At 24.9% G+C, this 57671-nt stretch carries 48 protein-coding genes and 1 riboswitch (2 of these 49 cut by a window edge); of the genes, 37 read left to right on the top strand and 11 right to left on the bottom strand.

The window, feature by feature from the left end; genetic code table 11:
* Positions 1–1102, top strand: the 3' portion of a protein-coding gene (locus EV215_RS05280; protein WP_134112960.1) for a GTP-binding protein. The gene continues 851 nt to the left of window position 1, outside the view; the window shows 1102 of its 1953 coding nt (coding positions 852–1953); its start codon lies beyond the left edge, outside the window; it ends in the stop codon at positions 1100–1102.
* 236 nt (positions 1103–1338) lie between these two features.
* On the top strand, positions 1339–1686 hold the full coding sequence (locus tag EV215_RS05275; protein WP_134112959.1) for a zinc ribbon domain-containing protein YjdM: 348 nt from the start codon (positions 1339–1341) through the stop codon (positions 1684–1686).
* Between the two features lie 184 nt (positions 1687–1870).
* On the opposite strand, the gene glmM is transcribed toward EV215_RS05275, so the two are convergent.
* From glmM to lepB, 7 genes are all read right to left on the bottom strand, one after another.
* Complete coding sequence (glmM, locus tag EV215_RS05270) at positions 1871–3232, bottom strand: phosphoglucosamine mutase (RefSeq protein ID WP_134112958.1); 1362 nt, start codon at positions 3230–3232, stop codon at positions 1871–1873.
* Positions 3229–3756, bottom strand: coding sequence for a Gx transporter family protein (locus tag EV215_RS05265; RefSeq protein ID WP_134112957.1), 528 nt, complete (start codon positions 3754–3756; stop codon positions 3229–3231). The genes glmM and EV215_RS05265 overlap by 4 nt, the downstream gene beginning before the upstream one ends.
* A gap of 107 nt (positions 3757–3863) precedes the next feature.
* Entirely contained in the window at positions 3864–5297 is a 1434-nt protein-coding gene (purB, locus tag EV215_RS05260) for an adenylosuccinate lyase (protein WP_134112956.1), read from the bottom strand.
* Positions 5298–5340: 43 nt separating this feature from the next.
* Positions 5341–7329, bottom strand: coding sequence for an ATP-binding protein (locus tag EV215_RS05255; protein WP_166667357.1), 1989 nt, complete (start codon positions 7327–7329; stop codon positions 5341–5343).
* Between the two features lie 52 nt (positions 7330–7381).
* A complete protein-coding gene (locus EV215_RS05250; RefSeq protein WP_134112954.1) occupies positions 7382–7840 on the bottom strand; it encodes a hypothetical protein in 459 nt (152 codons plus the stop codon).
* Positions 7837–8268 carry a ribosomal protein S18-alanine N-acetyltransferase gene (rimI, locus tag EV215_RS05245; protein WP_134112953.1) on the bottom strand — a complete coding sequence of 144 codons (432 nt, stop codon included), beginning with the start codon at positions 8266–8268 and terminating at the stop codon, positions 7837–7839. Before rimI ends, EV215_RS05250 begins: the two co-directional genes overlap by 4 nt.
* Position 8269: 1 nt before the next feature.
* Complete coding sequence (gene lepB / locus EV215_RS05240; protein ID WP_134112952.1) at positions 8270–9196, bottom strand: signal peptidase I; 927 nt, start codon at positions 9194–9196, stop codon at positions 8270–8272.
* 161 nt (positions 9197–9357) lie between these two features.
* Between lepB and EV215_RS05235 the strand changes: the two genes are divergently transcribed.
* Complete coding sequence (locus EV215_RS05235; RefSeq protein WP_134112951.1) at positions 9358–9741, top strand: response regulator; 384 nt, start codon at positions 9358–9360, stop codon at positions 9739–9741.
* A gap of 311 nt (positions 9742–10052) precedes the next feature.
* On the opposite strand, the gene EV215_RS05230 is transcribed toward EV215_RS05235, so the two are convergent.
* Entirely contained in the window at positions 10053–11771 is a 1719-nt protein-coding gene (locus EV215_RS05230) for a Na+/H+ antiporter NhaC family protein (protein ID WP_243832397.1), read from the bottom strand.
* 73 nt (positions 11772–11844) lie between these two features.
* Positions 11845–12016: riboswitch (Lysine riboswitch) on the bottom strand.
* Positions 12017–12238: 222 nt separating this feature from the next.
* On the opposite strand from EV215_RS05230, the gene EV215_RS05225 reads away from it, so the two are divergent.
* The 17 genes from EV215_RS05225 (at position 12239) to EV215_RS05145 (ending at position 31094) form a co-directional block, all read left to right on the top strand.
* Complete coding sequence (locus tag EV215_RS05225; protein WP_166667356.1) at positions 12239–14275, top strand: methyl-accepting chemotaxis protein; 2037 nt, start codon at positions 12239–12241, stop codon at positions 14273–14275.
* Between the two features lie 121 nt (positions 14276–14396).
* On the top strand, positions 14397–15413 hold the full coding sequence (hrcA, locus tag EV215_RS05220) for a heat-inducible transcriptional repressor HrcA (RefSeq protein ID WP_134112949.1): 1017 nt from the start codon (positions 14397–14399) through the stop codon (positions 15411–15413).
* Between the two features lie 2 nt (positions 15414–15415).
* The gene (grpE, locus tag EV215_RS05215; RefSeq protein WP_134112948.1) at positions 15416–16012 is read left to right on the top strand and encodes a nucleotide exchange factor GrpE; all 597 of its coding nucleotides are present in this window, start codon (positions 15416–15418) and stop codon (positions 16010–16012) included.
* A gap of 32 nt (positions 16013–16044) precedes the next feature.
* Positions 16045–16341, top strand: coding sequence for a putative quinol monooxygenase (locus tag EV215_RS05210; protein WP_134112947.1), 297 nt, complete (start codon positions 16045–16047; stop codon positions 16339–16341).
* Positions 16342–16356: 15 nt separating this feature from the next.
* Complete coding sequence (gene dnaK, locus EV215_RS05205) at positions 16357–18174, top strand: molecular chaperone DnaK (RefSeq protein WP_134112946.1); 1818 nt, start codon at positions 16357–16359, stop codon at positions 18172–18174.
* Positions 18175–18354: 180 nt separating this feature from the next.
* Positions 18355–18807, top strand: a complete 453-nt coding sequence (locus tag EV215_RS05200) for a GNAT family N-acetyltransferase (protein ID WP_134112945.1) — start codon at positions 18355–18357, stop codon at positions 18805–18807.
* Positions 18808–18820: 13 nt separating this feature from the next.
* Complete coding sequence (locus tag EV215_RS05195; protein WP_208320346.1) at positions 18821–19684, top strand: aldose 1-epimerase family protein; 864 nt, start codon at positions 18821–18823, stop codon at positions 19682–19684.
* An 18-nt stretch (positions 19685–19702) separates the two neighbouring features.
* Positions 19703–20869 (top strand): molecular chaperone DnaJ, encoded by a 1167-nt coding sequence (gene dnaJ, locus EV215_RS05190; RefSeq protein WP_134112943.1) that lies wholly within the window; start codon positions 19703–19705, stop codon positions 20867–20869.
* Between the two features lie 135 nt (positions 20870–21004).
* A complete protein-coding gene (gene yajC, locus EV215_RS05185) occupies positions 21005–21319 on the top strand; it encodes a preprotein translocase subunit YajC (protein WP_134112942.1) in 315 nt (104 codons plus the stop codon).
* 49 nt (positions 21320–21368) lie between these two features.
* Complete coding sequence (locus EV215_RS05180) at positions 21369–22391, top strand: N-acetylmuramoyl-L-alanine amidase family protein (RefSeq protein ID WP_134112941.1); 1023 nt, start codon at positions 21369–21371, stop codon at positions 22389–22391.
* A gap of 12 nt (positions 22392–22403) precedes the next feature.
* Positions 22404–22949, top strand: a complete 546-nt coding sequence (locus EV215_RS05175; RefSeq protein ID WP_134112940.1) for a GerMN domain-containing protein — start codon at positions 22404–22406, stop codon at positions 22947–22949.
* A gap of 15 nt (positions 22950–22964) precedes the next feature.
* A complete protein-coding gene (locus tag EV215_RS05170) occupies positions 22965–24314 on the top strand; it encodes a tetratricopeptide repeat protein (RefSeq protein ID WP_134112939.1) in 1350 nt (449 codons plus the stop codon).
* A gap of 73 nt (positions 24315–24387) precedes the next feature.
* A complete protein-coding gene (yqeK, locus tag EV215_RS05165) occupies positions 24388–24966 on the top strand; it encodes a bis(5'-nucleosyl)-tetraphosphatase (symmetrical) YqeK (protein ID WP_134112938.1) in 579 nt (192 codons plus the stop codon).
* Between the two features lie 8 nt (positions 24967–24974).
* Positions 24975–27092, top strand: a complete 2118-nt coding sequence (gene rnr / locus EV215_RS05160; RefSeq protein ID WP_134112937.1) for a ribonuclease R — start codon at positions 24975–24977, stop codon at positions 27090–27092.
* A 112-nt stretch (positions 27093–27204) separates the two neighbouring features.
* Positions 27205–28299, top strand: coding sequence for a D-alanyl-D-alanine carboxypeptidase family protein (locus tag EV215_RS05155; protein ID WP_134112936.1), 1095 nt, complete (start codon positions 27205–27207; stop codon positions 28297–28299).
* A gap of 81 nt (positions 28300–28380) precedes the next feature.
* On the top strand, positions 28381–29385 hold the full coding sequence (gene tsaD, locus EV215_RS05150; protein WP_134112935.1) for a tRNA (adenosine(37)-N6)-threonylcarbamoyltransferase complex transferase subunit TsaD: 1005 nt from the start codon (positions 28381–28383) through the stop codon (positions 29383–29385).
* An 11-nt stretch (positions 29386–29396) separates the two neighbouring features.
* Complete coding sequence (locus tag EV215_RS05145; RefSeq protein ID WP_134112934.1) at positions 29397–31094, top strand: tetratricopeptide repeat protein; 1698 nt, start codon at positions 29397–29399, stop codon at positions 31092–31094.
* Positions 31095–31127: 33 nt separating this feature from the next.
* Here the strand turns inward: EV215_RS05145 and EV215_RS05140 are convergent, their stop codons facing one another.
* Positions 31128–32654, bottom strand: coding sequence for a carboxypeptidase-like regulatory domain-containing protein (locus tag EV215_RS05140; protein WP_134112933.1), 1527 nt, complete (start codon positions 32652–32654; stop codon positions 31128–31130).
* A 102-nt stretch (positions 32655–32756) separates the two neighbouring features.
* On the opposite strand from EV215_RS05140, the gene EV215_RS05135 reads away from it, so the two are divergent.
* The 7 genes from EV215_RS05135 to nifJ all read left to right on the top strand — a co-directional run bounded on the left by EV215_RS05135 (position 32757) and on the right by nifJ (position 44220).
* Positions 32757–35105, top strand: coding sequence for an ATP-binding protein (locus tag EV215_RS05135; protein WP_134112932.1), 2349 nt, complete (start codon positions 32757–32759; stop codon positions 35103–35105).
* A gap of 159 nt (positions 35106–35264) precedes the next feature.
* On the top strand, positions 35265–36410 hold the full coding sequence (locus EV215_RS05130; protein ID WP_134112931.1) for a four-carbon acid sugar kinase family protein: 1146 nt from the start codon (positions 35265–35267) through the stop codon (positions 36408–36410).
* Between the two features lie 37 nt (positions 36411–36447).
* Positions 36448–36687, top strand: coding sequence for a hypothetical protein (locus EV215_RS05125; RefSeq protein ID WP_134112930.1), 240 nt, complete (start codon positions 36448–36450; stop codon positions 36685–36687).
* A 135-nt stretch (positions 36688–36822) separates the two neighbouring features.
* Positions 36823–38070, top strand: coding sequence for a signal recognition particle-docking protein FtsY (ftsY, locus tag EV215_RS05120; protein ID WP_134112929.1), 1248 nt, complete (start codon positions 36823–36825; stop codon positions 38068–38070).
* 179 nt (positions 38071–38249) lie between these two features.
* Positions 38250–39260, top strand: a complete 1011-nt coding sequence (gene pta / locus EV215_RS05115; protein ID WP_134112928.1) for a phosphate acetyltransferase — start codon at positions 38250–38252, stop codon at positions 39258–39260.
* A gap of 20 nt (positions 39261–39280) precedes the next feature.
* Complete coding sequence (locus EV215_RS05110) at positions 39281–40465, top strand: acetate/propionate family kinase (protein ID WP_134112927.1); 1185 nt, start codon at positions 39281–39283, stop codon at positions 40463–40465.
* A 191-nt stretch (positions 40466–40656) separates the two neighbouring features.
* Positions 40657–44220: a pyruvate:ferredoxin (flavodoxin) oxidoreductase gene (gene nifJ / locus EV215_RS05105; RefSeq protein ID WP_134112926.1), complete on the top strand. Its 3564-nt coding sequence runs from the start codon at positions 40657–40659 to the stop codon at positions 44218–44220.
* Between the two features lie 35 nt (positions 44221–44255).
* Here nifJ and EV215_RS05100 read toward each other — a convergent pair whose 3' ends face one another.
* Both EV215_RS05100 and EV215_RS05095 read right to left on the bottom strand, forming a co-directional pair.
* Positions 44256–45446 carry a YihY/virulence factor BrkB family protein gene (locus tag EV215_RS05100; RefSeq protein WP_134112925.1) on the bottom strand — a complete coding sequence of 397 codons (1191 nt, stop codon included), beginning with the start codon at positions 45444–45446 and terminating at the stop codon, positions 44256–44258.
* Between the two features lie 88 nt (positions 45447–45534).
* On the bottom strand, positions 45535–46122 hold the full coding sequence (locus EV215_RS05095) for a hypothetical protein (RefSeq protein WP_134112924.1): 588 nt from the start codon (positions 46120–46122) through the stop codon (positions 45535–45537).
* 233 nt (positions 46123–46355) lie between these two features.
* Between EV215_RS05095 and rimP the strand changes: the two genes are divergently transcribed.
* The 10 genes from rimP to lon form a co-directional block, all read left to right on the top strand.
* Positions 46356–46820: a ribosome maturation factor RimP gene (gene rimP, locus EV215_RS05090; protein WP_134112923.1), complete on the top strand. Its 465-nt coding sequence runs from the start codon at positions 46356–46358 to the stop codon at positions 46818–46820.
* A gap of 27 nt (positions 46821–46847) precedes the next feature.
* The gene (gene nusA / locus EV215_RS05085; protein ID WP_134112922.1) at positions 46848–47900 is read left to right on the top strand and encodes a transcription termination factor NusA; all 1053 of its coding nucleotides are present in this window, start codon (positions 46848–46850) and stop codon (positions 47898–47900) included.
* Positions 47893–48423: a DUF448 domain-containing protein gene (locus EV215_RS05080; protein WP_134112921.1), complete on the top strand. Its 531-nt coding sequence runs from the start codon at positions 47893–47895 to the stop codon at positions 48421–48423. The genes nusA and EV215_RS05080 overlap by 8 nt, the downstream gene beginning before the upstream one ends.
* Before the next feature lie 6 nt (positions 48424–48429).
* Positions 48430–50475, top strand: a complete 2046-nt coding sequence (infB, locus tag EV215_RS05075; RefSeq protein WP_134112920.1) for a translation initiation factor IF-2 — start codon at positions 48430–48432, stop codon at positions 50473–50475.
* 30 nt (positions 50476–50505) lie between these two features.
* Entirely contained in the window at positions 50506–50859 is a 354-nt protein-coding gene (gene rbfA, locus EV215_RS05070) for a 30S ribosome-binding factor RbfA (protein ID WP_134112919.1), read from the top strand.
* A gap of 13 nt (positions 50860–50872) precedes the next feature.
* The gene (gene recJ / locus EV215_RS05065) at positions 50873–52579 is read left to right on the top strand and encodes a single-stranded-DNA-specific exonuclease RecJ (protein WP_134112918.1); all 1707 of its coding nucleotides are present in this window, start codon (positions 50873–50875) and stop codon (positions 52577–52579) included.
* Positions 52580–52595: 16 nt separating this feature from the next.
* Complete coding sequence (tig, locus tag EV215_RS05060; protein ID WP_134112917.1) at positions 52596–53885, top strand: trigger factor; 1290 nt, start codon at positions 52596–52598, stop codon at positions 53883–53885.
* 73 nt (positions 53886–53958) lie between these two features.
* Entirely contained in the window at positions 53959–54549 is a 591-nt protein-coding gene (gene clpP, locus EV215_RS05055; RefSeq protein ID WP_134112916.1) for an ATP-dependent Clp endopeptidase proteolytic subunit ClpP, read from the top strand.
* Positions 54549–55793 carry an ATP-dependent Clp protease ATP-binding subunit ClpX gene (gene clpX, locus EV215_RS05050; RefSeq protein WP_134112915.1) on the top strand — a complete coding sequence of 415 codons (1245 nt, stop codon included), beginning with the start codon at positions 54549–54551 and terminating at the stop codon, positions 55791–55793. Before clpP ends, clpX begins: the two co-directional genes overlap by 1 nt.
* A 33-nt stretch (positions 55794–55826) precedes the next feature.
* Positions 55827–57671, top strand: the 5' portion of a protein-coding gene (gene lon, locus EV215_RS05045; RefSeq protein ID WP_134112914.1) for an endopeptidase La. The gene runs 465 nt beyond the window's last position; 1845 of the gene's 2310 nt are visible here — the first part of the coding sequence; the start codon lies at positions 55827–55829; its stop codon lies off the right edge, out of view.

Genomic DNA, 57671 nt, shown 5'->3' with positions numbered 1-57671 from the left:
TGAAAAAATAGATGAAATAAGAATATATAATGGAAAAAATTATACGAATGCTAAAGAAGCAAAAGCTGGAGAAATAGTAGGAATAGTGGGGATTGCTAATAGTTTTATAGGAATGGGTATAGGAATAGAGCATAAAAAAGAATATAATATAAAACCAACTTTAAAATCAAAAGTTATATTTAATAATAATGATAGTTATGAAATAATAAAAATATTTAAAATATTAGCAGAAGAAGATACTACTTTAGAGATTAATTGGAATGAAAATTTAAAAGAGTTAAATTTAAGTGTAATGGGAATAATACAATTAGAAGTATTAAAAGATATTATAAAAGATAGATTTAATATTGATATAAGTTTTGAAAAACCAGGAATTTTGTATAAAGAAACTATAAATAATACTGTAGTAGGAAAAGGACATTTTGAACCTCTTCGTCATTATGCAGAAGTACATCTCAGATTAGAACCCTTGCCCAGAGGAAGCGGAATACAATTTAAAAATTTATGTATTAGTGATAATTTTCCAATAGGATATCAAAATTTAGTAAAACAACATATATTTGAAAGAGAACATAGAGGAATACTTACAGCAAGTCCTATTACTGATATTAAAATAACTTTAATTAAAGGCAGAAGTCATGAAAAACATACAGAAGGTGGAGATTTTAGAGAAGCTACTTATAGAGCTTTGAGACAAGGACTTGAAAAAGCAGATAATATTTTATTGGAGCCATTTTATGAATTTAAAATAAAAACAGACATTGATTTTATAGGGAAAATAATTACTGATATACAAAAATTAAATGGAAGTTTTGAAGTACCTGAAATATCAAATAAGAAAGTTATAATTAATGGAAAAGCACCGGTATCAAGTTTTATGGGCTATTCAAAAGAACTTATAAATATAACAGGAGGAAAAGCAAGTATAGATTTAAGATTTTATGGTTATGATAAATGTATAAATCAAAAAGAAATAATAAAAAAAATTTCTTATAATAAAGATAGTGATCTTGAGTATACATCATCATCAGTATTTTGTAGCAAAGGAAAAGGATATATAGTTCCTTGGTATGAAGCTGATGAAAAAATGCATTGTAAATAATATTATTATAGATAAGAGCTATATAATTAATTCTCATTATTTTTTTCTATAAAGATTTATTAATAAGAATAATAAAATTTGTAAAATCTTTTTAAAATATAAAAAAAAATAGTTTTAAAATTAGGATAAAGTTTATAAGTTAGTAAAAAAATAAGACTTTAAATTTTACTATTATCATGATATAATATATTGTTTTTATTTTAAAAAATCAAATAATTTTTTAAAGGAGTATAGATATGGAAAATAATTTACCAAATTGTCCAAAATGTAATTCTGAATATACATATGAAGATGGAATGATGTTAGTATGTCCAATGTGTTCATATGAATGGATACCAGAAGAAGAAAAAGTAGAAGAGGAAAATACAATAAAAGATTCAAATGGAAATATACTTAAAGACGGAGATACAGTAGCTGTAATAAAAGACTTAAAAGTTAATGGAAGTTCGTCAGTAATAAAAATAGGAACAAAAGCAAAAAACATTAGACTTATTGTTGATGCAGCAGATGGCCATGATATTAGTTGTAAAATAGATGGAATGGGTGCTATGAAATTGAAATCTTCAGTGGTAAAAAAAATATAATAATTATTAAATTAAATAATAAAGTATTATCTATTATAACTAGTATAAGAATTAATTTATCAGAAAAATTAAAAGTTGATGAATTAATGATATTAGCATAAAAAACTATATAAAGCAAAAAATATAGACAGGGATAAAAATATATGTAAAATATAAAAACTCAGTGATGTTCACTGAGTTTTTATTATGAAAGTTCTTTTTTTAATAAAGCAACAATTTCATTAGCTATTGTTTTAACTAATTCAGCATCTTTTCCTTCTACCATAACTCTAATTTTTGGTTCAGTACCAGAAGCTCTTACAAGAATTCTCCCATTACTATTAAGTAATCGTTCTTTTTCTTTTATAAATTCTGTAATTATAGAATTTTTATCCCAACTTAATTTTTTACTTTTTTCAACAGTTACATTTATTAGTTCTTGAGGCCAATCAGTTATACTATCTACTAATTCAGATAAATTTTTACCAGAATTTTTTATAGCTTGTACAAGTTGTAAAGATGTAAGAACACCATCACCAGTAGTGTTATAATCAAGCATAATAATATGTCCGGATTGTTCACCACCTAAGTTTAGTCCTTGAGCTTTCATTTTTTCGAGCACATATCTATCACCTACATTTGCTCTAATTAAAGAAATACCATTTTCTTCAAGATATTTTTCAAATCCCATATTACTCATCACAGTAGTGACTACTTTATTATTATTTAATTCCCCTTTTCGCTTCATCTCTTTAGCTAAAATAGCTATTATTTTATCACCATCAATAACTTGTCCTTTTTCATCTACAGCAATAAGTCTATCAGCATCTCCATCATAAGCTAATCCTATGTCAGCTTGGTATCCAAGTACCACTTTTTGCAAAATTGACGGATCAGTAGAACCGCATTTTACATTTATATTAGTTCCATTTGGGATATTATTTATTACTACTAATTCAGCATTTAATCTAGAAAATACAGATTGAGCTATTCTATAGGCAGCACCATTAGCAACATCTAAAATTATTTTAAGACCTGAGAAATCATCCTTTACAGTACTAACTAAAAAATCTCTATATAAATAGAAATCATCTTCAGAATATTTAAATTTTCCTACTTTATCACCAGCAACTATATGTTTAGTTACTTCTTCAATATTATCCATTAATGCTTCTATTTCTAATTCTTCTTCATCTGGTAATTTAAAACCAGTTGGACCAAATATTTTTATTCCATTATCTTTTGCAGGGTTATGAGAAGCAGAAATCATAATACCACCATCAGCTTCTTTTTTCTTTATAAGATAAGCTACACCTGGAGTAGGTAAAACTCCTATAAATTCGGTATTTATGCCCATAGCTGTAAGACCTGCAAATAATGCAGAACGTAACATATAACCTGAAACTCTTGTATCAGTTCCCATTACTAATTTTATTTTCTTTTTATTTGGATTTTTATTTTTTAAATGATACCCGAGAGCATACCCGAGTCTTAAAGCTATGTCAACTGTAAGTTCCTTATTTGCTTCACCTCTAATACCATCAGTTCCAAAATATTTTCTTTTCAATGTAAAAACCTCCTGTTTTTTTTGTATAATACTTTATATGCTATAAATCCAGTAATAATCCCAGAAATAAATCCCATAAATAAAAAAATAATAATAAAATATAAAACATATTTATATAAAATCTCAATATCTCTAAAATATATAAAATAACTGCTTATAAGTTGTCCTATATTATGAATAATACCAGCAATTGAACTAATAGCAATAATTGAAAAATATTTTTTATATTTAAATAATATTACCATAGAAATTAAACTAAATGTACCAGAAGTAATACTAATAATAAACCCAGGTGATAAAAAAGTTCCAAGTATAAAACTAGCTGTAAATACTCTTAAATAGAATACTTCTATACCCATTTTTATACCAAATTTATCAAATGCAATAAGTGTTGCAAGATTAGCAAGTCCTATTTTCATCCAAGGAAATGGCTTTGGTATAATTGATTCTATTAATGTCAAATATAATGCTAATAATACTAAAGTTATCATATGTGCAGTATTTTTTTTTTCTTTATCTAACATAATGTTGTCCCTTTCATTTCTCGAATTTTTTTAATGATAAAAAAGAAAATGAAAAGTACGCGTATTGATTAAAGTTTAAAAAGCCACAGAAAATTGTGGCTTTGAAATTATACTTTTAATTCAGCGTCTATTCCTAAATAATCTTTATATTTTTCAATAATTGGATTTATTTCAGTTTCAATAAAATCAATTACTTGCTCACTAGAAAATCCAATAAAATTTTTAGGGTCAAGAATTTCCACAAGTCTTTCTTTATCGATATTAAAATATTCATCTTCTAAAATTCTTTCTATTAAATCATTTTTAGCACCATAAATTTTAACTTGTTTTCCGGCTTCCATAGAATGAACTCTTATTCTTTCATGTAACTCTTGTCTATCTCCACCATTTTTTACACCTTCCATTATAATATATTCTGTTGCCATAAATGGAAGTTCTTCTTGTATTCTTTTTTCGATGATTTTAGGATATACTACAAGTCCATTTAATACATTTTGCCATATTATTAATATAGCATCTATTGCTAAAAATGCTTGAGGTATAGCAAGTCTTTTATTAGCAGAATCATCAAGAGTTCTCTCAAACCATTGAGTAGCTGCCACCATAGCAGGACTTGTTGTAAGAGATATTACAAATTTAGATAAAGCAGAGATTCTTTCACTTCTCATTGGGTTTCTTTTATATGCCATTGCTGATGAACCTATTTGATTTTTTTCAAATGGTTCTTCTATTTCTTTTAAATTTTGTAATAATCTAAGGTCATTCGTAAATTTATGTGCTGATTGTGCAATATTAGAAAGAAGAGCTAGTATTTCACTATCAATTTTTCTATCATAAGTCTGACCAGTTACTAAAAATCTTTTATCGAAACCAAGTTTTTCTGATACCATTTCATCAAGCTTTTTAACTTTATTAAAATCATGATTGAAAAGCTCTGCATAACTAGCTTGAGTACCAGTAGTACCTTTTACACCTCTAAATCTTAAAGTTTTTTGTCTAAATTCTAATTCTTCGAAATCTAATAATAAACTTTGAAGCCATGAAGTTGCTCTTTTTCCTACTGTTGTAAGTTGAGCTGGTTGAAAATGAGTAAATCCTAGTGTAGGCATATCTTTATATTCAAGTGCAAATGTTTTTAAAGAATTAATTACATTAATAAGTTTCTTTTTAATAATTTCAAGCCCATCTCTTATTTGAATAAGATCAGTATTATCACCAACAAATGCACTTGTAGCACCTAGATGAATTATAGGTTTTGCACTTTTTGCTTGTTCCCCAAAAGCAAAAACATGAGCCATAACATCATGTCTAACCTCTTTTTCTCTAGCCCGAGCTACTTCATAATTGATATCATCTACATATTTTTTCATTTCTTCAATTTGTTCATCACTTATATCTAATCCAAGTTCTTTTTCACATTCAGCAAGTGCTATCCAAAGTTTTCGCCAAGATGAAAATTTTTTGTTTGGTGAGAAATTGTATAACATTTCTTCAGAGCTATACCTTTCAGCTAATGGATTAGAATAAATATTGTTGTTCATAGTCCCTCCTAATTTAAATTAATTTATATAAAAGTGTTAAAAACTATATATTATCATATTTTTTAAAAAGAATATAAAAAACTGTACCTTTATCAAGTTCTGATTCAAACCATATTTTTCCATCATTTAATTCTACTAATTTTTTTACTAAAGGAAGACCAAGACCTGTACCTTTTTGTTTAGTCCCTTTGACTCTTTCATATTCTTTAAATACCATTTCCTTATTATCTATAGGTATACCAATACCACTGTCTTTTATTTTTATAATGATATCATTACCTATTTCATTAACATCTATAATAATATTACCATTTTCATGATTGTATTTAATAGAATTACTAATAATATTATTAATAATTTGATAAAGCATAGATGAATCAGCATATACATATATATCATCAATAACGTTATTTTCACAATTAATACGTTTTATTTCAAGCAGTGTTTCGTTATTTAATATAATTTCATTTATTAATTCTTTTAGATTATTTTTTTCTTTGGTTACTTCTAACTTTCCAGCATTTAATTTGTTTAAATCAAGTAAGTTATTAACTAACTCTTTTAAACGCATTGAGTTGCTATAAACTTTATTAATCATATTAGTTATATGTTTATCAATATTTTTATTGTTGATAATAATATTTTCTAAGAACCCAATTATTGCAGTAATAGGTGTACGTATTTCATGAGATACTATAGACATAGACATATCTTTTTTTGAGTTTAAACTATTCAAATGTCCTATTTCTTTACGTAGATTTTCTATTTCAATTTGTAATTCAGTAATATCACAACCAGTTCCATAATAAAAAGTATTATTATTTAATGTTATTTTCTTGATGTTTTCTTTTAAATAAATTATATCACCATTTTTAGTTTTATATGCAGATATAAAAGTAGCTTTATTTGGTTTATCTTCTAGTAAATTTAAAAACTTTTTATCTATAGAGACTTTATTGGAAAAAAACTCATCTTCATAAAAATTTTTAGGAGTATATCCTAAAAGGTTGTAAACATTTTCAGAAACAAATCTATATCCATAACCTTCTTCATATATATAAAATATATCACCAACGATATGACTTATTTCGTGTTTAATTAGTTTTTCTGTTTCTTGTTCTTCTAATTTCAATAAAAATTCACTTTCATTTATATCAATTTGAAAGATATCTACTTTTTTAGTGGTATTATCATTTAAATGAACAATAGCACTACTATCGTCAATTATAGTAATTAGTTCTGATAATTCATATTTAGTTAAATCACTTCGGTTATTTATTTTAAATAATTGAAGTGCAGATTTGTTTGCTTTTTTTATTTTATTATCTTTTATAAGAAATACAGGATTATTATTTATATTAAAAAGCTTTCTGATTAAGAGTTCTTTATTTTTAAAAATTTTAATATTATTTTTATTAAAAATATTTAAAAAATTATTCCAAATTATTAATAATGACAGTAAATATAAAAATTTTGAAATTAAATATATAGGAATGATTGGATAAAATCCATAAATTATTAATAAAAAGGTTGAAAAAATTTTAAATATAATTGATGGTTTGAAAAAAGTCATTTCATCAAAAATATTTGTTAATTTATAGACAAAATACAATTGAATATATATACCAAATATTACAAAGTTAATATAATTATATTTTATTCCGGAATATAAAAAATATGAGTTTGAGACTAATAAAAACGATTTTAAAATTAGATTTTTATCAAATTTTTTATTATTTTTGAGTAAATATATACCAAAAAAATAAATAACTATTTCAATGAAATTTAATGTATAAAAGAAATATATATCTAGTATATTATAAGCAATTATTTTTTTTAAAAATAAAAAAGAAATTAATGATGTAACTGCAAATGAAAAAACAAAATAAAAAAAGTAAAAGCGTTTGAGTAAGGTAGCTATTTTATATGAAATTATAGATATATTTATAGATATTAAAAAATAAAGTAATAAAAAGATAACAGTAAGATCATATCTATAAGCAGATAAATCAATAACAATTCCTAAACTCATTATAAATAATAGGAGGAGTAATAAGTATAAATAGCTCCATTTTTTCATAGAATTAACCACCCTTTTTTATTATATTTAAAGCAGATTTTAAATTATTAATATTTTCAGATAAAATTTTTATTGTTTTTTCAATATCTTTTTCATTAGTAAAAGTTATTTCAAGTTTTAGATAATCGCCCTCTAGATATTGAGGATAAATAGTTTTTATCTGTCTTTTTTCAATATTATTTAAAGTTTTTTTTAATGTTTTTAAAGAATTATATATAGTTGGATTTCTATATTCTCTAATATATTCAATAAAATATTTTGTATTTTCTTTTTTATTTTTTGAACTAAATGAAATGTTTTCTAAAAAGTCAATTAAATTAATTTGTTTTATAGTAGTTAGTTCATAAAAAAATTCTAAAATTTCTTTTAAATAAGAATAACTTAAATGTAGATTATTATTTAGAAAACTAATTAAAAATTCTTTATTTTCAAAATTATAAGTATCTATAAGTTTTTCTTTCATTTTGCCTCTCTTTTCATGATAACAGCGTCTTCGTTTGTATCTTTATAATAATTTTTTCTTATAGAAATATCTTTAAAATTAAATTTTTTATATAAATTTATAGCATTTATATTGCTAGTTCTAACTTCTAGCATAAAATCTAAATTATATTTATCAATAGAAAACTGTAATAAATGTGAAGCAACACCAGTTTTTCTATAATTTTTTGATGTAGCTATTTTAATTACTTCTATTATATCTATACTATCGTAAAGCACAATATACCCGATTAAATTAATATCTAAAAATGCGCCATATAAATGGTATCTATTATTTTTTAACATAGAATTATAGAGTTTTTTATCCCATGGTGTAATAAATGAAACTGTTTCAATATCTAAAAGTTGAGTGATATCATTAGATTTAAGTTTATTAATTTTTATATTCATATTATTTTAATAATCCTATTCTATTTAATGGCCAAAATCTTAGGAATGGTTTTCCTTTAATTCTATGTTCTGCCAAAAATCCCCAAACCCTTGAATCCATACTATTATTTGTATTGTCGCCAAGTGCTAGATAATAATCTTCGTTTATTGTGAATTTTAGAGTTTTACCATTTATTAATTTTGAAATAGTATTTTTATCATGAATATAATCAGGTACTGGACCGGTCTCTTTACCATTTATTTTAAAATGAATACCTTTAAAAAATGTAGTTATTCTACCAGGATGGTCGTAAATAACTTGTTGAAATTTTTCTATATCTATATTTTTTTCAATTAATACATTTTTTATATTAAAATCAGCATAAATTTCTAAAGTATCACCTTTTTTAGGTATTATCCATTCAACATTAGGTTGTAAATCAGCTAAATTAGAATAATTTCTTGTTGAAATTTTTTTATTATTTATAAATAGATAATCATCTTTAATTTGAACAGTTTCACCAGGAAGTCCCATAAGTCTTTTAGTATAGAGTACTTTATTATCAATAGGTTCCTTAAAGACAATAATATCTTCTCTTTTTGGTTTAGTAAATTTATAAATTACCATATTTCCAAAAAGTCTATCTTTTGGTATAATAGTAGGAATCATAGAACCAGTAGGCACTAAAAAATTTCCTAAATAAAATCTTTGAATAATAAGTACTAAAATAATAGCACTGGTAATAGTTTCAATAAAATCAACAGTTTTTCTTAGACTTGTTTGGTATTTTGAGTTTCTTATATTAAAAGAATTTATTAAAAAATTTGAAAAAGAATCTCTATATGATTTGATAGTAGCAGCAATTTGTTTTTCTTTTATCCATAAATAAATAAAAATTGATGTAAGAATAATATAAAAAATCCCATTTAAAATAATTTTTTTTTCCATTTTTTCTAGCACTCTCCTTTATTTTGTTATATAATATATTATATAATAAATACTTAAAATTTTCTATAAATTTTATTTTTTTCCATTTTTTTTGTAGGAAAAAAGGAATATTTATCGAAAATATAAAAAAGATAAAATTAATTAAAGGTGGTGGGGAATTGATGTATACTTTTTTAATAGTTGATGACTTTGATGGAATGAGGGATAGACTTAAGGTTATTTTAGAAGAAATTGGGCACAAAGTAGTAGGTGAAGCAGTAAACGGGAAAGAAGCAGCAGAGAAATATAGGAAGTTAAAACCGGATTTTGTAACTTTAGATATTACAATGCCAGAAGTTGATGGATTAGAAGCACTTGAAAAAATAATAGAATATGATGAAAATGCTAAAGTAATTATGGTAAGTGCTATAAGTGAGAAAAATTTAGTACTTCAAGCAATAGATAAAGGTGCAAGACATTATATTTTAAAACCTTTAAAGACAAAGCGTGTTAAAGAAATAATTGATGAAGTAATAGAATATGAAAAAGAATTTTTAGAGTTTTAAATAAAAAAAGAGGTATTATTATTAATGCGCACAAAAAAGTGAACACAGCATAAAAAAGCTGTGTTTTTTTAATGTTATTAATCTAATTTTATTATTATAAAAATTCAATCACTTTACAAGTAAATCTATATACTTTTTTAAAAATGTGATATTACAATTATAAAGAGTTTCTTACTTTAGTAAGCTGTAGAAGTTTTTAATCGGAGCATTGTCTGAAGTTTTTTTTAATGTATAAAAAATGCACCACCATTTAGTATTAGACAGTTTTTTCTGCTTATTAAATGGGGTGCATTTTCTACTAGAGCTATTTTTTATATGTTTTCTATATCTATTTTTTTTCCAAAGATTAGTAATAATAAATATACTGATAGTATAGCTATAGGAAGTACAAGATATATTGGTAATCCCATTCCAGCAGGAATGTAACCAAATACAACAGCTAAAGCGCCTACAGATAATGCGTATATTAATTGAGTTTTAGTATGGTCAATATGATCACAAGCTGAACCCATAGATGAAAGTATAGTAGTGTCTGAAATTGGTGAACAATGATCGCCAAAAACAGCACCAGTAAGAACAGCTCCAATAGTAACTATTATATAGCTAATAACAGCTTCTCCAGTTAAACCAGCATTCTGTCCAATAGCATTTGCTAAAGGTATAGCAAGAGGCATAAGGATACCCATTGTTCCATAAGAAGTACCAGTAGCAAAAGCTATACCAGAACCAAGTATAAATATAATAGCTGGAAGTAAAAATTTAGGAATACTATTAGATGCTAAATTTACTAGATAAACACTTGTTCCAAGTTCTTTTATAACAGAACTTAATGACCACGCAAGTAATAAGATTACCCCAGTTATTACAAGTGATTTCATTCCATGAACCCATGTATCAATAGCATCATTTATATTAAATATTTTTTGTGAAATACCCATTATTATAGCTACAATAGATGCAAATAAAGCAGCTTCGAATAAAACTATAGATGCATCAGAAGCTCCAAAAGTTTCTCTTATTGCAAACATCGAAAGTGGATTTGATTGAACTTGACTTAATAGATCTCCTTCAAGAGTAGATAACCCATTAAAATAAAATCCAATAAATGCAGAAATAATAAGAGTACCAATAGGTATGATAGCATTCCATATATTTAACTTTACGCTTTCATCAGGTTCAAGTGCCGTAGATTCAGCAGATATCATAGGTTTTGCATTATGTGCTAATACCTTTCCAGTTGTTCTAGCTCTATTTTCAGCTTTTAACATAGGTCCGAATTCTCTCATCATAATAGCGGACATAGGTATAAATGCAAGCATTAAGATATTATAAAATCTATAAGGGATAGTTTGAACAAAATAAGCATAAGCATTTATATTTTCAATTCCAATAAGTGAAAATCCATCTTTTATCAATGAAATTTCATATCCAATCCATGTAGAGATAATAGCTATTCCAGCTATAGGAGCAGCAGTTGCATCTATAACAAAGGCTAATTTTTCTCTAGAAATTTTCATTTTATCAGTAATAGGTCGCATGATTGGGCCAACAATTAAAGCGTTAGCATAGTCATCAAAGAAAATAAATATTCCAAGTAACCAAGTAATAATTTGTGCAGATACTGGGGATTTAGCTTTTCTAGCTAAGGATTCAGCGATGGCTTTAGCTCCTCCCATTTTAGAAACAAGAGCTACAAGTCCACCAATAGTTAATACTTGTAATACTATTCCAGCATTCCAAGAATCAGATAATGAACTTAATACATTTTTGATTATATCTAGAAACCCATGAATAAAAGAAAAGAAGAATCCTTTACCTTGAATATTTAATAAAAATGTACCAGAGTAAATACCAATAAATAATGATAAAACAACATTTTTTGTCATAAATGCTAATACAATAGCAACAATTGGTGGAAGTAGCGTTAATAATCCAAATTTTGTAGCATTTTCATTGCCACCAGCAAATGAAAATACAGAAATCACTAAAAACATTAGAGTAATTAAGTTAACTCTTTTTTTAAACATCATATAAGCCTCCTAATAAATAAAATAAAAAACCGGATATAAAATATATCCGGCATTAATATAAAAATTAATATTTTACCCGGATAGCTCATCACAAATAATTGTGACAGTGCTATAGATATTCTCTATAACCCCAATGTCAAGATTTTAGCATATCTTGCATTTCGGCAAAATTTCCTTTTGTTATATTTCATAGATTGCTAGTCTCCATATAACTACTAATAAATTTTGCAGCCTCTATCTCTAATTTTTATTATTGTCGTATTATAGCATAGATAAAGAATGTTGTAAACAGCAATATTGAATTATATATTATTATTTTCGATGCAACTTATTAAAAACGTCAAATATATTAAATTAGAGAGATTATTTAAAAAATATATACAATGTATTTATATAATTTATTATCAAAATTAGTACAGATGCTGTATAATATTTCAGAAATCGTATTTTTGAAAGGAGAATATATTTTGAATAAAAATCTAGAAAAAACAAAGAAAAAAATAAAAAAATTTAAGATTAGGAAAATAAGTGTCAAATTTAAAACAGTAACTTTAATTTTATTAAGTATGGTAATAATGTTTACTTACCTCTGTATTAATGATATTAAAAGATTAGAAAAATCTAATAGATTAACTCTAATAACTTTGGCTAATTTAAAAAATATTTCATTAGATAATTATATTAATTCAAAAATAGAAAATACTTCATTATTTTTAGAAAGTATTAATAAGAATTTAGCTTTTGGAAAAGCTTTGAATAATAGAGATAAACAAGAAATAAAAGCAATTACGCAAAGTAGCTATTATCATTATAAAAATAATATAGGACTTAGAAATTTTATTATTATTGATAAAAATAAAAATTTATTATTTTCCTATATCCCCCCAAGAAAAACACAAATAAATAATGAGATTATAAATAATAGTATAAAAAATAAAAAGAGTAATAGTGGGCTTATAATAGGAGATAGAGGTCTTACAATTTACACAACGACTCCTGTTATTTATATGGCAAATTTTTTAGGAATAGTTATTGTTCAAACAACATTTGATATTGGTGGAGTAAATAAATTTATTCAAAAATTAAATAAAGATATTTTAAAAGGAGAGTATCAAGTATCTATTATTTATAGAAAAAACAATAAAAATAAAATTGCAATATCAAACTTTGAATCTGAAGTAAAAGAAAAAGAAGATATTTTTGATGAAATTCAAAAAGAAAATAAATATTTTAAAAAAGAAAATGATAATTTTTATGCTTATTATTCTTTAAAAAATTATAAAAATGAAATTATTGGTTATAAAAAATATAAAATAAATATAAAAGATGTTAATGATAAATTAAAAAAAGAAATACTAAGTACTTTAATATTTTACATATTAGTTACTTTAGTTGTTTCGATACTATTAATAATAATTATAAATAGAATAATTATAAAAAAATTGGAAATAATATTTAATATAATAAAAAAAATTGCAAATGGTAATCTTTTAGAAAAAGTAAATATAACTTCTAAAGATGAAATGGAGGACTTGGGAAATGAAATAAATAAAATGATTGATAAATTAAATGAAATAATAGAGATGTTAAAAATAGATACAGTTGATTTAGAAAAAAAATCAATTTATTTGAAGAATAATTCAACAGAATTAAATAAAGAGACAGAATTAATAAATGAAACGATAGAAAATATAACAGAAAGTTTTTTTGAGGTATCTGATGCCACGGAAGAATTAAATATAACAGTAGAAAAAAACGCCAAAATAAATGATTTTGTTATAGAAAATATAAAAACAATAAAAAATCAAAGTATAGATATAGAAAAATTAGCAAGTGATAGTTATATTAATATGGAAAACATAGCTATTTCAACACAAGAAGTAAAAGAAAAAATAGATGAATCATCATATTCCATAAATAATTTATCTGAAGAAATAAATAAAATAATAGAAGTTATGAGTAAAATAACTGATATTTCAAATAAAACAAATTTATTAGCTCTTAATGCAGCAATAGAAGCAGCAAGAGCAGGAGATGCTGGAAAAGGATTTGGAGTAGTAGCAGAAGAAGTAAAAAAATTATCATTAGAAACAGGAGATTTTGTAAAAGAAGTAGAAGAACTTTTAATTGATATACAAAAAAATATGAAAATTATAGAAAAAGATATGGAAATTGAAAAAGAAAGAACAGAAAATAATATTAATATTGTAGATAAAACTAAAAATACATTTATAAATGTAAAATATGAGATAGAAGATATAAGTACCAAAATAAACAATATTACAAAAAAAATAAATGAACAAGTAGAAAGTTTTAATAAAATCGAAGTAGGAATAAAGTCAATCTCAACTTCAAATGAAATGTTAAAAGAAAAAACAGAAGAGTTATCAGAAATATCAAAAAATAATTTTAATATAACTCAAAATATTCAAAATATCTCAGATGAGTTAAATAAAAAATCTAATAAAATCAAAGATATGATAGATTATTTTGATATAAATTAGCACTCGAAAAAAAGAGTGCTAATTTTTTTTGAAAAAGTATTGACAAATAAATAAAAAAGATGTATATTATTATCAAAGATTAGCACTCTATCATAACGAGTGCTAACAAGAGGTGAGAGATATGAGTTTAAATGAAAGAGAGCGATTAGTTTTAGGGGCAATAATAGAATATTATCTTACATTTGGAGATACTATAGGGTCGCGTACATTAGTAAAAAAATATGATTTTGGTTTTTCGTCAGCTACAATAAGAAATGTAATGGCAGATCTTGAAGAACTTGGGTATATAAAAAAAACTCATACATCTTCTGGAAGAGTTCCTACTGATTTAGGATATAAATTTTATTTGCAGGAACTATTAAAAATAAGAAAATTATCAAAATTAGAAAAAGAAAAAATAGAACTTGCTTATGAGAAAAGAATGTTAGAACTAGATACAATTTTTGAAAAAACTTCAAAATTACTTTCTAAAATGAGTTCATATGCAGCGATAGTAATAGAACCTAAAATAGAAAAAGAACTCGTAAAAAAAATAGAGATAATGCAGATAACAGATTATACTATAATGACAATAGTTATATTAGATGATTGTAGTGTTAAAACAAAAAAAATACATTTAGATTCAATGATAACTGATGAAGAAACAGAATATATAAAACAAGAATTAAAAAAAGAATTGAAAAATTCAGAAATAACATTAAGTCAATTTTATGAAAAATTAAAAAAAATGCTAGATAATAAAATATTTGAAAACTTTGAAGAAAAAGAAGATGAAAATGATGGATTCTTTATTAAAGGAGAGTCTAATATACTAAAAACATTAAACAACAATAATGATGTACTAAATATGGTAGATGTTTTTAATAAAAAGCAACATTTAAGAAATACTTTTGAAGAAATTGTAAAAAAAGGAAATTATGAAGAAGGTAAAGTATATATTTTGCTAGGAGAAGACCTTAATATAGAACCTTTATCAGAGTTTAGTTTTGTTTTTTCAACTTATAATTTAAGGGGTTCTAAAGGAGTAATAGGAGTAATAGGACCAAAACGAATGGAATATTCTAAAACAGTTAGTTTAGTAGAATATATATCTGAAGAAGTAAATAGAGTAATCCAAGACTTAAAAGGAGAAGGTTAGATATGAAAAAAAAGGATGAAATAAAAAATAAGGAGATATTTAAAGAAGAAATGGAAGAATTAAAACAAGAAGAATTAGAAAAAGAAAATCAAGCTAAAACAGAAGAGGAAACAATAGAAGAACCAAAAGAAGAAACAAATGACTTAGAAAAACAATTAGAAAATGCAAATAAAGAAATAGAAGAATTGAAAAATGCATATGCTAGAAAAAATGCAGAATTTCAAAATTTTGCTAGAAGAAAAGAAAATGAATTTGAAGAATTAAAAAAGTATGCTGCAGAAAAAATTATAGCAAAATTTTTAGAAGGGGTAGATAATTTAGAAAGAGCTATTTCTGCTTCTCTTGAATCAAAAGATTTTGATTCATTAGTAAAAGGGGTTGATATGACTCTTAATCAAATAAAAAACACATTAAAATCAGAGGGAGTAGAAGAAATAAAAGCTGTTGGAGAAAAATTTGATCCATACAAACACCAAGCTGTAATGGTAGAAAACATAGAAGATGTAGAAAATGATTACATCGTAATGGAGCTTCAAAAAGGTTATACTATGCATGGAAAAGTAATTAGACCTTCAATGGTTAAAGTATGTAAAAAATAAGATAATAAAAATAGTATAAGGATGTGATTAGAATGTCTCAAAAAATAGTAGTTTTAGAAAGATTTAATTTAGAAAAAGAATCAATAAAAAGTTTTAAAGAGGAATTATTAAAAAATAAGCCTCTCACATTAAATGAAATAGGGTGTGAAAATTATAGAGTGTTTATAAATCATGAATTACCAGATGAACTTATACTATTAGAGGAATGGGAAACAAAAGAAGATTACGAGAGACATTTAGAATCAAAACATGTAATAGAATTAATAAAAAAATATGATGAATTTAAAGTAAAAAGTATAAAAAAAGAAATATTGAATTTAATTAAATAAAGGAGGAATGTCAAAATGGCAAAAATTATTGGTATAGATTTAGGAACAACTAACTCATGTGTTTCTGTAATGGAAGGTTCAAACTTTACTGTAATCCCAAATGCTGAAGGAGCAAGAACAACTCCATCAGTAGTTAATATAAAAGATAATGGTGAAATAATAGTAGGGGAAATAGCAAAAAGACAAGCTATAACAAATCCTGATTCAACAATAATATCTATTAAAAGACATATGGGAACAGATTATAAAGTAAATGTTCATAACAAAGATTATACACCACAAGAAATTTCGGCTATGATTCTTAGAAAATTAAAAAAAGATGCTGAAAGTTATTTAGGAGAAGAAATAAAAGAAGCTGTAATAACAGTACCAGCTTATTTTACAGATGCTCAAAGACAAGCTACAAAAGATGCTGGCGCAATAGCAGGATTAGAAGTAAAAAGAATTATAAATGAACCAACAGCAGCAGCACTTGCTTATGGATTAGATAAGAAAAAAGAAGAAAAAGTACTTGTATTTGACCTTGGAGGAGGTACATTTGACGTATCAATACTAGAAATAGGTGATGGTGTAGTTGAAGTTATATCAACATCTGGAGATAATCATTTAGGTGGAGATGATTTTGACCAAGCAATAATTGATTGGTTAGTAAAAGAATTTAAAGCTGAAACTGGATTAGATTTAGCTCAAGATAAAATGGCTACACAAAGATTAAAAGATGCTGCAGAAAAAGCAAAAAAAGATCTTTCATCAATGATGGAAACAACAATTTCTTTACCATTTATTACAATGGACGCAACAGGACCTAAACATTTAGAAAAAAAATTAACTAGAGCATTATTTAATGAATTAACTAAAGGATTAGTAGAAAAAACACAAGGACCTACAAAAAGAGCATTAGAAGATGCTGGACTTTCAGTATCTGATATAGATGAAATATTATTAGTTGGTGGATCTACAAGAATACCAGCAGTTCAAGAGTGGGTAGAAGGATATTTTGGGAAAAAAGCTAATAAAAGTATAAACCCTGATGAAGTGGTAGCTTCTGGAGCTGCTATTCAAGGTGGAGTTTTAATGGGAGATGTAAAAGATGTATTACTTCTTGATGTTACTCCATTATCACTTGGAATTGAAACTTTAGGTGGGGTATTCACTAAAATGATAGAAAGAAATACAACAATACCTGTTAAAAAATCTCAAGTGTTCTCAACAGCAGTAGACAATCAACCAGCAGTTACAATAAAAGTATATCAAGGAGAAAGAGCTAAAGCTGTAGATAACCATTTATTAGGAGAATTTAATTTAGAAGGAATACCAGCTGCTCCAAGAGGAGTACCTCAAATTGAAGTAACATTTGATATAGATGCAAATGGTATAGTACATGTTACTGCAAAAGATTTAGGAACAGGAAAAGAAAATAAAGTAACTATTTCTGGCTCATCAAACTTAAGTGAAGAAGAAATAGAAAAAATGAAAAAAGATGCAGAACTTCATGAAGCTGAAGATAAAAAATTCAAAGAAATAGCTGAAGCTAGAAATACAGCAGATCAATTAGTGTTTGCTACTGAAAAATCATTAAAAGAATATGGTGATAAAGTATCTGCTGAAGAAAGAGCAAATATTGAAGCTGCAGTGAATAAATTAAAAGAAGTAAAAGATAAAGATGATTTAGATGCTATTAAAAAAGCAACTGAAGAATTAACTCAAGTATCTCATAAATTAGCAGAGGAAATATATAAAACAGCTCAAGCAGATCAAGCTGGACAACAAGCACAACCTGAAGAAGATAAAAAATCTGATGACGATGTACAAGATGCTGAAATAGTTGATTAATTAAAGAGGGGATAGAGCGAACTCTATCCCTTATTTTAAAGTATAAATAATTAAAATAGATTGATTAAAATTATCTTTGATAGTGAGTTTAAATAAAAACTTTATTATATTTCAATTAAAATTTTAATCAATTATTTAGTTGTTTTTTGCTTTAAATTTATAAAAAAGGGGTGTAACTTTATGATAGAATTAAAATTAATGTCAGAAGAAGACTTTCAAATCATAAAAGGAAAAATGATAGCAGATTATTCTAAATCCAAAGTAAATATAGGAGTATGGGCAGAAGAAGAAGCTTTAGAACTTGCAAAAGAAACTTTTAATACACTTTTAAAAAATGGTTTAGAAACTAAAAAACATTATTTTTATAACATTTATAAAAATAATGAAAAAATAGGTTATACCTGGAATGCAGTTCCAGATAGAGAAATGTTTATTTATAATGTAGAGGTTTTTGAAAAATATAAAGATATGGATTATGAAGATGAAATAATGAAAAAAATAGAAGAGAATGCTAAAAATTTAGGTGCAAACAGAATAACAGTACACTTATTTGGAAATTCAATAGAACTATTAAAAGTATACCAAAAAATGGGGTATCAATTAACAGATATAACTATTTGTAAAAAAGTATAAAGGGGATAAATTGATGAATAGTATAGAAAATAGTTTTTTAAAACTAGAAATAGCAAATAAAGGTGCTGAAATAAAAAAAATAATTAATAAAAAAAATAATCAAAATTATATTTGGAAAGGTGATAGTAATTATTGGGGGAAAACAGCACCAGTATTATTTCCTTTTATTGGCGGGCAAAAAAATGGAAAATTTATTGTGGAAGGGAAAGAATATTCACAATTAAAACACGGATTTGCTAGAGATAATGACTTTAAAATAATAGAAAAAAATGATACAAAAATAAAATATCTTTTTTCTTATTCAGAAGAGACATTAAAACAATATCCTTTTAAATTTAATTTTTATATTACATATACATTAGAAAAAAATAGAATAAAAACAGAATATTTAATAGAAAATATTGATGATAAAGAAATGTATTTTTCTATAGGCGCACATCCAGCATTTTCACTTTTTGTAAATGAAGAGATAAAATATGAAGATTATTATTTAGAATTTGAAAAAGAAGAAGAGATTAAATCATTTATAATAGACGGTGTTTTATTAAAAAAAGAAAAAATAGATTTAGGAAAAACTAAAATACTTGAATTAAAAAAAGATACATTTAAAAATGATGCATTTGTATTTGAAAATCTTAAGTCAAAAGAAATAACTCTAAAAAATAAAAAAGATAATCGAAAAGTAAAAGTAATATTTGATGAATTTCCATATTTAGCATTATGGAATGTAGTAAATGCAGAGTTTATATGTATAGAACCATGGTGTGGAATAAATGATTTTGTTGATTTTAACGGAGAATTAAAAGAAAAAATAGGAATTGAAAAATTAGACAAATCAGCAAAATTTAAAAGAAAGTTAATTTTTGAGATAGTATAATTTTGGAGGAGATGAAAAATGGCAAAAAAAGATTATTATGAAGTATTGGGAGTTTCCAAAACTGCTAGTGATGCCGAAATAAAAAAAGCATATAGAAAACTTGCTATGAAATATCATCCTGATAAGTTTACCAATGCTAATGAAAAAGAAAAAAAAGAAGCAGAAAAAAACTTTAAAGAAATAAATGATGCGTATCAAATACTTTCAGATAAAGAGAAAAGAGCAAAATATGACCAATTTGGACATGCTGCATTTGATGGAATGGGTGGAGCAGGTTCTGGATTTGGAGGATTTTCAGATTTTGGAGGATTTGAAGATTTAGGAGATATATTTAGTTCATTTTTTGGAGGAGGATTTGGAGGAGGCTCTAGCAGATCTAGAGTTAGACCTGGAAATGATCTTAGATATAATTTAGAATTAACATTAGAAGAAGTAGCATTTGGAGTAGAAAAAGAGATAACTTATAGAAGAACAGGAACATGTCATACATGTAATGGAACAGGAGCAAAACCAGGAACAAAAATAAAAACATGTACTAAATGTAATGGAACAGGAAAAATAAGAGAAAGACAACAAACAATGTTTGGTATTTTTGAAAATGTAGCAGAGTGTGATATGTGTCATGGTAAAGGTGAAATTCCAGAAGAAAAATGTCCAACATGTAATGGAACAGGAGTAGAAAGAGAAAAAGTAACTAAAAAAGTAAAAATACCAGCAGGAATAGAAGAAAATCAAAGATTAAGACTTAATGGAATGGGAGATGCTAGTACAACAGGTGGTCCTAATGGAGATCTTTATATTTATATATCTGTAAAACCACATGATATATTTGAAAGAATAGATGATAATGTAATATGTGAAGTACCTATTAGTTTTGCAACAGCTTCACTTGGAGGAGAAATAGAGGTACCTACACTAGAAGGAACGGTAAAAATAAAAATACCAGCAGGTACTCAAAATGGAAAAGTATTTAAATTAAAAGGAAAAGGTATAAATAATTCTAGAGGATTTGGCAGAGGAGATCAACTTGTAAAAATATTGGTAGAAGTACCAACAAATCTTACAAGAGAACAAAAAGAACTAATAGAAAAATTAGATGAAACATTTAAAAAAGATAGTAAACAGCATAAATTAGGGAAAAAATTCAAAGATGCAGTAGATAAATTTAAATCAATGTTTGAATAATTAACAAAAAATAAGTAGAGTTTAGTAAAAAATTCTACTTATTTTTTACTATCTAAAAACAAATTATATTTGAAAAAAAAAAGTTACTGTGATATACTTTTTTATAAGAAAAAATACATTAATTAGGAGGAAATTATGTTAGATCAATTTATATCTTATGCAGCAGATGCAACACCAAATACATCAGCAGGTATAATAAACTTAGTTATAATACTTGTTGTATGGGGAGGAATTTTTTATTTTTTATTAATAAGACCAAATAAAAAAAGAGAAAAACAACATAGAGAAATGCTGTCTAGTCTTAAAACAGGAGATGTTGTAATAACTACAGGAGGAATAAAAGGAGAAATAGTAGCGATTACAGATGAATTTATTGAACTTAGAGTAGATAAAGGGGTAAAAATAAGTTTTAAAAAATCTGTAATAGCAAATGTATATAAAAGTAAATAATTAAGCGACAATATTTTTATTGTCGCTTTTTAGATAAAGGGGTAAATTGATGAGCAAACTAAAAATTGGTATACTTTATTTTCTATGTTTTTTATCTATATTTGGAATTGATATACAAAACATAAGATTTAATAATTCACCTAAACAAATAGTGCTAGATATTAAAGGAGAAGTTACTCCTAAATATAATGTAAATTATGATGAAGTAACAAGACTTATTTTTTTAGAAGTTGAAAATAGTAAAATAATAGAAAATATAGATAGAAAAATAGAAAAAAACGATGATTATATAGAAAAAATAGAAGCAATAGATTTAAATGAATCAACAGCTTTTTTTATAACATTAAAAGAAGATGTGAAATATAAAGTAACTACCTGGCATAATCCAACAAGAATTGTTTTTAACTTGCAAAAAGATAGTGATAAACCGATAATTGTAATAGATCCAGGTCATGGTGGACGAGATCCGGGAGCTATAAATGGAAAATATAAAGAAAAAGATTTAGTGCTTAGTGTATCAAAATATTTAAAAGATATTTTAAAAAATGATTTTAAAATTATTATGACAAGATCAACTGATAAATTTATTAGTCTAAATGAAAGAAGTGCTATTGCAAATAGACATAATGCTAATTTATTGATTAGTATACATGCTAATGCAAGCCCTTCAAAAACAGCAAGAGGATTTGAAGTATTTTATTATTCAAAAAATCAATCTGAATATGCAAAACAACTCGCACAATTTGAAAATAGTGTAGAAGAAAAATTTGGTGGAAATATTACAGCAACGGATTTAATAGTAAATGATATATTGTATAGACAAAATCAGGAAAGATCTGCTTTTTTAGCAAATCAACTTATTGATTATTATCCAAAACAATTAAATATGATCAAAAGAGGAAGTCATGGTGCTAATTTAGCAGTTCTTAGAGGAACTAATGCTCCTTCGATACTTATAGAACTAGGGTTTATAACAAATAATAGTGAAGCGAGTAAAATGTTTAGAAGGGAAAATCAAAAAAAAATGGCACAGAGTATCGCAAAAATAGTAAAAGAATATTTTAAAAAATAGTGAGGAGAAAAATTGAAAAAGTATGTTGTATTAAATATATTAATAGGAATATTGTTGTTAATTTCAATATATTTTCATAAAAAATATGTTTTAGACTATGATTTTACTAAAACAAAAAAAATATATTCAAAAGAGGATAAAATAAAAAAAATAGAATATGAAAGTGTAGATATATATATTCCAGATATAACTTTTAGTAAATTAATTCCTATAAGAACAAAAATTGAAAAAACACAGAATATAACTAAAAAAATACGAATTATTTATAGAGAAATAGTTGATAGCACACAAAATTTACCACAAACTTTTCTAGATAAAAATATTGTTTTAAAAAATATTTTTATTGAAAAAGAAATTTTATATCTAAATTTTAATAAAAAAATAGTAGAAAATATAAAAAATGAAAAACAAGAACTTTTGATTATATATTCATTGGTAAATACTTTTACAAGTATTGAAGGTATTGAAAAAGTTAAGTTCTTAATAGAAAATGAAGAGAAAGAAAAGCTGAGATTTTATAATATAACAAATTATTTTGAAAAAGATTTAACTATTTAAAAAAAGGAGAAAAAAATGCTTTTTATAATAGGAATTTTATTTATATCAGTTGTAATATTTTTTGTGTACTTAACAATTTTTTATGGTAGACAGGTAATAATAGGCGATGCTGAAAATTTTTATAAAGCAGGCGATGTAGAAAAAGCAATAGAGAATTTAAAAAATTATAAGTCGACTAGACCAAATGATGTAAAAGCTAGGTTACTTCTTGCAAAAATATATTATGAACAAGGTAATACAGTAGAAAGTTTAAAAGAATATATAAGTGTATCATTAAATCAAAAGGCAACTCCAGAAGAAAAAGGGGATGCTTATGCAATGATAACTAAAATGTATTTAGATAAAAAAGATTATAATAAAGCAATCGAATATGTAATAAATGGTCTAAAAGTTAATAATAAAAACCCTTTATTATTTTGTTATTTAGGTAAAATATATAGTATTATGGGAAAAGAAGCTAAAGCTATTAGGGCATTTAACGAAGCTTTGATGCTAGATAGATCACATATTCTCACAAGGTTAGAGTTAGCAAAACTACATATTAAAACTAAAAATAAGTTTAAGGCTAGATTTCAATTAAAAAAAATCATCGAATTAGATCCATTTAATGATGAAGCGAAATATGAACTGGCAAAAATTCATTATGAAGAAGATGAATTAGAAGAAGCAGCTAAATTAATGGAACAATTAAAAGAAATAGAAGGAAGAGAAGAGTTATATTATACAGTTTTATTAAAATATTATATTGAAGAAAATAATATTGAAAGACAAGAAACTATAATAAAGAAAATGCTTGAACTTGAAGATATTTTTATGGCTGAAAAACCTTCACTTTTATATGATTTAGCTATGATTTACGAGAAAAAAGATAAATATGAAGAAGCGTTAGAGTATTTTAAATTAGTAAAAGAACATAATCCAAGATATAAAGATATAGAAAGTAGAATTCAAAATATAATAAAAATATTAAATCCAGAAGAATATGAAAAAATGATAGATGGAATAGATTATGGAATATTAGAGACAGATGATTTATTAGATTTATTCAAAAGTATAATAGAAAAATTAGGTTTAAAATTAGCTTATGAAATAGAAGAAAGTAAAGATAAAATAATGGCAATGGCAGTAGATCAATATAACCCTAAAGATAAATTTTTAGTACAAATAATGAATATTGATAGAGATATAACAGTAAGAGATTTACAATTATTTGTTGAACAATTTGAAATACATAAAGCTACAAATGGTATATTTATTACAACAAGAACATATAATGAACAAGCAGTAACTTATGCAGAAGCATTAGAAAATCTAGAAATATTAGATAAAATGCATTTATATGATTTAGTAGGAGAATTAGAATAATAAAAAACGGACCGAAGCTAAACTTAATATTAAGAATTTCGGTCTGTTAATATTTTTTGAATGAGGTGACATTATGATAGATTATAAAGAAAAAAATAATTTTATTAAAGAAAAAATAAAAGAATTTTCGACAGAAAAAAGATATAAACATATACTTTCTGTTACAAATATGGCAAAAAAATTAGCGATTCATTATAATGTAAACGTAGATAAGATAGAAACTGCAGCTCTTTTACATGATGTGTCAAAACATTTTACATTAAATGAGATGTTGAATTTTTTAGATAAAGAAGAAATAGAACAAGAATATTTATTAGGAGAATTATTACATGGATATGCAGGAGCTGTATTTTCTAGAAATTTTTTTAAAATAAATGATAAAGATATATTAAATGCAATAAAATACCATACTATTGGTAGAAAAGCTATGAGTATTTATGAAAAAATAATATATATAGCTGATGCAATTGAAGAAACAAGAAACTATGAAGGTGTAAAAAAATTAAGGAAATTAGCCTTTGAAGATATAAATTTAGCAATATTAAAAGAAGCTGATTTAAAAATAAAATTTTTAATAGATAAAAATGTAATAATTCATCCAAGTACACTTGAAATGAGAAATTATTATTTAAATAAAATATACGGAAGATAGGAGTAAAAATGATAGATAGAGAATTAGAAATACTAAGAGAATATTTAAAAATTAAAAAGAAATCAATTACAACAAATGAACTTTTTAGTATAGTAGGATGGTCTTCTAAGAAAAAGAAAAAAAATATAAGTATTATAAATAAATGGATTGAAAATGGAGAAATAATAAGATTAAAAAGTGGAAAGTATAATATACCTGAAAATGGTGGATATATAAAAGGAACTTTAGATGTGGTAAAAAATAGATTTGCTTTTGTTGATGGTGAAGAGTTTAGTGTTTTTATTCCAAAGTCAAAATTTAATGGTGCTTTTTCAGGGGACACAGTACTTGTAAAAATAACAAAAGAAAATAAAAAGGGAAAAAATAAAGAAGGTGAAGTAGAAAAAGTATTAAAAAGAGAAAATGATAAAATAATAGGAATTCTTCAAAGGAAACCTAATTTTGGATTTGTTGTACCATTTCAAAATTTTGGTAAAGATATATTTATCCCAAAAAATAAAATGAAAAATGCAAAAGATGGAGAATTAGTATTAGTTAAAATTACTTTTTGGGGAGATAATGAAAAAAAACCAGAAGGAAAAATAGTAGAAATATTAGGTGATCCATTTGATAGTGAGGTAATGATAGAGGCTCTTTTAAAAAGAGAAGGAATAGAAGAAAAATTTCCTTTAGAAGTAAAACAAGAAATTAATAAATTAATTTCTATTAATTATGAAAAAGATGAAAATAGAGTAGATTTAAGAGATTATAATATTATTACAATAGATGGTGCTGATGCAAAAGACCTTGATGATGCTGTATATGTAGAAAAAAAAGGAGAAAATTATCGACTTATAGTAAGTATAGCTGATGTTAGTTATTATGTAAAAGAAGGTTCAGCATTAGATGAAGAAGCATATAAAAGGGGAAATTCTATATATTTAGTAGATAGAGTAATACCTATGTTTCCAAAAGAGATTTCAAATGGACTATGCTCTTTAAATCCGTATGAAGATAAATTTACTTTTACTTGTGATATGATAATAGACAAAAAAGGTAAAGTGATAGACCATAAAGTATATAAATCAGTAATACGTAGTGTGGAAAGAATGACATATAGTGATGTAAATGAAATATATAAAGGAAATAAAGATTTAAGCAGTAAATATTCAAATATAAAAGATATGTTGTTTTTAATGTTGGAATTATCAAAGGTACTTAGACAAGTAAAAAAATCAAGAGGCTCTATTGACTTTGATTTACCTGAAATTAAAGTAGTATTAGATGAAAATAAAAAAGTAGATTATATAAAAACTAGAGAAAGAGGAGAAGCAGAAAAAGTAATAGAAGATTTTATGATTGCTGCAAATGAAACAGTCGCTGAAAAAATATTTTGGTTAGAAATACCTTCAATATATCGTACTCATGACAAACCAGATGAAGAAAGACTTATGAAACTTAATGAATCTCTTTCAAAATTTGGATACAATTTGCATAATTTAGATGAATTACATCCAGGGAAATTTCAAAAAATAATAGATGATTCAAAAGAAAAAGGTATAAATATGATAATTCATAAGCTTATACTTATGTCTTTAAAACAAGCAAGATATACAAAAGAAAATACAGGACATTTTGGACTTGCTTCAACATTTTATACACATTTTACTTCACCAATTAGAAGATATGCAGATTTAGTTGTACATAGGATATTAAATGATACACTTTCAAAATACCCTTCTAAAAAAAGAATAAAATACTTAGAGGATACTCTTGATGAAGTGGGGAAACATATATCTAAAACTGAAAGAACAGCAATGAGTATAGAAGAAGAAAGTATTAGAATAAAAGTAGTTGAATATATGAAAGATAAAATAGGAAATGAATATAATGCGATAATTACAGGAATGAATAAAAATGGTATATTTATGGAAACAGAAGAGTATATAGATTGTTTTTATAATGTTATTCAATCAAAATCATATCATGAATATAATGAAGAGAGTTTAACAATGATAGATACTGATAATAATATTACATATAAAATTGGGGATAAACTAAGAGTAGTGATAATAAGAGTAGATATGAAAGAACTTGAAATAGAAGTGATTCCGATAGAAATGCTAAATGAAAATAGTGAGAGTTGAGCTCACTATTTTTTTTAAAGCTTATTATCAAAAAATTGAAAAAACTAAAATTTGTAATAATAAAGAAAATATATTATAATAAGTTTTGAAAATATAATTTGGAGGTAATAAATTGAAAAAAATAATTTTTTATATTTTTTTGATATTAAATTTTATAGCAAATGCAGATTATGTATCTAAATTAACAATGGATACAAATGGAAATATTATTGATAGTAAAAATATTTATTTAAAACACCCAACAGCTTCTATTGCAAAGATTATGACATCTGTTATTGTAATTGATGAAATAAGAGCAGGAAATATAAAAATGGATGATAAAATAAAAATATCTTTAGATGCAGCCAAAATAGGTGGAAGTAGAATATCGCTTAATATAGGAGAAATAGTAACAGTAAAAGATTTATTGAAAGCAACGCTTATTCATTCAGCTAATAATGCGGCATATGCATTAGCAGAATACACTTATAAGGATGTAGATAAATTTGTTGAGAAAATGAATGAAAAAGCAAAAGAATTAGGATTAAAAGATACAAAGTATTATACACCTACAGGATTACCGAGTGATATGACAGGAAAAGGTATGGATATATCAACAGCTTATGATATATCAAAACTTTCACTTGAAATATTCAAGAATTATAAAGAAATAATGGATATTGTAAAATTAAAAACTGCTAAAATTAAAAATAATAGATATACAATTAAAACAAGAAATAATTTTTTAAAAAAAAATTTAGGAGTAATTGGATTAAAAACCGGCCATCATGATAGTGCAGGGTATAATATGAGTGTTATTGTAGATAGAAAAAATTTTGATATTATTATTGTACTTTTAGGTGCGCCAAATGAAAAAAATAGAGATGAAGAAATAGAAAAAGAGATAAACTATGTATATAATAATTATGAAATAAAAACTTTAGTAAAAAAAGATGATTTTATTATTCAAGCAAAAGTAATTGGTGGGAAAAAAAATACTATAAACTTGTATGCAGAAAAAGATTATTCGGCATTAATAAAAAAAGAATGGAAATTAGAAAAAACAGTTTATTTACCAGAAAATATTTATGCACCAATAGAAAAAAATAAAGAATTAGGAACTTATGTGATTAGATATAATAATAAAGAATTAGCAAGAATAAAATTAGTAAATAAAGAAAAAATGTTAAAAGGAAACTTAGTTGACGAAATTGTTAAAAAATTTTAGTTGATGAAATTGTTAAAAAATCAAAAAATCTTAAGAAATGAATTTGAAAATAAGTTTTTAAAATTAAAAAAAGGAGAAAAAATGTATATTTTAGGAATAGAAACATCATGTGATGAAACATCGATATCAGTACTAAAAGATGGAAAGGAAATTTTATCAAATATAATTTCGTCTCAAATTGATATTCATAAAGAATATGGTGGTGTAGTACCAGAAATAGCTTCAAGGCATCATATAAAAAATATTTCTTATATTTTAGACGAAGCATTAGAAAAAGCGAAAATAAAAATAAAAGATATAGACTATATAGCAGTAACATATGCACCAGGACTTATAGGAGCGTTACTTGTAGGAATTTCTTTTGCAAAAGGACTTTCCTATTCTCATAATATTCCAATTATACCAGTACATCATATAAAAGGACATATATATGCTAGTTTTTTAGAATATGATATAAGAGCTCCTTTTATATCTTTAGTTGTTTCAGGTGGTCATACAAATATTGTATATATTGATGAAAATCATAAATTTTATAATATTGGTTCAACTCTTGATGATGCAGTAGGAGAGAGTTATGATAAAGTAGCTAGAGTTTTAAATCTTGGATATCCAGGAGGGCCTATTATTGATAAAATGGCAAAATTAGGGAAAAATGTTATTTCAATACCAGAGCCAAAAGTAGAAGGATATGATTTTAGTTTTTCAGGTATAAAAACATCTGTTATAAATTATGTAAATAAAATGAATATGAAAAAAGAAGAGTTTTCAAAAGAAGATTTAGCTACTTCATTTCAAAAAAAAGTAGTTGATATATTATGTAAAAAAGTAATAGTTGCTGCAAAAGAAAAAAAAGTAAATCAAATTATTATAGCAGGAGGTGTAGCTGCAAATTCAGAGCTTAGAAGTGAATTAACAAATAGAGCTAAAAAAGAAAATATAAATGTGTTTTATCCAAGTTTAAAACTTTGTACAGATAATGCAGCGATGATAGCTGCTGCTGGATATTATAAGTTGAAATATCAAAATGATATATTTGCAGATTTAAATCTAAATGGTATAGCTAGTTTAAATATAGAAAAAGATTAGGTGATGATAAAATGAAGAAAATAATATTATATTTATTAATTTCAATAAATATATTTGCATCAGTCTCAAAATATGAAATAACTTCTTTTTTAGGTAAAAAAGTATATTTTCCTAAAAAAATATCAAAATATTTATCAGATTTATTAGAAGATAATAATACTGAATCTTATTATGAAATAGCAAAAGTTTATGCAGATATAGGCGAAAAAGAAGCTGCACTAAATTTTTTAAGGGAATATGAAAAAATATATCCTAATGAATATCTAAAAATTTCTAAAATATATCATGAGTTAGGAGATTATAATAAAGAAATAAAATATTTAGATAAGTATATTGAAAAAAAAGCTGAACAAAAAGAGATTTTGGAACTATACATGTATATTGTTGATTTGATTCAAAATAATAATTTAGCTATTGATATGACTAAATACAGTTTAAATAAATTTCAAAAATTAGAATTATATTCCTATGATTCACAAAAGTACTATGAATTTTTTCTTAACAATGAATGGAATACAGAGGAAAAACATAAATTGGTTGAAATTATAAAAAATAAGGATTTTGAAAATGATGAATATTTAAAAGCTATATTAATAAAAATTGCAACACCAAAAGAATTAAGTGAATTAGCTTATGCAAAAATAAAATCTTTAGAGAATAAAGAAGGATATTATGAATATTTTTTATATGAAGAAAAATTAGCTAAATTAACAGGATTTAGAAATGATTTAGAAAAATTATATTATTTAAAATACAAAAAATCAGAAGATTTTAATAAAGAATTTAAAAAATTAGAAAAGAGATATATAAGAGAAAGTGATATAGATAATCTTTATAAACTTTATTTTTTAAATAAAGATTTTAAGATAATGTATAATTTATCATTTAAAAATGAAGATATGTTTTATAAATTTTTTAAAGATAGACTTCAAAATGGTATATCTGATAAAGAGATTATAAATCTTATATCTTTTTATGAAAATAATAATGAATTTAAAGGTAAATATAAAAAAGAGATGATTAAATATAAATTAAATTATGTATTAAATGATGATGAAAAAATACAAATAATAGATGAATATATAAATAAAACTTTTGATAAAGAGCTTTTTTTAATGAAAATAGATATTTTAATAAAATCAGAAAAAAGTTATGAGGCTGAATTACTTTTAGCAGAAAAAATATTTAAAGGATTTGAAAATGAAGAATTTATTCAAAAGTATATAGAGATTTTAGAAAACTCAAATAGAATAGATGAATTGATGGCTAAATTAAAACTTTTATATAATAAAAAATATTATATTGAATATGCTATTAAATATGCTTATGATATAGACAAAACCTTTGAAAAAGATTTAATACAATATTATTTTGATAAAGGTGAATATGTAAAATTATTAATGTATAAAGAAAAGTTGAATTTCAAACAATTAGATTTTTTATTAAAAAATGGCTGGCAAGAGTATTTAGATATAGCATTAGAAAAATATGAATATCAAAAAGAGTGGATAATTCCAAATGAATTAAAATATTTTTATTTTAATAAAAATAATTTAGTTTTTGATGATTATTATAAAAATGAAATTGAGAAAAAAAACGAAAAAACAGATGTTGAAATGTATTACTTATATTTATATTATAAAAATAAAGGGAATATAGAAAAAGCTGAAAAATATTTTCAAATATTAAAAAGAAATTATTTGTTATAAATTATAAAATCTTTCCAAAATTTTGGAAAGATTTTATAATTTAATTTTTAAATATATTTTATTTTCATTAGTTAAACTTAAAATGTTTTTATAATTGTATTCTGGAATAGAGATTTCAAGAGAATTGATATTTGGATCAATATCTAGATAAATCAAGCTATTACTATCAGGTAGATATTTTTTATTATTAATATATACAGGTTTATAAAATTTTTCAGGGAATTCTAGAATTAATTTTTTATAATTATAATTATAAAAAATATTAAATTCTTTATCGCTTTCATCAGTTAAAAAGATATCTTTAGATGTAAAAATATCTTTATTTAAAGAGTTTTTTATAATGATTTTATATGATTCGAAAAGTGGTAAATTTTCAAAGATATAAAATCCATTTTTATTTGTAGTAGTGGTAGCGATATGTTTATTATCTTTATATAAAAATATATTTACATTACTTGCATATTCAGAATTTGCAATAACTCTTCCCTTTAAATTACTTACTTTTTTCTCTAATTTTATATAAAGGTTTTCGATAGAAGAATAATTTTTAATATTTTTAATAATACCATTAGTTAAATAACCATTTTTTGTTATTTTTAATATATTTATTCCTGAAGGAACTTTTACTTTGAAAAAACCTTTATCGTTAGAATAAATAGAAAAAGAGTTAATACTGTTATTTATATTTATAAGAGCATTATTAATGGGGTTATTTTTTTCGTCAATTATATAGCCAGAAATATAACCACCTAATTCTTTTAATGATAATTCTAAATTTTGGATATTATTTTTTACTGATAATTTTATATTATTACTTTTATAACCAATTTTTTCAATTGAGATTGTATAATCATTTTTAGGAAGTTCTATATAAAAATTACCTGTTATATTTGAAAATGTTTCAAAATTATTGTTATTAATATCAGTAAATGTTATTTTAGCACCACCAATATAATAGTTATTTGATTTTACAATACCTTTAACTAAAAGAGTATTCTTTTTCATTGAAAACAACAAAAAAGGTTTAGTATTTTCATTTATAATAATATTTTTATAAATAATAGAATTGTAAGAATTGATAATTTTCACGTCATATATATTTGGTAATATATCAATACTAATAGGCGAGTTATGATAATCAAAGCTATAAATTAATTTATTATCATTATAAAAATTTATGATGCTATTAAATGAAAAATTATTTAAATTCATACTATCTAAAAAATAATAATTATTGTTATTATCATATTTTAAACCAACAAATAATTTTTTTGAATTCATATTTTTTTTAATAAGCATTATATTTATATTATTAGTGTTATTTGAAACAAATATTTTTTTATTAATATATCCATTTTTTGAAATAGAAACAAAAAATTCATTATTAGGGATTTCTACTTTTAAATAACCATTAAAATCAGTTGAATAATAAGTATTATCAATAATAATACTTGCAGCAGAAATAGGTGAATAGTTTTCATTAAAAACATAAATATTATATTCTTTTGCAAATAAAAAAATATTTATTATAAAAAAGAGGATAAAAATATTTTTTTTCATTAAAAAAACCTCCGTATTGTACTTTCAAAAAAAATTATGGTATAATTTATTTGATAAATTAGTTTATCATTTTTTCTATTTATTATCAAGGAGGAACCTTGTATGAAGGTGAGTATAAAAAGTAAATTTTCGATAATTATTATTTTTACAAGTATTTTATCGTTAATTTTTGCTTATTTAATTTCAAGTGAAGTTATTTATAGAAATTTAGAACAAGAAAATAAAAGTAAAATAGAAGAAAAAATTAATTATATACAATATGAATTATATGAATTCAAAGAAAATTTTAGACGTGAAACTGAAATGATGTCTAAAAATATTGACCTTATTAGATTATTAAATAAAGCAGATATTGGATATAATATAAGAAAAGAAGAGTATAATAATCTTTATAATTATTATAATACTCTCACAAGTAATTATAAAAATTTTGATATAGCTATATATAGTAGTAAACAAGATTTAATATTTACTAAAGGATTTAAAAAAAATGAAAAAATAGATTTTAATGAAGAAGGAATAAGATATAAAAAATTAGGAAATGACTTATACATATATTCTATTGTATCTATAGATATGAATAAATATATGGGAACTATTGTATATAGATACAAGATATCAGAAAAAGAGATTTATAGATATAAAAATATTTTTGTAACAGAAGTGATTTTATTTGACAAAAATAAAGTAATAAAAGGGACCTTAAAAAAGGATAGTATACTTCAATTTAGAAAGGATAATTATTTAGAAATTGGAGAAAAAATATATTTTTATAAATTAATAGATATTGAAAATATAGATAGTTTAAAGTGGTTATTTCTTTTTGACGTAACTAAATTATTTAGTGATATACAAAAAATAACAAGTTATCTTTTTATTGCTATGTTTTTAGTATTTTCTCTTATATTTTTAATTTCTACAACAATGCTAAATCTTGTAGTAGATTCAATAAAGGAACTTACTAATAAAATAAATTCATTAAAAGAGGGGAATCTTGATATTAACTTGGGGAAATTAAAACTATCTGGAGATGAAATAGGTATACTTGCCAGAGATTTTGAAGCAATGACAATAACTTTAAGAGATAAAATAAATGAATTAGAAGAAGCAAATAATAATAATAAACATTATTCTCAAAGATTAGAATTAATGAATAAAGAGATGAAAGAAACTCAAAAGAAAATGCAGGAAAAAAATGAAAATATTGATAGAATAAATAAATTATTAAATAATAGAATATCAGAGATAACAAATATATATTATTTAATTGTAAATGTTTCAAAATATATTATAGATGATAATTTTTATGAAATTGTAATAAAAGGAATTAGGGAAGGACTTATTCTTAGAAAAGTAGCTATTTATATAGTAAAAGAAGAAAGTAAAGATATAGTTTTAACTAAAAGCTTTGGAATAGGCAATCCACCAGATATTTTAGAAATTTGGGATTATATTGATTATATAAAAAAAAGAGATATAGTTTTAGCTAGTGATATTATTGATTTATCTTATTATAAAGAATTTAAAGAACCTTATGTTGTACCATTATTTAGTGAAAAAAGTGAATCAAAAGATTTATACGGTATTTTATTAGTAGATGATGGAAAAAAATTAGAACAAGAAACAAAAAAATCTCTTATTACATATGTAAAAACAATTTTATTAGCACTTGAAAATAGAAAATTATATTTAAAACTTATTAAAGAAAATCAAAAATTAGAAGAAGCAACAAAGGAACTTCAAAAATCAGAAAAAACTAAAAATGTATTTATGGCAAATGTAAGCCATGAATTAAAAATACCTCTTGTACCAATAAAAGGATATACTGAACTTTTGCTTGCAGGGAAAATAGGTAAATTAACAATAAAACAAAGAAAAGCTTTAAAAACATCTTTGAATAATATAGAAAGATTACAAGAAATAATAGAAAATATTATAAGTTATAGTCGAATTGAAAGTGGTAAGTATGAACTTTTAAATACGAAACTTTATTTAATTGATGTAATAGAAGAAGTATTAATGCGACTAGAAAATGTAATAGAAGAAGATAGAGTAATAGTAAGAAAAAATTATAAGACAGAAAACCCTATTATTTATGGAGATCAAGAAGCAATAAAACAAATATTTGTAAATCTTATATCAAACTCTTTAAAATTTTCTAAAAAAGATAGACTAATAATAGATATAATTATAAGTGAAGAAGGAGAAAAATATAAAATAATTTTAAAAGATAATGGAATGGGAATGGCAAAAGATAAAGTTAAAGAGATACTTAAAAGTTTTAGACAACTAGAAGAAGGAAATACTAGAAAATATAGAGGATTAGGATTAGGACTTACAGTAGTAGATAAAATTCTTTCAACATATAATGAAAATATAAATATAATAAGCGAAATAAATAATGGAACAGAAGTATATTTTTATTTTAGAAAATATATAGATAATAAATAAAAATCTCTATTTTATTAGGGATTTTTTTATTTTGTCGATAATAAAAAAGATAGATTTAATAAGTAGTATAAAAGAGTATTTATAAAAAAAAATTATTGCTATGGAATTTAGGATTTATTTTGATTAAATAAAATAATTTTACTATTTAGGAGGACAAAATTGAAAGTATCAGTAATTGCAGATGATTTTACAGGTGCTAATGATATAGGGATTCAATTGAAAAAATATGGATTGAAAGTAATAACTAAAACATATGATTCTAAAATTAGTATAAAAAGTGATGTAGAAATAATATCTACTGAAAGTAGAAATATTGATAAAAAAAAGGCATATGAAAGAGTAAAAAAAAGCTTTATGGAACTAAAAAATAGCGAGAAATTTTTTAAAAAAATCGATTCTACTTTGAGAGGAAATATAAAAGAAGAATTAAAAGCTATTCAAGAAAATATAAATAAACAAGAAAAAATATTAGTTATAGTAGGATTTCCAAATACTAATAGAAAAATTATAAATGGAAAACATTATATTAAAGATATACCACTTCATTTAACAGAATTTAAAAATGATCCCTATTTTCCTATTAAAACTAATGATTTATTAGAATATTTTGAAGGAGAAATTATAAAAATAAATGATATCAGAAGTAATAGACAAGAAAAATTAAAAGAAAAAATTAAAAGTATAAAATCACAAATTATTATTTTTGACACAGAAAATAATAATGATTTGGACATAATAGCTAAAACAATTATTGAATTAAAATTAGATAAATATATAGTAGGATCATCAGGAATTATGGAATATTTAATGAAATATTGGGGGTATAAAAGACCACAAATAGCAATAATATCAGGCTCTTGTAATGCTAAAAATATTGAACAAATTAAAGTATTAGAATCAAATAATAATATAGAAGTTATAGATGTTGATTTTACTAAAAAAAATATAGATATAGAAAAGAAAAAATATAAAAATGATATTTTGATTAGGAGTATAAAAAATATAAGAGATTATAATAAAGCAAAAGAAAATTATAAAGTAGTTGAAATAACGGATATTTTTACAGATATATCAAAGAAAATAATTGAAGAGAATAATATAAAAAATTTAATAATAAGCGGTGGAGAAATAAGTATTAATATATTAAAAAAAATGAGTATAGATTATTTAGAAGTAATAAAAGAGATAGAACCAGGAATAGCTTATTTAAAATATAAAGAATATAATATAATTACAAAACCAGGTGGATTTGGGAGTGAAAAATTTTATAAAAAAGCTTATGAATTTATGAAAAGTTTCCGATAAATAATAGTGTATAATATCTATTATTGAGGTGAGTAAAATGAAAAAAATAAAATGGGAACTTTTTATATTTATATTAATGATAATGTATTCTAAAAATGTAAATCTATATGCTGAAAATAATTTTAATACAATAGGAATTAGTAATAAAATATATGAAAAAATAATTAATTTTGTTAGTATGATTTCTACTTTAGATTTTATATATTTTATATTGGGAGTTTTAGCATTTAGTATATTTATATTATTTTCATTAGAACTTAACATTATAAAAAAATAAAATAATTAAAAACATTAATTAGTCGTTAAAAATAACGACTAATTTTTTTATCTTAATATATTTAGTTTTCTTGAAATACGCTATAAAATATGGTATTATTTTTTGGTATGTAAAAAATAAAAAGGAGTGGTATTTATGTTTAAAAAAATAAAAAAAATTTTTAAAAAAGAAAAAGAAATAGATAAAGAAATTAAAGAAGAATTAGAAAAAATTAAAGAATTTGAGGAAGTACATGAAAAAGTAGAAGAAACAATAAAAAAATTAGAAGAAGAAAAAACTGAATTTGAAGATTTAAAAGAAAAAGTTCAAGAGTTAGATAAAAAATTAGAAGAAGAAAAAGCAAATGAAGTATTTGAAAAATTAGAAAAAGAAAAAGAGATAAGAGAAACAGAAACAAAAATAATGGCAGAAAAAGAATTAGTAGAAAAAAAAGAGAATGAATTAGAAGAAAGAGCGAAAAAAAAAGGAATATTTGGCTCATTAAAAGAAAAATTATTTAGAAGTGTATCTAAAGATGGTTTATTTGGAAAAATTAAAACATTATTTAGTGGAAGAAGTATAATAGATGAAGAAATGTATGAAGAATTAGAAGATCTTCTTATTCAATCAGATATAGGAATGGATATGACACTTAAAATAGTAAAAAAATTAGAAGAAAAAGTAAAAGAATTAAAAATAAAAGAGCCAGAAAAGGTATATGATATATTAAAAGAAGTAATGAAAGAGTTTTTAATAAGAGAAGATACAGAATTAAAATTAGATAGAAAAGGTTTAAATGTTATATTAGTAGTAGGAGTAAATGGAGTAGGGAAAACAACTACAATTGGTAAATTAGCTTCAAAATTTGTAAAAGAAGGAAAAAAAGTAGTAATTGGAGCAGGAGATACATTTAGAGCAGCAGCAATAGAACAATTAGAAGAGTGGGCAAAGAGAGCAAATGCAGAAATAATAAAACACTCACAAGGGGCAGATCCAGGAGCAGTAGTATTTGATACGTTAAAAGCAGCAGAAAATAGAGAAGCAGACATAGCAATAATAGATACTGCAGGAAGGCTTCATAATAAAAATAATTTAATGGTAGAACTTGAAAAAATAAATAAAATTATAAAAAAACATCTTGGAGAAGGGGTTTTTTATGAAAGTTTGCTAGTTATAGATGGAACAACGGGACAAAATGGACTAACTCAAGCAAAAGTATTTAATGAAGTTACAGATCTTACTGGATTTGTAGTAACAAAATTAGATGGGACAGCAAAAGGAGGAATTATATTTTCAGTATCAGAAGAAATCAAAAAACCAATTAAATTTATTGGGGTAGGAGAAGGAATAGAAGATTTAAGAAAATTTAATGTAGACGAATATATAAATGCAATTTTTGAATAAATTTTAACAAATATAGTAAAGTATGCATAAACTAATATAAAAATAATATGTTTTGTATGTTATTGGTTTATATAATATATATTATATAAAAAAAGCTAAAAAAATAACAAAAGACTTTGAAAATATATATAAAATGTGTTAAAATTTACTTAACAAGTTTTAAATTGAGGAGGTAAATAATGGGAATTATTGAACAAATTAGAAGTAAGGCTAAAGCTGAATTAAAAACTATAGTTTTACCTGAAACTAATGATGAAAGAGTAGTAAAAGCAGCAGCAAAAGTTTTGGAGGAAAAATTAGCAAAATTAATCTTAATAGGAGAAGAGACAACTATTAAATCAAAAGCTTCTGAATTAAATATAAATATAGAGGGAGCAGAAATAGTAAATCCTAAAAATTATTCAAAGTTAGATAAATATATAGCAGAATTTGTAAAACTTAGAGAAAAAAAGGGAATGACAGAACAAATAGCTAGGCAAGTACTGGAAAATGATCCTAGATTTTTTGGTGCAATGATGGTAAGAATGGGAGATGCAGATGGAATGGTAGCAGGTTCTGATTCTCCAACTGCAGATGTTCTTAGAGCAGCAATTCAAGTAATAGGGACAAAACCAGGATTAAGAACAGTATCATCATGTTTTGTTATGGTATTACCAAAAGAAAGCGAGCCAGCAAAACTTTATGGAAAAGACGGAGTACTTATTTTTTCTGATTGTGGAGTTGTACCAAATCCAACACCAGAACAATTAGCAGATATAGCTACTTCAGCAGCAGCTTCAGCAAGATCAATAGTAGGAATGGAACCAAAAGTTGCATTACTATCTTTTTCGACAAAAGGAAGTGCAAAACATGAAGATGTAGATAAAGTAATTGAAGCAGGAGAAATACTTAAAAATAGAGCTGTAAATTTTGAATTTGAGGAAGAATTACAAGCAGATGCAGCAATTGTACCAGCAATAGCATCTAAAAAAGCGCCTGATTCAAAAGTAGCAGGAAAAGCAAATGTATTAGTATTTCCTGATCTTTCAGCTGGAAATATAGGATATAAATTAGTACAAAGACTTGCAAATGCAGATGCATATGGCCCATTATTACAAGGATTAGCAAAACCAGTAAATGATCTTTCTAGAGGATGTAGTGTACAGGATATAGTTGATATAGTTGCGATTACATCAGCTCAAGCAGAATAATAAAAGGAGAGGATTTTTTTATGAAAGTATTAGTATTAAATAGCGGGAGTTCATCTCTTAAATATCAAGTAGTTGACATGCTAAAAGAAGAAGCGATAGCAGAAGGTATATGTGAAAGAATAGGGTTAGAAAAGTCTCAAATGAAGTATAAGGCGAATGGGAAAAAAGAGGAAATACTTCATGATATGCCTACACATAAAGAAGCAATAGATTTAGTCTTGAAAACATTACAAGGTGAAAATGGGGTAATAAAATCAATTGAAGAAATAGATGCGATAGGACATAGAGTAGTACATGGAGGAGAAAAATTCGATAAATCAGTAATAGTAACTAAAGAAATATTAAAAGAAATACAAAATTTATCAAGTTTAGCACCACTTCATAATCCAGCAAATGCATTAGGAATAGAAGTATGTATGGAACTTATGCCAGATAAGAAAAATGTAGCTGTATTTGATACTGCATTTCATCAAACAATGACAAGAGAAGCGTATATGTATGCATTACCTTATGAGGACTATGAAGATTTAAAAGTAAGAAAATATGGATTCCATGGTACATCTCATTATTTTGTATCACAAGAAGCTGCAAAAGTATTAAATAATCCAGAAGCAAAAGTAATAGTATGTCATCTAGGAAATGGTGCATCTATATCAGCTGTAAAAGCAGGAAAATGTATAGAAACATCAATGGGACTTACACCTTTACAAGGACTTATGATGGGAACTAGATGTGGGGATATTGATCCAGCAGCAGTTCTTTATGTGATGGAAAAAAGAGGACTTACAGCAAAAGAAATGGATACAAGAATGAACAAAAAGTCTGGGATATTAGGAGTATTTGGATCTAGCTCAGATTTTAGAGATTTATCAAAAGCGATAGAAGAAGGAAATGAAAGAGCGAAAACAGCTTATGAAATGTTTGTTCATAGAATAAAATCATATATAGGTTCATATGCGGCAGCACTTAATGGAGTAGATGCAATATGCTTTACTGCAGGAATAGGTGAAAATGCAAGTAAGGTAAGAGAAGATGTATGTAAAGGATTAACATATTTAGGTATAGATTTTAATAGTGAAGAAAACTCTACTAGAAAAGATGGAATTCAAGAATTAACAAAAGAAGGGTCAAAAGTAAAAGTGTTTAAAATACCTACAAATGAAGAATTAGTAATCGCAAAAGATACATATTCATTAGTAAAATAATCACATATTAATATAAAATATAAAAATTAGCATTGAAGTTATAAAAAATATATAAATAAAAAATTAACAAAACATATGATTTTGTTTGACAAAAGTTAATAAATGCTGTATAACTATAGTGTATGCGTTTAATCATAATTAACATAAAATAATGATGTCAGTTTAATAAAATTATTAGGAGGGAATAGTAAATGGCAAAAAAAATGCAAACTATGGATGGTAACCAAGCTGCTGCATATGCGTCTTATGCATTTACAGAAGTAGCGGGAATTTATCCAATTACACCATCTTCACCAATGGCTGAATATACTGATTTATGGGCGTCACAAGGTAAGAAAAACTTATTTGGAGTACCTGTAAAAGTAGTAGAAATGCAATCAGAAGGAGGAGCAGCAGGAACTGTTCACGGATCATTACAAGCTGGAGCATTAACAACAACTTATACAGCGTCACAAGGATTATTATTAAAAATACCTAACATGTATAAAATAGCTGGAGAATTATTACCAGGAGTTATTCATGTATCAGCTAGATCATTATCTGCACAAGCATTATCTATTTTTGGAGATCATTCAGATATTTACTCAGCTAGACAAACAGGATTTGCTATGCTAGCAAGTGGATCTGTACAAGAAGTAATGGACCTTGCAGGAGTAGCTCATTTGGCTGCTATAAAATCAAGAGTACCTTTTATGCATTTCTTTGATGGATTTAGAACATCACATGAAATTCAAAAAGTTGAAGTGATGGATTATGAAGTATTTGATAAACTATTAGATAGAGAAGCTGTAAAAAGATTTAGAAATTCAGCATTAAATCCTGAGCATCCAGTAACTAGAGGAACAGCTCAAAATGATGACATTTACTTCCAAACAAGAGAAGCTCAAAATAAATTTTATGATGCAGTACCAGCAATAGTTGCTGAATATATGGTTGAAATTTCAAAAGTAACAGGAAGAGATTATAAACCATTTACATATTATGGAGCAGAAGATGCTACAGATATAATTGTAGCTATGGGTTCTGTGACTCAAACTATAAAAGAAACAATTGACTACTTAGTATCTAAAGGTGAAAAAGTAGGATTATTAAATGTACATTTATATAGACCATTCTCAGCAGAATATTTTATGAATGTATTACCTAGTACAGTAAAAAGAATAGCTGTATTAGACAGAACAAAAGAACCAGGAGCAATGGGTGAACCATTATATTTAGATGTAAGAAACTTATTCTATGAAAAAGAAAATGCTCCATTAATCGTAGGTGGAAGATATGGACTATCTTCAAAAGATACTACACCAGCACAAATTATAGCTGTATATGATAATTTAAAATTAGAAAATCCTAAAAATGGATTTACAATAGGTATTGTAGATGATGTTACTAATACTTCGTTAGAAATTAAAGATGAAATATCTGTTGTACCAGAAGATGTAAAAGAATGTTTATTCTATGGATTAGGTTCAGATGGTACAGTTGGAGCTAATAAAAACTCTATTAAAATAATAGGAGATAAAACAGATTTATATGCTCAAGGATATTTTGCATATGATTCTAAAAAATCAGGTGGAGTTACTAGATCACATTTAAGATTTGGTAAAGATCCAATAAGATCTACTTATTTAGTATCAAATCCTCATTTTGTAGCATGTTCAGTGCCTGCATACTTAGGAAAATATGATATGTTAAGTGGACTAAGAAAAGGTGGAACTTTCTTATTAAACTGTATTTGGGATAAAGATGAAGTTGTAAATTATTTACCAAATTCTGTTAAAAAAATATTAGCTGAAAAAGAAGCTAAATTCTATATAATCAATGCAACTAAACTTGCTGAAGAAATAGGATTAGGACATAGAACTAATACAATAATGCAAGCAGCTTTCTTTAAGTTATCAGAAGTAATACCTTTTGCTGAAGCACAAGAATATATGAAAGAATATGCTAAAAAATCATATGCTAAAAAAGGTGAAGATATAGTAAAAATGAACTATGAAGCTATTGATAGAGGAGCTGGCGAAGTAGTAGAAGTAACTGTTGATTCATCTTGGGAAGATTTATCTATTGAAGAAGCTTCATGTGGAACAGATACAGCATGTAGACCAAAACCAGAATTTGTATCTAAAATAGCTGATCCAATAAATGCTATAAAAGGTGATAGTTTACCAGTATCTGCATTTAATGGATACGAAGATGGAACATTTGAAAATGGAACTACTGCATATGAAAAAAGAGGAGTTGCAGTTAATGTACCTCATTGGGTAAAAGAAAACTGTATACAATGTAATCAATGTTCTTATGTATGTCCTCATGCAGTAATTAGACCATTCTTAATAGATGAAAAAGAATTAGCAAATGCACCAGAGGGTGTAAAAGAAAATACAATAAAACCAATTGGAAAAGGATTAGAAGGATTAGAATATAAAATCCAAATTTCACCATTAGATTGTACTGGATGTGGATCTTGTGCTAATGTATGTCCAGCACCAAAAGGTAAAGCATTAGAAATGAGACCTATCGGTGGCGAAGTAGAAGCAGGAGAACAAGTAAATGCTGATTACTTATTTAATGAAGTTACTTATAAAGATGATAAAATGCCTAAAACAACAGTTAAAGGGTCACAATTTGCACAACCATTATTTGAATTCCATGGAGCATGTGCTGGATGTGGTGAAACTCCTTATATTAAATTAATAACTCAATTATTTGGAGATAGAATGATGGTAGCAAATGCTACAGGATGTTCTTCAATTTATGGTGGTTCTGCACCAGCTACTCCATATTGTAAAAATGCTAATGGAGAAGGACCAGCTTGGGCATCTTCATTATTTGAAGACAATGCTGAATTTGGATATGGAATGCATGTAGCAAGTGAAACATTAAGAAATAGAATAGAAGTTGTAATGGAAACTACAATGGATAAAGTACCAGCAGAAGTAGCTGATCTTTATAAAGAATGGATTTCTAATAGAAATAACGGTGAAAAAACAAAAGAAATACAAAATAAATTACTTCCATTATTAGAAGGAGCAGATTTTGAAGGAGCAGAGGAAATCTTATCATTAAAAGATCATATTGTTAAAAAATCACAATGGATCTTTGGTGGAGATGGATGGGCTTATGATATTGGTTATGGTGGACTTGATCATGTATTAGCTTCTGGAGACGATATTAATATTTTAGTAATGGATACAGAAGTTTACTCAAATACCGGTGGACAAGCATCAAAAGCATCTCCTACAGGTGCAGTTGCTAAATTTGCTGCATCAGGAATGCCAGTACAGAAAAAAGATCTAGCAGCTATAGCTATGTCTTACGGATATATCTATGTAGCTCAAGTATCTATGGGAGCGAACCAAGCTCAATATTTAAAAGCTATAAGAGAAGCTGAAGCTTATCCAGGACCAAGTTTAATAATAGCTTATTCTCCATGTATTAACCATGGAATAAGAAAAGGTATGGGTAAATCTCAAACTGAGGAAAAATTAGCTACAGAATGTGGATATTGGCCATTATTCAGATATAATCCATTATTAGAAAAAGAAGGAAAAAATCCTTTACAAATAGATTCAAAAGAACCAGTATGGGATAAATATGATGAATTCTTAATGGGAGAAGTAAGATATGCTACATTAATGGCTTCAAATCCTGAAAGAGCAAAAGAATTATTTGCTAGAAATAAAGAAGAAGCTGCAAGAAAATGGAGACAATATCAAAGATTAGCTTCATTAGATTTTACAACAGAAAAAAAATAATTTAATATAAAAAGGAGTGCTAATAGCACTCCTTTTTATATGTTTTTAAATAATTCATTTTTATTATTGATTAGTTTATTATATTCTTCTAATAAAATATCTTTTGAAATAATATTTTTATAGTTAGAAATTTCAATATTTTTTAAAATCTCTTGTACAGTAATGTTTTCTAAATTTTTATTTAAAATATATTTTGTATTATTTATTTTGATTAAATAGCCGATATTTTCTAGATTATTAGCAAAATATAATATAAGATTAATTGGTAAATTATATTTAGTAGAAATATCAGTTATTTTTGTTTCTGTATTATTTAAAAAATTATTATAATATTCTTTTAAAATAAGTATTGAATAATATTTAAATTCTATGATACTTATATTAAATTCTTTTTTATTTAAATCATATTGAAGAATATAAATTATATGCATTCCAGATAAAATTATTATCCACATAATTCTTTGCCATATTAAAAAAATAGGAATAATAGCAAAACTTCCATATATTTTATTGTATGTGATAATTCCTATTTGGAATTTCAAAAAAATATATTGGAGTAATTGAAAGGAAAAGCCAGTAATAATAGCTGAAATAGTAGCGTATTTTATATTTATTTGTGTATTAGGGATAATATAATATAAAAAGATAAAAGTTAATACAGTAAAAAAATAAGGTATCAATTTAAGAGTGTTAATTAACAAAAAATTAAATATTGATGAATTATAAAAAAAACTCGGTATGTTTGTTTGGAAAAGAGTAAAAACTGCATTTGATAAAATAATGGTAATAGGAAACATTATTATAAGAGTAATATAATCAGTTATTTTTCTATAGATGCTTCTATTATTTTTTATATTCCAAATTTTATTAAAAGATTTTTCAATTTCTGAAAATATATTTATAATTGACCACAAAAGAGTAATAATACCAAACGTAGCAATAATGCTACTTTTAGTATTATTTAATAATTTAATAGCAAATTGAAGTAAGTATTCTATAGCATCTTTATATATTGGAAGAGCATTTATAATCTCTTTTTTTATAATTTCTTCAAACCCTATAGCTTTGGCTATACTAAAAATAAGTGCTATTATTGGTACAATAGAAAATATAGAATAAAAGCTAATAGAACTAGCTAACAAAGTGGTATTATCTTTATTATAATTATACAAGAAAGAATCAAGAAATTTTTTAATAAAATTAAATTTTTCTTTTATTTTATTCATTTTCCCTCCAAATTTCCATATTTTTTATCATAATTTTTATTAAAAATTTAAAATAAAAAGCTCAAAAGATATTCTTTTGAGCAAAATATTAAAATTCTAATTTATAGCCTACATTTAAAGAAATCAAATAATTGGTAATATGTATATTATCATCTGGGAAATTAGTATTTTCTGTTACGAAATAAGCATTAGATTGAGTAAGTTCATAAAGTATTTCCATACTTAAATTATCTTTTTCGCCACTTAATCCAAACCCAGAATATATTCCAATAGTTGTTTTATAAAGATATGGATATGAACCAACATCATTTATACTAAATCCTAAATTAGTTCTTCCACTAAGAGTAATACCAGCAATTTCTTTTGGAAATGTATATTTAGCAGAAATAAATATAGGATAAGAAGTCATTAAATCCATTGTACCATTACTACTTTGAGAAAGATCTCTATTTACTACCCCAAGAGGTCTAAAAGCAGCACCAAATCCAAGTTCTGTTTTATCTTGTATTTCAAACCACATAGTTCCTTCTAAACGAACACTAAAAGTTCCTGTATAGTTAGTACCATCTAAATTATAACTATTCCATGGTGCAATTCCAGCTTTACTCTCGATTACTAAGGAATAAGAGAAAGTAGATAATATTATTAATAAAGTTATAGTTATTATTTTTTTCATAATATCCTCCGATAAAAACACTTTCATTTATAAATAATATCGGTTTATTAAGTAAAAATCTTTATCAATAAAATGATTTTTTTAATTATATTATAAATTTAGTAAAATATATATTTTTATAAATACTTGATTTTTTTAGTTTAATGTGTTAAAATAGGATAGAAAAATATGAACTTATAAAAGAGTGAGCGACTGCTCACTCTTTTATTTAGTAAAAGTAAAAAGAGGTGAAAATGTTGGGAAAACAAATCGAAGAAAAAATTGAAAAGATTGTGGAACCATATTTAAAAGATTTAGATATTGAGTTAGTAAATATAGAGTATTTACAAGATGGAGCATATTGGTATGTGAGGATTTATATTGAAAAATCAAATTATGAAGAAAATATTACTTTAGAAGATTGTGCCAAAGTAAGCGGACTTATTGAAGATGACATTGATAGTATAATAAATGAAAAATTTTATTTGGAAGTGTCTTCACCTGGAATTGAAAGACCATTAAAAAAATTAAAAGACTTTGAAAGATTTGTTGGTGAAAAAGTAAAAGTTTTATTAAAGCATAAGATTGAGGATAAAAGAAATCTTACAGGTGTTTTAGAAAATGTAAATGGAGAAATATTAATTTTTAATATTGATGAAAAAAAGATAGAAATACCATTTAATGAAGTGAAAAAAGCAAATTTAGTATTTGAATTTTAATTCAATACTATTTAGGGAGGAAATAAAATGAAGAACAAAGAGCAAAAAATATTTTTGCAAGCTTTAGATGAACTTGAGAAAGAAAAAGGAATAACAAAAGAAAGTTTATTAGAAACAATAGAGCAAGCCTTATTAGCAGCTTATAAAAAACAATATAGTGAAGACGATAATGTAGAGGTTGTTATTGATAGAAAGACAGGAGATATTAAAGTATATTCTACCAAAGAAGTAGTTGAAACAGTTTATGATGAAGCTCATGAAATAGAGATAAAAGAAGCTAAAAAAATAGATAGAAAAGTTGAACTTTATGATGAAATTAAAGTAGAAATAAATTGTGAAGATTTTAGAAGAAATGCTATTCAAAATGGTAAACAAATTGTTATTCAAAAAGTAAGAGAAGCAGAAAGAAAAAATATTTTTGAAAAATTTAAAGAGAAAGAACATAAAATAATAAATGGAATAATAAGAAGAATAGATGATAGAAATAATATTTATATAGAATTTGATAAAATAGAAGCTGTTCTTCCTATGGTAGAACAATCACAATCAGATATATATAGAGTGGGAGATAGAATTAAGGTATATGTTGTAGAAGTACAAGAAACAGGAAAGTTTCCAAAGATAGTAATTTCAAGGAAACACGAAGGACTATTAATAGAGCTATTTAAAATAGAAATACCAGAAATAGAAGAAGGAGTTATTGAAATAAAAAGCGTTGCTAGGGAAGCTGGAAGTAGAGCTAAAGTAGCAGTACACTCTAGTGATGAAACTATTGATACAATAGGAGCTTGTATAGGTCAAAAAGGGCTTAGAATAAAAGAAATAGTTGATGAATTAAATGGTGAAAAAATAGATATAGTAGAATATAAAGAAGATAAAAAGAAATTTGTTTCAGCTGCACTTAGTCCAGCAAGAGTTTATTCAGTAGAATTATTGGAGGATGAAGTAACAGCAAGAGTATTAGTTGATCCGTCACAGCTTTCTTTAGCAATAGGGAAAAATGGTCAAAATGCAAGGTTAGCAGCAAAACTTACAGGAATGAGAATAGATATAAAAACATTAGGAGAGGCAAATGAATAAACATGTACCACAAAGAACTTGTGTTATATGTAGAGAAAAAAAAGATAAAGAAAATTTTTTTAGATTGATAAAAGTTGAGGGCAAGTTTATTTTTGATAAAAATAAAAATAAACAAAGCAGAGGTTTTTATATATGCAAAGCAAAAGAATGCTTAATAAAATTGTCAAAACATAAAAAAATAACTATATCTACTGAAGAAATGTACAAGATGGCAAAAGAATTAGAAAAAAATAATATAGAAGATAAATATATAAAAATATTAAATGTATTAAAAAATAGTAATTCTTTATGTTTTGGAATGGAAATGACTTTGAAAAATCAAGAAAAATTGAAAATGCTTATATTAGCAAATGATATTAATCAAAAAAACAGAGAAAAATTGATGAAATTATGTATGGATAAAAAAATTAAATATATAGAAGTAGCTACAAAAGAAAAATTAGGAAGATTCTTTGGTAAAGAAAGTATCAATGTAATTGGAATAATAGATAAAAAAGTAGCTAATGGATTGAAAACACTTTAGGAGGTGTTGTGTTTGAGAGTACACGAATTAGCAAAGAAATATAATAAGACAAATAAAGAAATACTAGAACTTTTAAATAATTTAGGAATAGAGGTAAAATCACATCTTTCAAAAATAAATGAAGATGCTCTAGAAATAATAACTGATGAATTAGAAACATCTAAAAAATCTGAAAAACAAAAAGAAGCAAAGAAATTAGAAGAAACAGTACTTAAAAAAGAAGAAAAAACAATTTCTAAACCAAAAGAAGATAAAAAAAGTCAAGGTACCAAAGAAGAAAATGATATTAAAGTAATAAAAATAATAGGAGATGAAATTACTTTAAAAGAGTTTGCAGAACAATTAAAATTAAATCCAACAGATTTAATAAAAAAATTATTCTTAAAAGGGAAAATGTTTACAATAAATAGTGTATTATCGTATGAACAAGCTGAAGAATTAGCACTAGAATATGATGCATTAATAGAAAAAGAAGAAGTAGTAGAGGAAAGTTTTGGTGAAAAATTTTCGTTAGAAGAAAAAGATAAAGAAGAAAATCTAGAAGAAAGAGCACCAATTATAACAATAATGGGGCATGTTGATCACGGGAAAACTTCACTTTTAGATACAATAAGAAAAACAAATGTAGCAGGTGGAGAAGCTGGAGGAATAACTCAAAAAATAGGAGCTTATCAAGTAGAAAGACATGGGAAAAAAATTACATTTATTGATACTCCAGGACATGAAGCTTTTACAGAAATGAGAGCTAGAGGGGCAGAAGTAACAGATATAGCCATATTAATAGTAGCAGCAGATGATGGTGTAAAACCGCAAACAATAGAAGCTATTTCACATGCAAAAGCAGCAGAAGTACCAATTATAGTAGCAATAAATAAAATAGATAAACCAGGAGCAGATCCTACAAGAGTAAGAACAGAATTAATGGAGTATGGTCTTATAGCACCTGAATGGGGTGGAGATACTGAATTTGTTGAAATATCAGCAAAATTTAATAAAAATATAGATATGTTACTTGAAACAATTCTTTTAACAGCTGAAATATTAGAATTAAAAGCAGATTTCAAAAAAAGAGCAAAAGGAATAGTACTAGAATCAAGACTTGATCCAAAACTAGGACCTGTTGCAGATGTTTTAATAAAAGAAGGAAATCTAAAAGTTGGAGAAGTGTTTGTATGTGATGAAACATTTGGAAAAGTAAGAGCTCTTATAAATGATAAAGGAGAAAGAGTTAATAAAGTATATGCTTCTCAACCAGTAGAAATATTAGGATTTGATACAGTTCCAAATGCAGGAGATGTACTTTATGCTATAAAAAATGAAAAACAGGCTAAAAAAATAGTAGAAGAAGTAATTAAACAAAAAAAATTAAAAGAACAAAATAGAACAAAACATGTTAGCTTAGAAAGTTTTTCTAAACAATTAGAAGCTGAAAAATTAAAAGAATTAAAATTAATTTTAAGAGCTGATTCTGGAGGATCTGTAGAAGCATTAAAAGATTCGTTAAATAAATTATCAAATGATGAAGTTGCGGTAAATATTATTCAAGCAGCAGCAGGGGCTATAACAGAAGGAGATATAATGTTAGCTGAGGCATCAGATGCTATAATTATAGGATTTCATGTAAGACCTACAACAAAGGCTATAAAAGCAGCTGAAAAAGCAGGAGTAGAAATAAGAACTCATAATGTTATATATCATATAACAGAAGAAATAGAAAAAGCACTTACAGGAATGTTAGAACCTGAATTTAAAGAAGTTTATTTAGGAAGAATAGAAATTAAAAAAGTATTTAAAATATCTAAAGTAGGAAATATAGCGGGATGCTTAGTTGAAGATGGAAAAGTAAGAAAAACATCAAATGTAAGAATTCTTAGAAATAATATAGTTATATATGATGGAAAATTAGCTTCATTAAAAAGATATCAAAATGATGCAAATGAAGTTGTAGCGGGACAAGAATGCGGATTACATATTGAAAACTTTAATGATATTAAAGAAGGAGATGTAGTAGAAGCATACGAATTAGAAGAGGTAAAAAGAACATTGAGATAATGTTTGAATTAGAAAGAAGAGTGAATGACTATGAATAAAAAAAGAAAAGCTATTATCGAAAAAGAAATAATGAAAGTCATTTCAAATCTACTTTTTTTAGAGATAAAAAATCCTAAAGTAAAAGAGGGAATGATATCAGTAACTAAAGTAGATATAAGTAATGATATGAGATATGCTGATGTTTATTTTAGTGTATTACCATATAAAGATGAGGAAGTAGACAAAGATAAAGTACTTCAAGGATTAAATGAAGTAAGAAGTTTTATGAGAAAAAGAGTTGGAGAAGAAATAAACTTAAGATATACTCCAGAGATAAGAGTACACATAGATGATACTATTTCATATGGTGTAAGAATATCAAAATTAATTAATGATTTGAAATAGTAGAGGTGCTGTTATGAAATGGGAATATAGTAAGGTGGATAATGAAACATTACTAAAAAAGGCTACTGAATTTAATAAAAATTTATTTTTAACAACTCTATTATTAAATAGGGGAATGGATAAAAAATTAAAAGTAGATGATTTTCTAAATATAAATTTTAGTAAACTTCACAATCCTATGGAATTTGAAAAAATGGATGAAGTTGTTGAAAAAATAATAAAATTAAAAAAAGAGAAATCTAAAATATTTATTTATGGAGATTATGATGTAGATGGAATTACTGCTGCAGCTTTTTTAGTAATTGTCTTTAGAAACATTGGGATTGAAGTAAATTACTATATTCCTAATAGAATGGAAGAAGGATATGGTTTAAACAAAAAAGCAATAAATGAAATAGCTACAAGAGAAGGAAAATTAATAATAACAGTAGATACTGGAATTAATTCTTTAGAAGAGATAAGATATGCAAAATCTTTAGGAATAGATATAGTAATAACAGATCATCATAAATTAGTAGAAGAAGATGATAAAACTATAGTGACTATTAATCCCAAATTAAGTAAAAATTATAAATTCAAATTTCTTTCTGGAGCTGGAGTAGCATTAAAATTAGCTGAAGCTGTATATACGGCATTAGATGAAGATTTAAATGAAATTTATGAATATATAGATATTATTATGATAGGAACAGTAGCAGATGTAGTTCCTATGATAGATGAAAATAGAGTAATAATAAAAAATGGATTAAAAAAAATAAGAAATACTAATATAAAGGGTCTTGTATATTTATTAAAATATTTAAGATTTAATAAAAAAGAGATAACGACAACAGATATTAGTTTTTTTATATCACCGCTTTTAAATGCATTAGGTAGAGTGGGAAATTCAAGAATTGGAGTAGAGTTTTTTTTAGAAGAAGATGAGTTTAATATATATGATATAATAGAAGAAATGAAAAAATTAAACAAAAAAAGAAGAGCTCTTGAAAAAGTAATATTTAATGAAATTGATAAAAAATATAATAATATAAAAAATATAAAATATATATTTGAAATATCAGAAAAATGGCACCCTGGAGTCATAGGCGTTGTTTCATCTAGGCTTTCGATAAAATATAATGTACCAGTATTTATTGTAAGTACACGAAATGGCGTAGGAAAAGCTTCTTGTAGGAGTATATCAGGGATAAATATATTCAATGTACTATCTCAAATTTCTCATAAATTTAATAGATTTGGTGGTCATGATTTAGCTGCGGGATTTGTAGCAAATATTAATGACTTAGAAGAAATAAAAGAGTTAGTAGGAGAGTATATTTTAAAAAATGGTGATAAAAAACAAAAAAAACAAATAAATATAGATAGTGAATTAAAATTAGAAGATATAAATGATGAAATATTAAGAGATTTACAAGAGTTATCGCCTTATGGACTTGGTAACCCAGAGCCACTTTTTTTAGATAAAGATGTAGTATTTATAAATACTAAAAAATTTGGGGTAGATAATAGACATTTTAAAACATTTATTAAAAAAAATAAAAAATTATATTCTGCAGTAGGATTTAATTTAGGGCATAAAATAGATGAACAAAACTGTATAATACAAAAATTTGATATAGTCTATTATCCTGAAAAAGTTTTTTATAAAGGCGAAGAAATTTTACAAATAAAAATAAAAGATTTTAAAATAAAAGATGAATTTTATAATATTTTCAAATAACTTTAAGGAGGAAACAATGTCAGTAGAAATCAAAAAATTAGAAAATTCTGTAGTAGAAATAACATTAAATTTAGAAGGTGAAGAAGTATCTAAAAAAAGAGAAGAGATACTTAAAAATATACAATCAAAGGTAGAAATGCCAGGGTTTAGAAAAGGTAAAACTCCACTTTCATTAATTGAAAAAAACTTTGAAGCAAATATTAAAGAAGAATTAACAGATGAATTATTAAAAGCTAATTATGAAAATATAATTGTTGAAAATAATTTAAAACCAGTAGATTATTTAAAAACTGTAGAAGTAAAATTAGAAGAAGATAAATTTCATGGAGTGTTTACTGTAGAAGTATTTCCAGAAGTTGAATTAGGAGAATACAAAGGATTAGAAGTAACAAAAGAAGATGTGAATGTTACTGATGAAGTTGTAGAAAAAGAGATTGAATCTATGGTAGAAGCTGATTCAAAATTAGAAGATGCAGAAGATGATTATACAGCACAAATTGGAGATACAGTTAACATTGATTTTGAAGGGTTTTTAGATGGTGTTGCTTTTGAAGGTGGAAAAGGAGAAAATTATCCATTATCATTAGGTTCAAAAACATTTATAGATAACTTTGAAGAACAATTAGTAGGATATAAAAAAGGGCAAGAAGGAGAAATAAATGTAACATTCCCTGAAAGCTATTTTAAACCTGAATTAGCAGGGAAACCTGTTACATTTAAAGTAAAATTAAATTCTATTAAAAAAAATATAAAACCTGAATTAAATGATGAATTTGCAAAAGCAAAAGGATACGATTCAGTAGAAGATTTAAAAGTTAAAAAAAGAGAAGAAATAGAAAATAGAGAAAAAACAAGAGTAGAAAATGAATTTAGAAATAAAGTAGTAGACGCAGCGGTTAATAATGCTACAGTAGCAGTACCATCTTCTATGGTAGCTAAAGAAACAGAAGCGAGAATAAGAGATTTTGAAAATCAATTAAAAATGCAAGGTGCTACATTAGAAATGTATATGCAAATGTCAGGATTAACAAAAGATGGGTTATTAAGTCAGTTAAAACCTTTATCTGAAAATAAAGTTAAAAGTGATTTAGTTCTTGGAAAAATTGCTGAAATAGAAAATGTAGAAGTAAATGAAGAAGAATTAAGTACAAAAATAGATGAAATAGCTGCTATGTACAATATGGAAACTGAAAAATTAATAGAAGAATTAACAAAAGCTAAAACATTAGAAAATTTTAAAGAAAATTTAAAAATAGATTTACAAATACAAAAAACTATTGATTTATTAGTAGAAAATGTAAAATAATTTAAATAAACTATAAAGGGCAGAAAATTTTCTGTCCTTAAATTCTAATTAAACACAACTAGGAGGTATTACTATGTATAATCCTATGGTAATAGAGAACACAGGAAGAGGCGAAAGAGCTTATGATATATATTCTAGATTATTAAAAGATAGAATAGTATTTATAGGAACAGAAATAGATGATACTGTAGCAAATTCTATAGTAGCACAACTTTTATTTTTAGAAGCAGAAGATCCAGAAAAAGATATAACAATGTATATAAATAGCCCTGGTGGAGTTATAACAGCAGGACTTGCTATATATGATACAATGCAATATATAAAACCAGATGTATCAACTGTTTGTATAGGGCAAGCTGCAAGTATGGGTGCATTACTTCTTACAGCTGGAACAAAAGGAAAAAGATATGCATTAGAAAATTCTAGAATAATGATACATCAACCACTAGGTGGGGCTAGAGGACAAGCTACAGATATAGAGATACAAGCAAAAGAGATACTTAGAATGAAAGAAATAACATCAAATATTATCTCAAAACATACAGGTAAAAAAATAAAAGAAGTATATAAAGATACTGAAAGAGATAATTTTATGAGCGCAGATGAGGCTAAAGACTATGGATTAATAGATAAAGTGTTTTATAATGACAGAGGTGAAAAGTAATGCTAGATAAAAAGCAACCGCATTGTTCATTCTGTGGGAAAAAAGAGAGTGAAGTATATAAACTAATATCAGGAGTAGAAGCGTATATATGTGATGAGTGTGTAGAAGCTTGTGAAGAACTATTAGCAATGGAGTTAGAAAGTGATGAAACAAAAGAGTTATCATCATTTAATAATGTGAATTTATTAAAACCAATTGAAATAAAACAAAAACTAGATGAGTATGTAATAGGACAAAATGAAGCTAAAAAAACATTAGCAGTATCTGTATATAATCATTATAAAAGAATATTACATAAAGATACGAAAAAACATGATGATGATGTAGAATTACAAAAATCAAATGTATTATTAATAGGGCCGACAGGTTCAGGAAAAACACTTCTTGCAGAAACATTAGCAAGAACTCTTAATGTGCCATTTGCTATTGCAGATGCTACAACTCTTACAGAAGCAGGGTATGTAGGAGATGATGTAGAAAATGTATTAGTAAGATTGTTACATGCAGCGGAAATGGATGTAAAAGCAGCAGAAAGAGGAATAATATATATTGATGAAATAGATAAAATTGCTAGAAAATCTGAAAATGTATCAATTACGCGAGATGTGTCAGGCGAAGGAGTTCAACAAGCGTTATTAAAGATAATAGAAGGAACTAAAGCTAGTGTACCACCTCAAGGTGGAAGAAAGCATCCTCATCAAGAGCTTATAGAAATAGATACTAAAAATATTTTATTTATAGTTGGTGGAGCTTTTGAAGGTCTTGATAAAAAAATAAAAGAAAGAACAGAAAAAAAATCAATGGGATTTGGTTCTGAAATTAAAAAAATTAAAGAAGAAAATGAAGGTAAGATAATAGAACAAGTTCTTCCGGAAGATTTAGTAAGGCATGGATTAATACCAGAATTAATAGGAAGATTACCTATAATAACTACATTAGAAAGTTTAAATGAAGAAGCTTTAATTAAAATATTAACAGAACCTAAAAATTCATTAGTAAAACAATACAGAAAGTTTTTTGAACTTGAAGATGTAGAGTTAGAATTTGAAGAAGAAGCATTAAAAAATATTGCTAAAAGAGCAATAGAAAGAAAAATTGGTGCTAGAGGACTTCGTTCTATAATGGAGCATGTAATGTTAGATTTAATGTATGATGTACCTTCTAATGAGAATATAAAAAAAGTAATAATTACAAAAGATGCAATTGATGATAGAAGTAAAGTTATTATAGAATACAATAATTAATTCTATGATTTAAAGAGAAAGGGAAGTGATAAAATGAAGAAAGCAGCATTTATACCAACAAGAGATTTGATAGTTTTCCCTGGAATAATAACACCTGTTTTTGTAGGAAGAGATAAAAGTGTAGCAACACTTGAAAAAGCGCTTATTGATGATAACACTTTAATACTTTGTATGCAAAAAGATGCAAAAAAAGAAAATCCAAAATTACCTAATGATATATATGATATAGGAGTTCTTGTAAATGTATTACAAACATTAAAAATGCCAAATGGAAATATAAAAGTATTAGTTGAAGCAAAAAATAGAGTTAAAATAAATAATGTAGTAATTGAAGAGGGGGCTTATTTTGCAGAATATGAGGAATTGTATTCAGAAAAAATAAGTGAAGAAGAGCAAGAAGCATTAAAAAGAAAAGTAATTGAAAATTTTGAAAAATATGCTAAACTTACAGGTAAAATATTACCAGATTTAATAATAAATTTACAAGGATTAAAAAATCTTGATAAAATATTAGATTTAATAACATCTAATTTACAAATTTCAAATGACAAAAAACAAACTTTATTAGAAGTAGTTAATATAGAAGAAAGAGCATATACTTTACTTGAAAGAATTAATCAAGAAGTTCAAATAGTAGGAATTGAAAAACAAATTGATAATAAAGTAAAAGAAAAAATGAATGAAGTACAAAGAAATTATTATTTAAAAGAAAAAATAAGTGCTCTTAAAGAAGAACTTGGGGAAACTGCAAATGAAAGTGATGAAGTAAGTGAATTTAGGAAAAAAGTAAAAAATGCAAAATTACCTAAAATAGTAAAAGAAAAATTAAATAAAGAATTAGATAGATTTGCTAAAATGCCATCATTTTCCTCTGAAGCTTCGGTGATAAGAAGCTATATAGAAACTCTTTTAGATTTGCCGTGGAATAAAAAAACAAAAGAGATATTAGATATACAAAAAGCTTTTAAAATATTAGAAGAAGATCATTATGGATTGAAGACTGTAAAAGAAAGAATATTAGAATTTTTAGCAGTTAAAAAATTAAATCCAAATATGAAAGGTTCTATTCTTTGTCTTGTAGGGCCTCCAGGAGTAGGAAAAACTTCATTAGCAAACTCAATTGCAAGAGCGTTAAATAGAGAATTTGTAAGAATATCACTTGGTGGAGTAAGAGATGAAGCTGAAATTAGAGGACATAGAAGAACATATATAGGAGCAATGCCTGGTAGAATAATAAAAGGAATAAAAGAAGCGGGGAGTAAAAATCCATTAATGCTTTTAGATGAAATAGATAAAATGGCTACAGATTTTAGAGGAGATCCAGCTTCTGCAATGTTAGAAGTACTAGATCCAGCTCAAAATATTCATTTTGAAGATCATTATGTAGATACGCCATTTGATTTATCAGAAGTATTTTTTATAGCAACAGCAAATGATTTAGGAAGAATTCCTATGCCTCTTAGGGATAGAATGGAGATTATTAATCTTAGTTCATATACAGAATTTGAAAAAAAACATATTGCTAAAAAATATTTAATCCCAGCTTCAAAAGAGGAAAATGGATTAAAAGATATAAATGTTAAAATTTCTGATGAAGCTCTTAAAAAAATTATAAATGAATATACAAAAGAGGCGGGAGTTAGAAATCTAAAAAGAGAGATAAATAAAGTATTTAGAAGAGTAGCAAAAGAAGTAATAGATAAAGATAAGAAAAGTCTAATTATTAGTGTAAATAATATAGAAAAATATTTAGATAAAGCTAAATTTAGACCAGATAAACAAAAATCAAAAGAATCTAGAATAGGGATAGTAAATGGACTTGCATGGACTGCTGTAGGTGGAACAGCACTTGAAGTACAAGCTATAAAAATGGAAGGT

The sequence above is a fragment of the Hypnocyclicus thermotrophus genome (assembly GCF_004365575.1).
Classification (GTDB): Bacteria; Fusobacteriota; Fusobacteriia; order Fusobacteriales; family Fusobacteriaceae; genus Hypnocyclicus; species Hypnocyclicus thermotrophus.
Note: the sequence above shows the minus strand (reverse complement) of the source record. Positions and strands in the feature narration are given on the sequence as shown.

Bases quoted from the DNA above. Each gene is read 5' to 3' on its own strand.
- EV215_RS05275 (WP_134112959.1), top strand. From the start codon at position 1,339: ATGGAAAATAATTTACCAAATTGTCCAAAATGTAATTCTGAATATACA.
- EV215_RS05265 (WP_134112957.1), bottom strand. From the start codon at position 3,756: ATGTTAGATAAAGAAAAAAAAAATACTGCACATATGATAACTTTAGTA.
- purB (WP_134112956.1), bottom strand. From the start codon at position 5,297: ATGAACAACAATATTTATTCTAATCCATTAGCTGAAAGGTATAGCTCT.
- EV215_RS05255 (WP_166667357.1), bottom strand. From the start codon at position 7,329: ATGAGTTTAGGAATTGTTATTGATTTATCTGCTTATAGATATGATCTT.
- EV215_RS05250 (WP_134112954.1), bottom strand. From the start codon at position 7,840: ATGAAAGAAAAACTTATAGATACTTATAATTTTGAAAATAAAGAATTT.
- rimI (WP_134112953.1), bottom strand. From the start codon at position 8,268: ATGAATATAAAAATTAATAAACTTAAATCTAATGATATCACTCAACTT.
- lepB (WP_134112952.1), bottom strand. From the start codon at position 9,196: ATGGAAAAAAAAATTATTTTAAATGGGATTTTTTATATTATTCTTACA.
- EV215_RS05235 (WP_134112951.1), top strand. From the start codon at position 9,358: ATGTATACTTTTTTAATAGTTGATGACTTTGATGGAATGAGGGATAGA.
- EV215_RS05230 (WP_243832397.1), bottom strand. From the start codon at position 11,771: ATGATGTTTAAAAAAAGAGTTAACTTAATTACTCTAATGTTTTTAGTG.
- hrcA (WP_134112949.1), top strand. From the start codon at position 14,397: ATGAGTTTAAATGAAAGAGAGCGATTAGTTTTAGGGGCAATAATAGAA.
- grpE (WP_134112948.1), top strand. From the start codon at position 15,416: ATGAAAAAAAAGGATGAAATAAAAAATAAGGAGATATTTAAAGAAGAA.
- EV215_RS05210 (WP_134112947.1), top strand. From the start codon at position 16,045: ATGTCTCAAAAAATAGTAGTTTTAGAAAGATTTAATTTAGAAAAAGAA.
- dnaK (WP_134112946.1), top strand. From the start codon at position 16,357: ATGGCAAAAATTATTGGTATAGATTTAGGAACAACTAACTCATGTGTT.
- EV215_RS05200 (WP_134112945.1), top strand. From the start codon at position 18,355: ATGATAGAATTAAAATTAATGTCAGAAGAAGACTTTCAAATCATAAAA.
- EV215_RS05195 (WP_208320346.1), top strand. From the start codon at position 18,821: ATGAATAGTATAGAAAATAGTTTTTTAAAACTAGAAATAGCAAATAAA.
- dnaJ (WP_134112943.1), top strand. From the start codon at position 19,703: ATGGCAAAAAAAGATTATTATGAAGTATTGGGAGTTTCCAAAACTGCT.
- yajC (WP_134112942.1), top strand. From the start codon at position 21,005: ATGTTAGATCAATTTATATCTTATGCAGCAGATGCAACACCAAATACA.
- EV215_RS05180 (WP_134112941.1), top strand. From the start codon at position 21,369: ATGAGCAAACTAAAAATTGGTATACTTTATTTTCTATGTTTTTTATCT.
- EV215_RS05170 (WP_134112939.1), top strand. From the start codon at position 22,965: ATGCTTTTTATAATAGGAATTTTATTTATATCAGTTGTAATATTTTTT.
- yqeK (WP_134112938.1), top strand. From the start codon at position 24,388: ATGATAGATTATAAAGAAAAAAATAATTTTATTAAAGAAAAAATAAAA.
- rnr (WP_134112937.1), top strand. From the start codon at position 24,975: ATGATAGATAGAGAATTAGAAATACTAAGAGAATATTTAAAAATTAAA.
- tsaD (WP_134112935.1), top strand. From the start codon at position 28,381: ATGTATATTTTAGGAATAGAAACATCATGTGATGAAACATCGATATCA.
- EV215_RS05145 (WP_134112934.1), top strand. From the start codon at position 29,397: ATGAAGAAAATAATATTATATTTATTAATTTCAATAAATATATTTGCA.
- EV215_RS05140 (WP_134112933.1), bottom strand. From the start codon at position 32,654: ATGAAAAAAAATATTTTTATCCTCTTTTTTATAATAAATATTTTTTTA.
- EV215_RS05135 (WP_134112932.1), top strand. From the start codon at position 32,757: ATGAAGGTGAGTATAAAAAGTAAATTTTCGATAATTATTATTTTTACA.
- EV215_RS05125 (WP_134112930.1), top strand. From the start codon at position 36,448: ATGAAAAAAATAAAATGGGAACTTTTTATATTTATATTAATGATAATG.
- ftsY (WP_134112929.1), top strand. From the start codon at position 36,823: ATGTTTAAAAAAATAAAAAAAATTTTTAAAAAAGAAAAAGAAATAGAT.
- pta (WP_134112928.1), top strand. From the start codon at position 38,250: ATGGGAATTATTGAACAAATTAGAAGTAAGGCTAAAGCTGAATTAAAA.
- EV215_RS05110 (WP_134112927.1), top strand. From the start codon at position 39,281: ATGAAAGTATTAGTATTAAATAGCGGGAGTTCATCTCTTAAATATCAA.
- nifJ (WP_134112926.1), top strand. From the start codon at position 40,657: ATGGCAAAAAAAATGCAAACTATGGATGGTAACCAAGCTGCTGCATAT.
- EV215_RS05100 (WP_134112925.1), bottom strand. From the start codon at position 45,446: ATGAATAAAATAAAAGAAAAATTTAATTTTATTAAAAAATTTCTTGAT.
- EV215_RS05095 (WP_134112924.1), bottom strand. From the start codon at position 46,122: ATGAAAAAAATAATAACTATAACTTTATTAATAATATTATCTACTTTC.
- rimP (WP_134112923.1), top strand. From the start codon at position 46,356: ATGTTGGGAAAACAAATCGAAGAAAAAATTGAAAAGATTGTGGAACCA.
- nusA (WP_134112922.1), top strand. From the start codon at position 46,848: ATGAAGAACAAAGAGCAAAAAATATTTTTGCAAGCTTTAGATGAACTT.
- EV215_RS05080 (WP_134112921.1), top strand. From the start codon at position 47,893: ATGAATAAACATGTACCACAAAGAACTTGTGTTATATGTAGAGAAAAA.
- rbfA (WP_134112919.1), top strand. From the start codon at position 50,506: ATGAATAAAAAAAGAAAAGCTATTATCGAAAAAGAAATAATGAAAGTC.
- recJ (WP_134112918.1), top strand. From the start codon at position 50,873: ATGAAATGGGAATATAGTAAGGTGGATAATGAAACATTACTAAAAAAG.
- tig (WP_134112917.1), top strand. From the start codon at position 52,596: ATGTCAGTAGAAATCAAAAAATTAGAAAATTCTGTAGTAGAAATAACA.
- clpP (WP_134112916.1), top strand. From the start codon at position 53,959: ATGTATAATCCTATGGTAATAGAGAACACAGGAAGAGGCGAAAGAGCT.
- clpX (WP_134112915.1), top strand. From the start codon at position 54,549: ATGCTAGATAAAAAGCAACCGCATTGTTCATTCTGTGGGAAAAAAGAG.